Genomic DNA, 57671 nt, shown 5'->3' on the forward strand with positions numbered 1-57671 from the left:
TTGATAGGACTGGTGTTCACCTCTTCCCATCTCGAACAGAGAAGTTAAGCCCAGTTCCGTTGATGATACTGCAATCACATGCGGGAAAGTAAATAAACCCCAAAAATATTAATGAAAAACCCTTAATAATTAATTATTAAGGGTTTTTTGCTTTTATACTAAATCCTAAGTTAAGTATTGACTTTTTAAATGAGAGTACGTATATTTAAAGTAAAAAATCTCTACAATGAAAAGAAAACTACACTTTATTATGATATACTTCAGTTATATCATTTTTCCCCTTACAAGTTTTTCTCAAAGACAATTTAGCTATATTGATGGCTACTCTATCAATGCTTCTTTAGGAATGGCTACTACTACTGGAGAATTAGGACATTTAGGAACCTTCAATCCTGTCATATCTATTGCTGTTGAGAAAGGAATTTCTCAAAAAATCAATTTAACGCTTGAAAGTAACTTTGGAAAATTATCTGGTCATGAAAATGAGCCATATTTTTCACGATTTGAGAGTGAATTTTTTCAAGTAAACTTCTTAACCTCTCTTAATCTTAGCAGACTTTTTGAAGAAAGCAGAAGAAATTCGATTTTTAGACCTTACTTAGGTATGGGAATGATTTGGTTTCACACAGATGTTTTTGATTTAAAAACTGGAGCTTTCTTGCGAACCACAGCTGACGGAACAACGAGACACACATCTCTTTTTCAACAAGCTGGTATTGGAGTAGGTAATAAAGGAATTTATTATACCAGAGAATTAGTAGTTCCCTTTGGGTTTATGACTGAACTTTGGCTTAATAAACGACTTTCAACAATTTTTGACCTACGTTATTCTTGGGTTTATAATGATAAATTAGATGCTACAACGGCTTATAATCTGACAACTCCACATAAAATTGGAGGAGTAAATTCTTACAGTGATACAGCAAACGATGGTTGGATTAATCTTTCGGTAGGATTGAAATATAAGTTTGTTTCGCTCAGAATTATGAAACAGAGAGGTATTTGATAGAATACATTCCTAAGTTCCAGTAATGACTTAGGAATGTATTGATGAGTTTATGAGAATAAATCTATAATATCGTCTTGTGAGAGTTTCTTTAAGAAACCGTCTTCAGTACTGATTATATCTTTCGCAATGTCTCGTTTTTTATCTTGAAGCAATAAAATTTTCTCCTCAATCGTGTCTTTACAAATCATTCGATAAGCAAAAACACTCTTTTTCTGTCCAATTCTGTGCGTTCTGTCAATTGCTTGTTGTTCTACTGCTGGGTTCCACCAAGGATCAACTAGATAGACATAATCTGCTTCGGTGAGGTTAATACCAACTCCACCTGCTTTTAAACTCATCAAGAATACTCTACAAGTTTCATCATCTTGAAAATGATTTACTCTATCAGCTCTATCAGTTGTTTTACCGTCTAAGTATTCGTATTTGATATGGTGTTTTTCGAGATGCTGTTTGATTAAATCCAACATTTTTAAGAATTGACTGAAAATCAAAATTTTATGATTACCTGCATTTTCTTCAATTTCACGAATGATTTCTTCAAGTTTAGCAGAGTTTGTATCGTACTCTGTATCGTCGTTTAGGAGCGCTGGGCTATCACAAATCTGACGAAGTTTTAATAAACCTTCCAGAATCAAGAAAGCTGCTTTTTCTCTTCCATCTGTGGACATTTTATCAACCAATTTCTGGCGATAAATTTCACGGAAAGTATCATATACTTTTCGCTGCTTTTTGTCCATTTCACAGTAAATAATGCTTTCTGTTTTCTCTGGTAAATCTTTTGCTACTTCTTCTTTGGTTCTTTTTAGCATGAAAGGATATACAATTTTTCGTAATTGTGCAGCCTTTTCTTTGTCTTGATTTTTATCAATAGGGTTTGAAAACTCTGCTTTGAAAAATTCTCCGCTTCCTAATAAACCTGGATTGATAAATTCCATTTGAGAATATAAATCAAAAGTATTGTTTTCAACAGGTGTTCCAGTCATCACTAAACGATTGCGTGACTGAAGTAATTTAACGGCTTTAGAAATCAAAGAATCAGGGTTTTTGATAGCCTGAGATTCATCAAGAATAATATAATTGAAATTGAAGGCACGGAAAAGTTCTATGTCTGAACGAACCATTCCGTAAGTCGTTAAAATAATGTCGTACTCATGCCAATGTTCGTTGATTTTTTGGCGAGTACCGCCACGATGAACGAACAGTTTTAAATCTGGACAGAATTTTGATGCTTCAGCCTGCCAGTTGAAAATCAAAGTTGTAGGTAAAACAACGAGATTTACTCCATCTGGCTTACGATTTTGCTGTTCTTGTAGGAAAGTAAGCATTTGAAGCGTTTTCCCAAGCCCCATGTCATCCGCAAGAATTCCACCCCACGAAAATTCATCTAAGAAATTCAACCATTTAAAACCTTCCACTTGATAATCACGCAATTGTGCATTCATATTTTGTGGTAATGCAATTTCTGCCATTTCTTTGAAATTCAGCAGTTTTTGTTTTTTCTCGAAAAGCTCTTGCTCGAATTCAAAACTATCAATGTCTTTACTCAATTCGTCAATCAACGAAAAATGCATTTTTGAAAGCTGTAATTGGTCGCCTTTTACTTTTCCAAGTTTTAGTACATTTTCGTAGCGTTTTAGCCATTCCTCAGGTAACATTCCAAGCGAACCATCTTTTAACTCGACATAGTTTTGTTTTTTTAAAACGGCTTTTTGAATTTCTTTGATGCCAATAAATTGGTCGCCGAATTGTACTTCAATTTTCATATCAAACCAGTCGATTCCTGAACCGGCTTTGATATTAAATTCTGCTTTATGCGGATTATATCTGAATTTCTTTAAATCTTTAAAGCCCAAAATCGTAATATCATGGGCTTTCATGGCTTCAAAAAACTTGTAAAGCCAGCCGTCTTTCAATACATTATTGAACGACAAGTAAAAAAATGGATATTGACTTTGGTTTTCGAAAGAAGGATGTTGTTCTTTTATAGTTTGATAAAAGTTTTTCTCGGCTTCTGTATTACGATGTTGAATGGTAATTTTCTCATTTTCAAAATTGATTTTATTCGTTTTTTGATCGTGCGAAAATTCCATTTCGTTTTCATATTCATAGACAGGTACGAAAAGTAAATTTCCATCGTCTTCTTTTAAGTAAATTTTTATTTGCTGAAAGTTACTGTGCTGATGTTCAATTTCATGATTGATTTGTAAATCAACCGTAAATTTTTCGGCTAATGGTAAAACAAAATCTTGAAAGAAACCTGCAAAATTGCTTTTTCGTACTTTGATTACTCCATTTTTAGGAAGATAGCTTAATAAATTGGCTACTTCTGGATTGGCTAATTTGTATAAAACATTGCCGATACTTCTAACCCAATAACTGTTTGGATTAGCTAAAGAAGCCAGTTTTGTTTTTTTCTGATTGATGGTTGTGAAGCCTTCTAATACGATAAAATCGTCTTCTTCTGATAAAGTAAATGAAGGAAAAATTCTTTCCTTACCAATCGAAATTTCTTCAACATCAATTTGGCTACTCACAAACGAAGTCTTGCTTGTGTGTACTTGTTTGTCAGATAAGAGATTAAAAATTCTGTCTAATTTCTTATTGATGTACTCTTCTACAATGGGTAAATCGTTGGCAGAAACTTCGTCACGATTCAAATAATCATAAAAATATGGCAGACGTAATTCTTTTTTCTTGCCAAAAGCTTTTAAACCATCATCTTTAATGCTATTGATTAAACCAATTACTTGGCTGTCAGCATCGGTTAAAACAGGAAAACTATCGAAATCGCTATCTTTCAACGAACGGATGTAAGCCATTTTACCATTTGCTCCCGCTTTGTATGAATAAGTATCAATCGCTACGTCGTTTACAAATTCTGTTCCTTTGAAACGAAGTACGTAGAGAATTTGACGAAGTTCACGTTCTACATCATCGTTATTGATTAAAAATGAATTTTCGGGCGTTCTGAAAATTCTATTATTGATATTTCTCCAGTTTTGAAACTGACTTAATTTCTGGATACTTTGGTCGAGGCGGAGTAATTGAACCGAGCCATCCGACTTTAGTTTGAAATCAAATTTATCTTGTAAATCGTCCTCTAAAGAAAAACCATATTCTGCTAATAACTTATTTTTTTCAACAGTATAATCACGCATTCTATCGAATGGATTGTTGGGTCCATAAGTATCACGAATGGCAATTAATGCTCCGATTTTATGAATGCAAAGTTGATTCTCGATGTCCTGAGCGCAAGAACATGAAGTAGCTACTTCGCTATTGAAACGGAGTTTTTCGAATTTTAAATGGAAAGTCTCTTTTTTGTATTCTACATCCACAACGGCAGCTCCATCAATTGCAGAAATAATTTGTACGTTCTGAACACTTGCACGATTTTTCCAATCATCTAAACTTGAATGGCTTTTCAAAGACCAATCGTCGAAAGTACTTATTCTGATTATATGATATGAAGTTGGATATGTTTTCTTTAAAGGAAGTGATTGAATGACGCTTGGTTTGCGAGTAAGTAAATCTTGTTCTAAAAAGAGTAAAGCTGCAACACGATGTTTACAAATTCCACCCCAATCGTAGCTACATGAACAACTAGAACTTACAATGGCAGTATTCCAATTTTTAATAAGTACTGAATAAAATTTAGAACTAGAATCGCTTTTTACTTTAATAGTTGCTTCGCCTTTGTCGGTATAAGATATTTTTTCGAATGTAGTTCCACCTTTTTGGTAAATGATTTTTCCACGAGAAACGCTCTGTGGTAAAGCATTTGATTTGAGGTATTTTCTTAGTTTTTCTGCAAGGATTATTGACATTTTTCTGAATGCTTTGTTTGAAATCGGCTAATCCGCAAAGATACAGATAATTGAACTGGAAAACTTAATTAAAAGAGAAAAGCTCTATAATTATGTTTTCAAAAATATTTCTTAATTTAGAATTCTATACCTTAAATGGCTCAATATGAACTACTTCTCTCCGTTTCCATTTGTTCGTTTTACAATTGCTCTGATTTTGGGCATTGTGATTTACAATTTTTTTACTCCTTCCCATCTTCAAACGATTTTAGTTGTTTGGTTGCTAAGTATTGGCATTTATATCACTTTATATATTTTCAGGCAACGATTTAAAAACCATTTACTTATAGGTTTTACTGGTTTTACGGTTTTGTTACTAACGGGTTTACTAAGAACTTTTTTGGTAGCAGAAAGTAATTTTCCACAGCATTATACACAGTATGTTTCAAGGCTTAGTCACTTTGAAGTAATTGTGGATAACTTAGTCGAAGAGAAAGAAAATTCATGGAAATGTATCGCTGAGATTCGTTCGGTCATTGTCAATAATCAAATATTACCAAGTTCTGGGAAAATACTTCTCTATTTTAATAATCATACTGTGGAAAAACCAAATTATGGAGATGTCTATTTAATTAAAGGAAATCCACAAGCTATTTCATCTCCCAAAAATCCCGAAGAGTTTGATTATCGACAATACATGGCTTGGCAAAGTATCGGTTTTCAGCAGTTTTGTCCTGCTTCAAGAATTGAAAAAGTAGCAAATGAAAAATCAAATTTTATAAAGTCCGTAGCATTAAGAACAAATACTGTTGCAGATTCTATTTTCACGACTTTTGTAGAAGGCAAGCAAGAATATGGCGTAGCAAATGCCATGATTTTGGGTCAAAGAGATGACATTGATAGCGAATTGATGCAGGCGTATTCTGCTGCTGGTGCAATTCATGTATTGTCGGTTTCAGGCTTACATGTCGGAGTAATTTGTGCTGTATTGGTATTTTTACTTAGTTTTTTGAAAAAAAGGGGCAAATATGGAGTGTTTGTAATGTTACTCGTTATTTTAACTTCGCTTTGGTTTTATGCTTTTATCACAGGATTGTCTTCGCCAGTACTTCGTTCTACTTTTATGTTTTCGGTGATTTTGATTGCTAAAACTTTTCAACGAAAGGACAATTCTTATAATACTGTTGCTTTTTCTGCTTTTTGTTTATTGTTGATAAATCCTTACTTTTTATTCAATGTTGGTTTTCAATTATCTTATCTTGCTGTTTTTGGAATGATTTACTTTCAGCCAAAACTAAATCCGTTGGTCGTGATTGATAAAAGTAAAAGTTGGTTTCATTGGCTTGCCGACCGTACTTGGAAAGTAACCACAGTAGCGATTGCTGCACAAATTGCCACTTTCCCGATTACCATTTATTATTTTCATCAATTCCCTAATTACTTTTTATTCGCCAATCCGCTGGTAATTTTACTTTCTTCGGTTGTATTAATGTACGGTTTGGGTTTTGTGATAATGGCTAAAATATTGTTGTATTTTAAACTTGAGACAATTCTCTATTTGTTAGGTCAAGGTCTGAAGTTTTCTATTTTCGCACTCAATAAAACAGTACTTTGGTTTGAAGCTTTGCCTTTTGCTATTACTAAGTTTTTGTGGATTTCAAATGGAGAAATGTATTTACTGTATGCACTAATTTTTACTTTGATGGCACTCTGGAAAACCCAACAATATCATTGGGTGAAAACAAGTAGTGTAATGGTATGTATTTTGATTGTCTTGACGATTAACAAAAAAGTTAGGCAAATCAATCAAGATTTTTTACTGATTCATTCAATCCCAAAACATAGTGCATTTTCTGTAGTTAAAGGTAAACGAGCAGTGTTGTTGGCAAATGATTCTTTTTTGAAAAGCAGAAAAGATATTGGTTTTCGGATGAATAATTTTTGGGCGAAAGCTGGGGTAATGGATACTTTGAAAAGAGATTTGAATCAAAATCAAGTATTAAAACCATTCGGAGTAATTTCACAAAGTAAAGATTCAATCACTGTCCTTTCTTGGAAAAATAAGACTTTTCTTTGGCTTGGAAAAAATCTAAAAAGAAAAGATTTTGATGCTCAAAATCAGTTTTTTGATTATTTAATTTTAGGCAATAAATCTGTAAATGATTTAACACAAATTATAGGGAAAGTTCAATTCAAATATTTAATCATTGATGGTTCATATTCGGATTGGTATGCTGATAAACTGAGTAATCAGGCAGAAACTTTGGGCTTGAATTGTATTAATTTGCGTAAACAAGGAGCTTATCAAATCAACGATTTTGACTAATTAATGTTTTTAATAGGTAAAAGATTACCATTCATCAAAAACTTTTCTGGAATAAAGCTTAATAGCTTAACTTAGACCGTTTATTTTTTTAACAATTTTAAAATCATCATGCTAAAAACTCAGACTAAAATTGCTCTTTTGGCTCTGTCGTGTTTTACAGTTTCTGTAAATGCACAAGATAAAAAAGGAGATACAAAAGCACCCGCAGCGGCAACAACTGCACCAGCGCCTAAACCAGCCGAAGCTCCAAAGCCTGGACCAAAACCTTATAAAGAAGTAATTACCGATAAAGCAAAAACTTCAAAAGGTCTATTTACAGTACATAAAATTGACGAAAAATTTTTCTTTGAAATTCCTGATTCAATCATGGGCAAAGAAATCATGAGTATTACTCGTTTCGCAAAAGTAGCTACCATTCCGGGTACTTATGGTGGCGAAATGTTGAACCGTCAGGTAATTCGTTTTGAAAAAGCACCTGAAAATAAAGTATTCCTTCGTGCAGTACAGTATATCAATGTTTCACCTGATTCTGCTGCACCAATTTACAAAGCAGTTAAGAATTCAAATGTTGAGCCAATCGCTCAGGCTTTTGATTTAAAGGCTATCAAAAAAGATTCTATCAGTAAAACAAATTCATCAGTTATTGAAGTAACGGAATTTTTTAAAGGCGATAATCAGATTTTCTCATTGCCTCCTTATACAAAAACGACGTATAAACTTACTGCAATTGCTCCTGATCGTTCTTATATTCAGTCGATAAAATCGTATCCAATCAATACGGAAATCAGAACGGTTAAAACTTTCAATGCAATTCCGCCAATGCCAAGCTTTGGTGCGCCAAGCCCAATACCTTCGGTTAATATTCCTGGAGCAGCAGCAGCTGGTGCAGTGACGATTGAACTTAATACTTCAATGATTTTATTGCCAAGTACGCCGATGAAAAAACGTTATTTCGATAACAGAATCGGATACTTTGCAAGTGGTTATACAGTATTTGAAGAAGGTGGACAACGCACAGAAGACCAAACTTTTGCTGTTCGTTGGAGATTAGAACCTAAAAATGCAGAAGATGCTGCTAAGCAAAAAAGAGGAGAATTGATTGAACCGAAAAAACCAATTGTATATTATATCGACCCAGCTACTCCAGAAAAATGGCGTAAATATTTGAAATTAGGTGTTGATGATTGGCAAAAAGCTTTTGAAGCGGCTGGTTGGAAAAATGCTATTCGTGGAGAAATTTTAACAGAAAAAGATACAACTATCAGTTTAGAAGATGCTCGTTATTCTGCCATTCGTTATTTCGCTTCAGATATTGAAAATGCTTATGGGCCAAACGTAAATGACCCACGTTCTGGCGAAATCTTGGAAAGTCACATCGGTTGGTATCATAACGTAATGAAGCTATTGAAAAAATGGTACATGACGCAAGGTGCTGCAGTTGACCCTCGTGCTAGAAAAAATAAGTTTGATGATGAGTTAATGGGCGATTTGATTCGTTTTGTATCGTCTCACGAAGTTGGTCATACTATCGGTTTACGTCACAATTATGGTTCAAGTAGTACTGTTCCAGTAGAAAAACTTCGTGACCCGAAATGGATTGCTGAACATGGTCATACGCCTTCAATCATGGATTATGCTCGTTTCAATTATGTAGCTCAACCAGAAGATGGCGTGAAAGATTTGTATCCACGCATTGGTGAATATGATATTTGGGCAATTAAATGGGCGTACCAAACATTAGATGGTGCTACGCCAGAAGATGACCAAAAAACGTTGAGCAAACAGTATATTCAGGAATTTGCTAAAAACCCAAGAATTTGGTTCGGTACTGAAACAAATCCTTATGACCCACGAACACAAAGTGAATGTTTGGGTGACGACAATATGCTGGCAAGTGATTATGGTATCAAAAACTTGAAAAGAATTGTACCAAACTTAACGGAATGGACAAAAGAAGAAGCACAAGATTTTGATATGTTGACGGAGTCTTATAACGAAATTGTTACACAATATCGTCGTTATATTGGTCATGTTTCAAAAAATATTGGTGGTGTTTATGAAACACCAAAAACTGCTGACCAACAAGGTGCAGTTTATGAACCAACTCCTAAGAGTATTCAGAAAAGTGCTGTTTTATGGTTGAATCGTCAGGTTTTTGATACACCGTCTTGGTTATTAGATGAAAAAATTATCACTAAAATTCGTCCAGATTATGGTGTAGATGCAATCAGCCGTATTCAAGAAGCTACCTTGAATAATTTATTTACTTCAGACCGTTTACAACGTTTGGTTGAAATGAATGCTAAAAATCCAGCTTCATATAGTTTGGATGAATTATTTACAGATGTTCGTTCTTCAATTTGGTCGGAAGCTCGTACTCGTAAAGTAACAGATGCTACTCGTAGAAATTTACAGAAAGTATATGTAGAAAGAATGCTTGCTATTTTAAATGGCCCAGCTGTTGGTGGTCAAGGTGGATTTAGTTTCAGAGGAACAGTAGTTCCTGCTGCGGTTGACCCACGTAAAACAGATATTACTTCGGTAACTCGTGGACATTTATTGGCTTTGAAAAGTGAGCTTAAAGCTGCTTTACCTTTAACAACTGATAAAATGACTAAATATCATTTTGAAGATGTATTATTCAGAATCGAAAAAGGTCTTGATCCAAAGTAACATGAGTTTGGAATTGTGAATTTTGAGTGAGGAGTTTTGATTTTCCTTAACTTTTGAACTTTACAAAAACAAAAAATCCTGTCGGTAACGGCAGGATTTTTTTATTACCTTTAAAAGATTAAAATCAAGAAAAATGGATTTCGGAAAACTTCCTATAAATGAGTTAAGCAAAGTAAATTTTACTTTACAAGCTGATAATGTTTTTAACACGAAAGTATTATCGGGTATTCCTGTGAAAAAACCAAAAGTAAAAGTCGGCTGTCCAGAATGGGCAAATAAAGATTGGAATGGAAAAATTTATCCGCATAAAGTAAATAAAGGCGATTATTTAAGGTTGTATTCAAAGCAATTTGAAACGATAGAATTGAATATTACTCATTATAAAATTCCAAATCAAGATGAAGTGAAAGCGTGGAAAGAAGATTCGGCAGAAGGTTTTACTTTCAATCCAAAATTTCCACAAGTAATTACTCATGATAATTTATTGCAAAAATCTGATGCTGTCACCAAAGTATTTTGTGAAAGAATTTTTGAATTAGAAGAAAAATTGGGCGTTCCATTTTTACAATTAGCGCCATACTTTATGCCGAAGCATTTTCATATTTTGGAAAAGTACTTGAAAACGTTGCCTACAAATTTGAAAATTGCTATAGAATTTCGTCATGAAGATTGGTTTAAAAATGAAAAAATCTGGCAACAAGCATTATCACTTTTACAAAGTTACGGTCACGGAACGGTGATTACAGATGTTTCAGGTAGAAGAGATGTAGCACATCAAAGTTTGAGTAATAGCGTTGCCATGATTCGTTGGACTGGCAACGAACATCCGTCAGATTATCCAAGAATTGATGAATGGATTCAGAAGTTAAAAGACTGGTTTGAAAAAGGTGTAGAAGAAGTTTATGTTTTTGTGCATGTCAACGATAAAGATTGCGTGCCAGAATTGGCTTATTATTGGATTCAGCAGTTTAATTTACATTTTGACTTGAACCTAAAAGAACCCAAATTTTTACCAAAAGTAGAGCAAATGAGTTTGTTTTAGTGGAAAGCTGTCTGCTTTCGGACATCAGATTTCGGTTTTAAAAATGAATAGAAAATGATTTAAACATCATCTGAAAGCCGACATCCGACATCTGAAAGCTCATAGCCAGCGAAATAATTCTCGTTTTCTCACTAAATACCAAATCTTTAGAAAGTAAATTTCAAAATAATAACTATTTTTGCATCATGATTTTCAAAGGCACACATCATAACCATCATTTCGTTTCCTAAACAGGAAAGGCTGATGAGTATTGTGCCAATAGCAACGACACAAGTATTCGATATAAATAGAAGCCTGATTCCTGAAAAGAGTCAGGCTTTTTTAATGCTTAATCTGGGGTTTTAGCATTTTGATTATTGAATAATGTACAAAATGTAACAATTAACAGATAACCAATAACGGATAACCTGTACGAAAGTAATAATTCTAAAAAATGAAAACAGTAATAATCAAATACAACGCTGGAAATGTACAGTCGGTAATGTATGCTTTGGATAGAATTGGCGTAAACTACCTTTGGACAGACGATGAGGCTGAAATCCGTTCGGCTGATAAAGTGATTTTCCCGGGCGTTGGCGAGGCAAGTACTGCTATGGCATACTTGCGTGAAAAAGGTTTGGATAAAGTAATTCCTTCGTTGAAACAACCTGTTTTGGGTACTTGTGTTGGAATGCAACTGATGTGCAAGCATTCGGAAGAAAATGATACTACTTGCATGGGGATTTTTGATATTAACGTAAAACGTTTTGATTCAAGTAATTTCAAAGTGCCACATGTAGGTTGGAATAATATTTATCACCTAAAAAGTAAGTTGACGGAAGGTTTAAAAGAAAATGCCTTTATGTATTTTGTGCATAGTTATTATGCTGAAATCAGTGCATATACCGTTGCCGAATGTGATTATGTACAACCATTTTCAGCGATGCTTCACAAAGAAAATTTCTACGCCGCCCAATTCCACACCGAAATCAGTGGAAAAGAAGGACAGTTGATTATTGAGAATTTTTTGAGACTTTAGACGTAAGATACAAGAAGCAAGACGCAAGAGATAAGATGTAAGAATATACAGTTCTATGTATAAATAGATTGAAGAGTATAGATTTTATAACATTAAAACTTTTAAAGTATGCTTTTACACAACTTTAAAGAATTGAAAGTATGGAAGGTGTCTATTGATTTTGTAACTAAAATTTACGAAAAGTCTGCCAGCTTTCCTCAATATGAAATGTATGGTCTTACATCTCAGTTACGTAGAGCCGCTTTGTCTATTCCTTCAAATATGGCCGAAGGCTCTGGAAGAGGAGATAAAGAGTTTATTCGGTTTTTATCAATTAGTATTGCTTCAGCTTTTGAGGTAGAAACTCAGTTGATTGTAGCTAAAAACTTAAAATTTACTTCTGAGAGTGATTTAGAAATACTGTTAATACAAATACAAGAAATACAAAAAATGATACATGGTTTGAGTAGAAGTTTACAAGCAAAAATTAAAAAAGAAAAAAATGAAGAGTAAATCTCCTAATATTTTATCTAAAAATCTTGTCTCTTGCTTCTTTCATCTTGTATCTAATATTCAAAAACAATGATTCAAATTATTCCAGCCATAGACTTAATTGACGGAAAATGTGTTCGTCTTACGCAGGGCGATTATGCTCAGAAAAAAATCTACAACGAAAACCCTTTAGAAGTAGCCAAGTCTTTTGAAGATGCAGGTATTCAGCGTTTGCATTTGGTTGATTTAGACGGTGCAAAACAAAAGCGTATCGTCAATCACAAAGTATTAGAATTATTGGCGACAAAAACTAATCTTCATATTGATTTTGGAGGAGGAGTACAATCAGACGAAATGATTGAAATTGCCTTTAATTCAGGAGCAAAACAAGTAACTGGCGGAAGCGTAGCGGTAAAAAATCCTGATTTATTTGAAGGATGGCTACAAAACTATGGCGGAGAAAAAATTATTCTCGGAGCAGATGCACGTGATGAAAAAATTGCCATTTCGGGTTGGGAAGAAGCTACGACTACTTCGGTCTATGATTTTGTAGGAAATTATATCGAAAAGGGAGCGAAATATGCCATTTCAACAGACGTAGCTAAAGATGGATTATTAGAAGGCCCAAGTTTTCAATTATATAAAAATCTCCAAGACCAATTTCCAAATTTACAAATTATTGCCAGCGGAGGAGTATCGGTGATGGATGATATTTTGAAATTAGACGAAATGAATATCTTCGGGGTAATCGTCGGCAAAGCGATTTATGAAGGTAGGATTACTTTAAAACAGATTACAGATTTACATAAATAGATGTTGGGATTTCGGATGTTGGATTTCAAATGTCGGATTTTGATATTTTAAAAAATCTCCCAAAAGTCTTGTCTCTTGTGTCTTAAAGTCCTAAAGTCTCAAAATCCTAAAGTCAAAAAAGTCTTGATTCTTGCGTCTTTAATCTAAAAGTCATAGAGTCTTCAAGTCCTAAAGTCAAAAAAATATGCTTACAAAAAGAATAATTCCTTGTCTTGATATAAAAGACGGTCGCACAGTGAAAGGCACAAATTTCGTGAACCTTCGTGATGCTGGAGATCCAGTAGAATTAGGTGCAATTTACGCTGAACAAGGGGCAGACGAATTGGTGTTTTTGGATATTACTGCAACAGTTGATAATCGTAAAACATTAATTGATTTGGTCAGAAATGTTGCTAGAAATGTAAATATTCCTTTTACAGTAGGCGGAGGAATTTCTTCTATTGAAGATGTTTCAGCTTTGCTGAATGCAGGCGCTGACAAAGTATCTATCAATTCTTCGGCTGTAAGAAGACCAGAATTGATTAATGAATTAGCCTTGCAGTTTGGTTCGCAATGTATCATCGTAGCGATTGATACTCGCTTTATTGTTACTGAAAATGGAATTTCAGAACACATCGTCCACACACATGGAGGTAGAAAACCAACAGCTTTGCGTACATTGGCTTGGGCAAAAGAAGTAGAAGAGCGTGGAGCAGGAGAAATTTTGCTGACCTCAATGGATACCGACGGCACGAAAGCAGGCTTTGCGAATGAATTAACAGCGGCAATTTCGGGAAATTCTTCTATTCCAATCATTGCTTCGGGCGGAGCGGGAACGATGGAACATTTCAACGAAGTATTCACCGTAGGAAAAGCGGATGCAGGTTTAGCAGCAAGTATTTTCCATTTCAAGGAAATAGATATTATTGAATTAAAAGAGTATTTAAGAGAGAAGGGAATCTCTGTCAGACTATAATTTTTGCAAAAAATTAAAATCAAAAATATGCAAGTAGATTTTGAAAAACAGGGAGGATTAATCCCTGCTGTCATCCAAGATGCTAAGACAGATAAAGTATTAATGCTTGGTTATATGAACCATGAGGCTTTGGAAAAAACAGAGCGTGAAGGAGTCGTAACTTTTTTCAGCCGTTCTAAACAACGTCTCTGGACAAAAGGAGAAACGTCTGATAATTTCTTGCATGTTGTAGAAATTTTGAAAGATTGTGATGAAGATACTTTATTGATAAAAGTAAATCCGGCAGGACCAACTTGCCATACAGGTGCAGATACTTGTTGGGGTGAAAAAAATGAACCGGGACAAGCGGGATGGTTGAATCACCTTAAAGCAGTGATTCGTGATCGCAAAAATAATCCTTCAGAGAAGTCCTATACGGCTAGTTTATTTGAAAAAGGAACAAATAAAATTGCACAGAAAGTAGGAGAGGAAGCAGTAGAATTAGTGATTGAGGCGATGGATTCGAACGATGAGCTGTTTAAAGGTGAAGCAGCAGACTTATTATTTCATTATTTAGTCCTATTAGAACAAAGAGGACTTGATTTTGATGAAATTATTGATGTACTTCGCTCAAGACATTCACGCTAATAAAAATAATTTTAAATAGAACATTTGCGAAATGACAAACTTCATTATCAAATATTTAATCATCGCCATTGTGGTTATGTTTGGGTCAAAGTATATTAATGGTATTAGTATCGACGGCTTTCAAACGTCTATTTTGGTGGTATTAGCGATGGGTTTTGCCAATACATTTTTGAAACCTATATTAAAACTTGTTAGCTTCCCAATTACAGTGCTTTCTTTGGGTTTATTTCTTTTGGTTATCAATGTAATTGTAGTATATATAGTAGATTACTTTATTGATGGTTTTCATGTTAATGGCTTTGTTCCTCCATTAATTTTTAGTTTCGCATTATCAATTACTTCAACTATTTTGGGTTGGTTTTTTGATAAAGATTAAGCGTTTAATAAGTATTTTTCACTAGACTTTTCTGTTGGTAAGTACTTGTTTTTCAATTATGTATAAATTTTTAATAAAAATTCATACATAATTGAAAAACTAAAAAAAACGATTACATTTGTACTCATAATTTACCACAAGGTAATTTTTTTAAGTATGCTGTTTTGTAGATAAGTTCAAAATAGCACTCCATTTTGGTCGTTTGTTCATCGTTTCTCTAAGTAATTGATAGGTGTTACCCTGTTTTGAATTTATAAAGTCCTAAGTAATAAATAATGAAAAATTTTACACTATTTAGCGTCGTCCTTCTATTGGGGATGAGTGCTAAAGCACAAAAGAGTACCATTCCAACCAATTCCTTTTCTGAAAAAGATAAAAATCTCATTGCAAGTGTTTTGGAAATACAAAGTCCTGTCAGTAAAAAAGATAAGGAGAAAAATTACTGTTTCAAGGACATGACGATAGATTTGGATTCAACTTATTACGAAGTAGAATCGCCTGCCATGTTTTCGGAAGGGATGGATGGATTGAATAAGTTTGTCTTTCAAAACTTGGTTCGTCCTAACGAATCAAAAGGGGAAACTGTTTTGGTGAGATTCAAAGTAGAACGCTTTGGTGAAATCTCTAAAATACATGTAATAGATAATGGCGTTTCGCCCAAACTAAGTGCTGAGGCAATCAATCTTGTTAAGAAAATGAAAACTTGGATTCCTGCCAAGATACAAGGAATCCCTGTTGCTTCTTTTTATGTTTTACCGATAAAATTCTAATTTACTCTTCTGGCATTCCTCTTTGGAAGTTTACTTCAGTTGCCATTCCCATGGCACTGAATCTTATTGCCATCATTTGTGCGTTAGATTTCTTTTTAACGTCTTCACAATGATTTCCAGGCTCTAAAAAGTAAATATAATATTCTTGACTACGGTCGGCTAATTGCTGAATATCTGGCTTGCCTAAATAATCATCCAAATCGTTAGAACTTACTCCTTTGATTTCCTCTTTCAAAGATTTTAGTTTATCAACCATTTTCAATCTTTCACCTTTACAGCCACCGAAATCATTTTTAAATTTTTCTAAATCTAAACCATCTAATTTTGGTTGTTTTGTGCAAGAAGCACAAGTAATCAATAAGAGTAATATATAAATTGTATGTTTCATGTTTTTGGAATAAATCAAATTTTAATTAGTAAAGGGTTTGTCCATTAATCCAATATCCGGAATCAGACATCTGAAACCCTAAAGTTTGGATAGTCTTTCCCCAGCTTTTTCCAAGGTTTCATCATCTTTCGCAAAACAAAATCTTAGAATTTTAAAGTCATTTTTTTGATGATAAAATACCGAAACTGGAATACTTGCTACACCAATTTCTTTCGTTAATCGAATGGCTAAATCATAATCATTTTCGTCAGTAATTCTTTCATAATTTACACATTGAAAAAAACTTCCTTTTGCAGGTGTAAAGGTAAAGCGAGAATCTTGAATGCAAGTCAAGAATTTATCACGTTTCTCTTGATAGAACTGCGGAATTGAAAGATAGTTTTCAGGTTCTTGCAAGAAATCTGCTAAAGCATACTGAATCGGAGTGACCGTAGAGAACGTAAGCCATTGATGTACTTTTCTGAATTCTTCAGTTAGTTGTTTTGGAGCGAGACAATAACCAACTTTCCAACCCGTAACATGAAATGTTTTTCCGAAAGAACCACAAATAAAACTACGTTCTTTTAAAACAGGATTGCGAAGGAGCGACCAATGTGATAATCCATCAAAAATAATATGTTCATACACTTCATCACCAACCAGGAAAATATTGGTGTCTTTGACAATATCAGCCAAACAATTCAAATCTTCTTCCGAAAGTACCGTTCCTGTTGGGTTATGTGGCGTATTGAGTATAATCAGTTTGGTTTTGTCAGTAATTTTTGATTTTACAATTTCCCAATCAATTTTATACTCATTTGCTGGCGTTAAAGTTACGTAAACAGGAATTCCTCCATTTAAAGTAATTGCTGGCGTGTAAGAGTCATAACAAGGCTCTAACAGAATAACTTCATCGCCTTGGTGAACTATTGCCGTAATCGCTGCATAAAGTGCTTCCGTAGCGCCAGAAACAACGGTTACTTCGCTTTCTGGATGATAATTTACTTGATATAAATCACTTACTTTCTGAGCAATGATTTCTCGAAGTGACTGAATACCCGCCATTGGAGCATATTGATTCATCCCTTTCTTGAGGTAATGATTAACCAACTCAGTCAGTTTAGGAGAGCAATCAAAATTTGGAAAGCCTTGTGATAAATTCAGTGCTTCGTGTTCAGAAGCTAATTTTGACATTACCGTGAAAATAGTAGTTCCTGTATTGGGTTGTTTAGAAATCAAATTCATTTTTAAATGCTTTCGGTATTCGGCTTTCAGATGACAGATGTTGTTTTATTTCTTTTTTGATATGTTGGAGACAAATTCACTAAATCACACTCACAATTATTCCTAAAACCATTCCAAACAGCCATTTTCAATTAAACCTTTTATATTAAGAGAATCGTCGAAAATAAATAAATTTGCCTGATAATCTTTTTGAATTTTACCCAAAGAATGTTCCAGTCCAAGTACTTCGGCAGGATAAGTTGAAGCCATTCTTAACGCTTCAGGTAAAGGAATATCTACTTTTTCAACACAGTTTTTTACTGCTTGAAGCATCGTTAAAGCAGAACCAGAAAGCGTACCTTTTGTATCTGTATAATGCGTGCCAGCATGAATAAATTTATAATCTCCTGAAACATCGTTGGTTACAGCATCAGTAATGATAAAGAGCCTTTTACCCATGATTTTTTTAGAGATTTTTACACTGGTAAAATCCACATGAATACCATCAGGAATAATACTTGCCCAAGCTTCTGAATCATAAGTAGCACCAACTAAACCTGGTTCACGCCCTTGAAATGCCGACATTGCATTGAACAAATGCGTTACTCTTTTAATGCCTTTATCAAAAGCATATTTAGCTTGCTGATAAGTAGCAGAGCTGTGTCCAGCAGCAATTTTTATATCACTCTGTAAAAGTAAATCAAGTTGTTCGTCGGTAAATTCTTCTGGAGCGATGGTCATGTAGGTTGGTAAACCTTTACATGCTTCAATGATGGTTGTTAATTCTTCAATACTTGGTTTACGAATAAACTCGGCAACGTGTGCACCTCTTTTGGGAAAACTAAAGAAAGGACCTTCAATGTGCAATCCTGCCAAACCTTGTCCGCCGTTTTTAAGATAGCTTTTAGCTACTTCAATCGCCTCTAAAATTTTCTCTAAAGGCGTAGAAGAAAGCGTAATCTGAAAATGCGTTGTTCCTGCACGGCGAATTTCCAAATAAGTATTATAGATTGTTTCTTCTGTTGTTTTTGAATTGTACAAACTGCCACCACCGCCATAAATTTGAGCATCAATTAAAGATGGAGCAATGTTATAGCCTTCTAAATCGATGATTTGAATATCAGGAAAAAGATTATCTAAATCTTCAATCTCATCATCATTCAAAATTTTAGCAATTTTAGTGCCTTTAATGACTAAGATTTTATCCGTAAGAATCTCTTCTGAGGTAAATATTTGGCAGTTTTTTAAAGCGTACATGATGGATAAATTAGAATATGCTGAATTAAATACTAACGATTTCAAGGGTAATTTTCCAGACACCTTTTGCTTCTTGTCGCCACATTCTTAAATAATTGCCAGTTTTTCCATTGCCAGAGATTGTGCCATAAACACAAGCTAAATCTCCAGAAGAAGAAGCAATTACTTTTAAACCTGTGTAAATCAGTTTTTTATCATACGATTTTTTCAAAAACTGATTGGCTGCTTCTTTTCCAAGAATGGGCAATTGTCCATTTCTGAAAATTCTTACATTTTGTGATAAATGAGCTTCAAAAGGATTGGGAGAATTCTTCGCATTTTTCCAATAAAAATGGTCGTTCATAAAAACAAAACGTTCGGCGAAGGTAGCGTTATTTTTTAATTCAGTTGGCTTAAAAACTGGATAATTCTTGGTTACTGAGGCATTTTTGTTGGTATTTTCAGCATGATTCACGCCAATATCAACCGCCACTTTCCAATTGCCATCATCTTGTTTTTTCCAAAGCGAAACAAAACTACCAAATACCAAGGCTTTCGCTTGTGTTTTTGAATCGTAAACTTGCCAGTTGCCAGTGGTATAACCAAAATCGCCAGAACCTGCTATTTCTGCAAAATAAGGTTGCCAATTTAAACTTTGATTAAACGTTATTTTCTGCCAATGTTCAATACCATTTACAGGCATTCCTTTGTCAAAAACAACAGCATCTGTTCCTAAAAATGCCAAAAAAGCGTTTTTTGTGCCTTTGTCAATTGACATTTGAGCAAAGTTTTTTTCGCTTTCTACCATTTTTTGCAAAGCTTCTTCCTGCTTTACTTCTTGGGAAAAAGTAGCTAAGGGAAAACCCAAAGCTACCGATAATAGCAATTGTTTGAAGTACATATTTTATAATTTAGGATGCTTCAAATGGAAATCTGTGGCATCTTGATAAATTTTAGCTACTTGTAATAATTTGCCTTCGCCAAATAATTTTCCCATAAAAGTAATACTTGTTGGGCGACCTTCCGCACGAAATCCGTTTGGTAAAACTACGCAAGGATGTCCCGTTAAGTTGGTCATTGTTAAATTTCTGCTGGCAAAGGCAGGTGATAAGTAAACGTCGATTCCTTTCAGCCTATTGTTAAATTCCTGAATCAATAAAGTTCGGTGGCGATTCGCCTGTAAATACTCTACTGCTGGAATAAACCTTGCTGCTCTGAAAGCGTTTGGCCAAGCATTTTTTATTTGACGCACCATTAAATCATCTTTTCCTGAACGAGTCAATTCATCAAATGCTGCGGCAGCTTCTACACTGAGCAAAAAACTAATATCGTTTGAAGGTAAATTAGGCAATTCTAAAGGAATTAACTCAGCACCTAATTTTTTCATCGTAACTAAAGTGAGTGAATCTTGTGTTTTGTTAGGATATTTTCCTTCAAAATCTTTTTTCAAATATGCGATTTTGATGCCTTTTAAGTCTTTTTTGTTACCATCAAACTGAAAAGGAGCGTCAATCACACTTAGGTCTTGTCCGTCTTTTCCTAAAATAGCATTAAAAACAATAGCACAGTCTTCAACGATTCTACAAATCGGTCCTAATTTATCCATACTCCAACTCAAAGCCATCGCACCAGTTCTTGGAACTCTGCCAAAAGTAGGACGTAAACCTGTATCACCACATTCAGAAGAAGGCGAAACGATTGAACCCAATGTTTCGGAACCAATGGCAAAAGGTAATAATCCTGCCGCCACTGATGAAGCCGAACCTGCCGAAGAACCTGAAGAGCCACGTTTTAAATTCCAAGGATTTTTGGTTGTTCCGCCAAACCAAACATCTCCCCAAGCTAATTCTCCCAAAGTAAGTTTTGCACATAAAACAGCACCAGCTTTTTCTAAACGCTGAATTACGACGGCATCATAATCTAATACTTGGTCTTTGTATGGTACAGAACCCCAAGTGGTTTTGTAGCCTTTTTTTGCTAATAAATCTTTTGCTCCGTAAGGAATTCCATGTAATAGACCTTTGTATTTGCCAGCAGCTATTTCTGCATCTGCTTTTGTGGCTTGTTGTAAGGCTAAATCTTCCGTGAGTGTAACGACACAAGCCAATTGTGTATCGTACTTTTTTAGTCGTTCTAAAAAGAATTTTGTTAGCTCAAGTGAAGTAATTTTCTTGCTTTGGATGAGTGCCGCAAGTTGTCTAACAGAGTAAAAAGCTAAATCATTTTTATCTTTTGGAAGTGCAATCGTTGAAATACTTGAAGCTTTAAAAGAAGAAGTACCTTTTTCAAATTCGAAACCTGTAGGTAATGGATTGAACACTAAAGCTGGTGCAATTTCGTTTTTGAGTTCTACTTTTCTGATTTCTTCAAAGTTTTTACGAGTATCATTGAGTTCAATTAACATGGAATCGGCTTCTGGTTGAGTAAATTCTAAGCCAATAATTTTTTCCGCTTTTTTTACGATGTCAATCGTAATGCTTTCATTTTCTAGTCTTTTAGAGATAAATGCTCCGAAAGCCATACTTGCCAAACAGAGAGATGTGATGAGTAATTGTTTTTTCATGATTTTTTGTGGATGAAGTGATTTTTTTAGATATGAATTATGAGATTGTCATTTATAATTTATATCTCATACACCGTTTTGATGTTTTATAAAATTACTGCATAATGAAAACTTCGTTTCTTATGAATTAGGCATTACTATCTCATAATTCATATACATACACCGTTTTGATGTTCTTATAAAATTGCGACATAATGAATACTTAAGTTTATTATAGGCATTACAATCTCATAATTTATACATCATAATTCATATCTATACACCGTTTTGATGTTTTTATAAATTTACATGATAAACGAAACCTTTGTTTATTATCTTTGAGAAAAATTGACAAATCAAAACCCAAAATTTATGTACGAAATTTTTCAATTAATTCATAAGACACTTTTCTTTGTCGTGATGATTCTAGGGCTTATCGTGATTGTCCGTGCGGCAATGGGTTTAAGTTCAAAAAGTGATTTCACTGAAACTGACCGTAAGTTTGGTCTTTTCTTCCTAATCTCTAATCACACACAATTATTGATTGGCTTGGTTTTATACTTGTTCTTAAGTCCATTCGGAATGAAAGCTTTTACAGATTTCGGTTCTGAAGTAATGAAAATTGCCGAGTACCGTAAAATTGCAGTAGAACATATCCTAACAAACATTATTGCTATTGCTTTGATTACCGTAGGTTATTCAAAGAACAAACGTGCTACCGACGCAATTGTTCGTCATAAAAATGCTTTGATTTTCTTTGGTTTAGGTTTGGTTTTATTATTGAGCCGTATTCCTTGGGATAAATTGTAGTTTGGCGTTCTGCTGTCGGCTTTCGGTCTTCAGATTTCGGATTTATTTTTTGTTACAAAGCTATTTTTAGATTCAGATTTATTTTAATTAAAGTATGAATCCGATTGCTGACAGCCGAAGTCTGAAATCCAATATCTAAAATCCGATTTCCGAAATCTTATGACCGACAACCAAAATCCCAAATCTAAAGATTTTTAGCGAAAAACGCAGACTTGTCAGAAAGTCTGCGTTTTTTTGTGAAAAATCTGAATACTATTACCGTTAGATAAAAAAACAGAATAAATTGTACAAAAAAATAACAAAATAGTTATATTGTACTGTGATTTTAACTTTGAACCAAATTATTTTGTTTTTCAAAGTCGTTTTTATCTATTGACTAAATTTATAAGTGATGAAGAAATGTATTTTTTTAGACCGTGACGGCGTATTGAACATTGATAGAGTTGATTATGTGTACCGACTTGAGGATTTGATTATTCCAGAGGGAGCTATTGAGGCGTTGAAAAGATTTAAGGCTGCGGGATATTTACTAATTGTAATTACAAACCAGTCGGGAATTGCCAAAGGAATTTATACTCGTGAAGATGTTTGGAAATGCCATAACTATTTTCAAGAACAATGTGGAAATTTATTAGATGATATTTACTTTAGTCCGCACCACGAAAAATTTAATTCAGCATCATTGACTCGCAAACCAGATTCTTTGATGATTGAAAAGGCTATCGCCAAATATAAAATAGATCGTGATGCTTCGTGGATGATTGGCGATGCACACCGTGATATTAAAGCAGGAAAAAAAGCTGGAGTAAAAACCATTCATTTAACCGAAAAACCAGAAGAATCACTTTCAGAATTAACAACCAGTAATTTGCTAAAAGCAAGTGAACTGGTTTTACAATAAACAAAAAGAGATAGCAAATCGCTATCTCTTTTTGTTTTTATTTTCTCTTTTTTCGTTCTTTCGTTTCAAAACTTTTCGAGCGTCTATCGCCTCTTGGTGCTGATTTTGAGCTTTTAGATTTATGTCTTGAATCGCCACGGTGCGATGGTTTGGTTTTTCTTTTTCCATCGCCATCATTGCCAACTAAAGTCAAATCCATACTTCTGCGTCCTAAATTACATTCTTTCACTTTTACTTGTAATTTATCGCCAAAAGTAAATACTCGTCCATTTCTCTGTCCGACGATTCTGTAATTATCACGGTCATAATCGTAGAAATCATCTTTCAAATCATTCATTCTGATTAAACCTTCGGAAGCTGTTTCTGTAATTTCTACAAAAATTCCGAATTCTGTAACGCCAGAAATAATTCCTTCCCAAACTTTGCCTTCTTCCATCAAGCTCATAAATTCTACTTGCTTGTATTTGATAGAAGCACGTTCCGCTTCGGCAGCCATTTTCTCCATTTCTGAACTATGCTTGCAACGAGCTTCCCAAGGAGCACGCTCCAAAGGTTGTCCGCCATCTAAATAATGTTGAAGCATTCTGTGTGCCATCATATCTGGATAACGGCGAATCGGGCTGGTAAAATGCGAGTAAAACGGAAATGCCAAACCAAAGTGACCAACGGGGTCGGTGCTGTATTTAGCTTTAGACATTGTTCTTACTGCCAAATTTTCCAGAATGTTTTGCTCTGGTTTTCCTTCTACATCGTGCATTAAAGCATTAAAAGAAGTACTAATCTGCGAAACTTCCGTTTGTACATTATAACCAAAACGCTTAGCAAAAGTGGAGAAGTTTTTCAACTTTTCTGGGTCTGGGGCATCGTGAGTACGATACACCATCGTATTTCTTGGTTCGGTTTTACGTAAATTAAAGACATATTCTGCTACTTTTTTATTGGCAAGTAACATGAATTCTTCAATCAATTTATGCGAATCTTTTCTGATTTTCTGATAAATCCCAAGCGGTTTTCCGTTTTCGTCTAAATTGAATTTTACTTCGACGGTTTCAAAATTTACAGCACCTTTAGCAAAACGTTCGTCACGAAGTTTGTGAGCTAATTGATTCAGCGTTAAAAGTTCTTTCGAGAAATTCGGAAGTATTGCTACTTCATCCGTTTTCTTTTTACGTCCTTTTTTCTTGGGTTCTTCTGCTACAATTTCAGTTGGTTGAACTTCTTCAGATGTTACATTACTTACTTCGCCATCCAATACTTCTTGTGCTTCTTCATAAGTAAACCTTCTGTCTGAATGAATGACGGTTCTACCAAACCATTCGCCAACAACTTTGGCTTCTGGCGTAATTTCAAAAACGGCAGAAAAAGTTAATTTATCTTCATTCGGACGAAGTGAACATAAACCATTTGATAATTTTTCTGGTAACATCGGTACAACTCTGTCCACCAAATATACCGAAGTAGCTCTTTTAAAAGCTTCGGCTTCTAAATTACTTTCTGGTAAAACATAATGCGTAACGTCTGCAATGTGTACTCCGATTTCGTAATTGCCATTTTCTAAGAAAGTAAAACTTAGTGCATCATCAAAATCTTTGGCATCGGCAGGGTCAATCGTGAAAGTTGTTGTTTCTCTGAAATCACGACGCTTTTTGATTTCTGCGGCAGAAATTTTAACAGGAATTGCTTCGGCTTCATCTTCAATCGCTTTTGGAAAATTGATTGGCAAACCAAATTCTGCTAAAATAGCGTGCATTTCGGTATTGTTTTCACCAGCTTTTCCTAAAACTTCTATGACTTGCCCTTCCATTTTACGTTCTTTCTCTGGCCAACTCATAATCTTGATGATTACTTTGTCGCCATTTTGAGCATCAGCAATATCATATTTTGAAATGAATACATCTTGGAATATTTTCTTAGCATCAGGTGTGAAAAAAGCATAATTAGGTAAAATTTCAATCGTACCCACTAATTCTTTTCTGCCTCTTTCTATAATTTCTACAACCTCGCCTTCGGCTCTGGTTGTGCCTTTTTTACCTTTTGGAAAAACTAATACTTTTACGGTATCGCCGTCAACAGCACCGTTGAGTTCACGAGTATTTATCCAAATATCGTCTTCACGGTCTTCTACAACGACAAAGGCGAAACGAGCATTTACATGGTCAACTCGTCCAACAACAAATTGGGTTTCTGTATCAATAATATAACTTCCGTTTTGTTGACGGATGATTTTTTTATTTTTGTGGAGGTCTTCAAGAAGTTCTCCGTACAAGGTTTTTGTACTGCGGTCACGAACGGCAAATGCTTTATGTACTTGGTTGAGCGACCAAGCTGTATCTTCATTTAAGCGAAAGAATTCAAGTATTTCACCTTTAATTCTATCACGAAAAGTTTGTTCTTTGATTTGTTTTGGGTTAATCATTTAGGAATTAATATGTTATTTCTCAAATATAGGCAAAAAGCACCTGATTTCTTAGCTATTTAGTGAATGAGTGATTTAGAAATGAGTGAGTAATTAACAATTTAATACCAATAGTCATTGTTGTTAAAGCAATGGAATTACATCTACCGAAACCGATAAAGTATGTTTTCCTGAACTAAAAATGATTCCTTTTAGTGGAGGAACATCGCTATAATCTCGACCATAAGCTGTAATGATATGCCTTTCTTGAGGAACCAAGTCATTGGTTGGGTCAAATTCGCACCAACCAATATTGGGAATAAACACTGAAATCCAAGCATGAGAAGCATCTGAACCTTGTAATTTTTTTTTGCCAGGAGGAGGAAGTGTTTCTAAATAACCACTGACATAACGAGCCGCAAAACCTAAACTTCGCAAGCAAGCGATAGCTAAATGTGAAAAATCCTGACAAACTCCTTTACGTTCTTTCAATACTGTTTTGATGGGCGTATTGATATTGGTAAAGTTAGAAACAAACGAAAATTCAGTGAAAATTTTATGACAAAGTGCTTTTACGCTTTCATATAAAGAGCGTTCGTCTGGAAAACAATCTTGGGCAAAAACCTGAATTTCTTCATCCCAATAAATGAATGGACTAGGCAGTAAATATTGTAAAAGTTCTATTTTTAGACTACTTATATTTTTTACTTTTTCTCTGGCTTCTTTACAAGAAACAGAAGCTTGGGTATTAATTATTTTTGTAAAAGTTTCTACTTTACTTTCCGTTTTTACAATCAATTTTTGATGAGCAGATTGTATTGAAAAGTAATGAATACTATTTCCAAAAAAATCACTCCTTTCTACTATTTCAGAAGGTTTTGGACTAATTTGTATTGAAAAACTATGACATATCTGTGAAGGTATCGTCTTTGGTTTCAGGCATACCAAACTGTGATAGCTGTTCACAGGATCAAAATATTTATATGTTGTTTGGTGTGTGAGGTTATATTTCATTGGTATCACTATTTTCTGGATTTTCCATTAATGAGTGCTGAATGACGGTATGCGTAAAGTACAAATCTGTTAAACTGACTGTAACCGATGAAATTAAATCAAAAATATTGGCTAATAAGCTATCTAGATTTTCTCGGTATAAAGTTTCAGCGTCATACGTACTCAGGGTTGAAATGTCCGTTAATTTGATTTTGGTTGATGCCTCTAAAACTGCTTTCTCGGCTTTGGTTAATCTTTCAGACTGCGATGTTTTGGGTAATTTAGAAAGGCATTCAGCCAAAGCATCTAATTGATAACTTAAAGAATAAGGTAAATTTTCTTCAAGCAATACCATATCTAACATCGCCTCTAAACTTAAGTGCGATTTATATAATAAACGATAATGAACCAATAAATGATGATTAATTAATACTGCTTCAACCAAATCATTTTCAACATTCAGGTCATTTTTAAAACTAAAGGTAGAGCGAATAATGCTAATTCTTGATAAAATTCTTTCAATCCATTTACCAGCTTCAAATAAATAAAAGCCTTTGTCTCTCGGCATTGATTCCGAAATAATGCCATAGAAAGTAAATAAACGAGTGTGTAGTTTATCTAATACTTTCTGGATGACGTTTGGGTTATTTACTTCTGGGTCAGAGCTTTTTATTTTCTTTAAACTATTCTCTATCAGGTTGATAATACGCCAAGTGTCATGGCTCCATTTATCGCTTACTGTAATTACACCTCTTAAAAAAGATTCTACACTGCACGCAACTGTACCACCTCTTTTAGAATTAAAGACCAAATCATGAATTTCCTGATAAGGTTTCTTCAGAAGTGCTGGATTTTCTTCATCAATAAAGCCAGGATAAGTAAGCGTAAGATGCGTAAGAGATTTTAATAAAACAGGGATGTGTTCAGACTTTACCGAACCGCCAAAGTTTACGTTTTCTTGTAAAGCATTAATTGTAATTTTTAAGAACTTGGTTGTTGCCATGGTTCTTTCGCAATAACGCCCTACCCAAAAAAGGTTCTCAGCACTTCTACTTGGCAGTGAAGTATGATGAATTACAGAAGAAGCCGTTTGCTGAACGACGATTTTCTGTGGAATATCCACTACTTTATCTGAAACAATCCAAGTGTCTTTTGAAAAACCTCCATATTGATGCGAAATCTCAAAGCGGTCTCTCACGGCAGAACTTCGGGTAAGTCCACCTTCCATTACTTGATAATTCTTTCCGTCAGAAACCAAGTAGGCACGTAAAGCAGCAAAGCGAGGTTCTATTTTACCATTCACCAAAGCGGGCGTGGTAGAAAGACTTACTTCTTCTTGAGCAACAAATTCAGATGGGTTTCTGAGAATATCTTTTCGAAGCTCATCTAATTCTTGATTCGATAAGCTTTTACCATAAACAGACCTTAATTTCTGTTTACGATTGGTGCTTTTGATAATCAGTTTTGGAAGATTCGCCAAAACATGATTCATCTCTTTGACTTGTCCACACCACCAAGTAGCTACTGATGGCATAATCAGGGTTTCACCTAAAAAGAAACGACAAGCTGCATTCATAAATGGCAGTAAACCATTGCTTTCAAGTACGCTTGAACCAGGAGGATTTATCACCGAAACATTTCCTAAACGAATGGCGTGCAATAAACCTGGAATTCCTAAACGAGAATCCTGACGAAGTTCTAGTGGGTCGCACCAGTCATCATCAATTCTTCTGACGATAACATCTACTTTCTCTAAACCGTCAATAGATTTTAACCAAACGAATCCATCACGCACCAGTAAATCATCACCTTGTACCAAAGTGTAACCCAAATAAGTGGCTAAATAGGCGTGTTCAAAATAGGTTTCATTATTTGAACCGGGCGTTAAATAAACAATATTAGGATGGTCTTTCGCTTTGGTTGCCAGCGAAGAAACCGTTTGTTGAAAATTATGAAAGAAAGGAGAAAGCCTGCTAACAAACATACCATTCGTCAGTTCGGGCAAGATTTTACTCATCACACTTCTGTTTTCGAGGGCATAGCCCATTCCAGAAGGTGCTTGTGTTCTGTTATCAAGTACCCACATTCTGCCGTCAGGACCACGAGCAATGTCAGCAGCATAGAGTGTTAATTGATTTTCCGAAGGAAGTTTTACATCATTACAAACCCTGAAAAAGCCTGTATTACCATAAACTAATTCGGGAGGAAGGATATTTTCTTTGATTAAACGCTGAGGACCATAAATATCTCTGAGCATTAAATCTAATACTAAAGCCCTTTGTTTAAGTCCTTTAGCGATATTGTTCCATTCTTGCTGTTCAATCAGAAATGGAATAGGGTCTAATTGCCAAGGGCGATTTAAACTTCCTGAATTTTCATAAACATTATAAGTAACCCCATTTTCACGAAGCTTATTGATGATTTCAACATTGCGAGAATGAAATTCCTTCATGCCAATTTTTTCTAAAGTAGCAAAAAGGGCTTTCCAATGAGGCTTTACTTGACCGTTTGCTCCCAAGATTTCATCATAAGAATTAATTTCCTTTTGATAGGACTGAAGTAAATTAGGAGATATATCTGTAATCATTGCTCATTGGTTGTAAATGAAGTATTTTAAAATTTATTAAAATTAAGGTTTTTGTAGCTAAACATTATACTGTTGGCTATAAATTTCGATTTGTAGGAGTCAATAAGCTTTCAGATTAATTATGAATCACTTCTTTCGGTTTTAGTAAATCATATCCTTCTAAAAGAGAAGTTTTAGATACTTAGCGTAATCAATCCTTTCAAAAAGTCGCAAAATCCCGCAAAAAAGATAGATTTACGAATCTCAGAGATAGTTTATACAAACAAAAAATCCCTTCCAGCGGTTGAAAGGGATTTTGGATAAATGATTTTTAAAAAACAACTCTTAGCAATCGCAAGATTTTACTTTTGCTTTCCAGTTGATATAATATGCTGAAGCAATTAATAAAGCTCCTATGCTACCTGTGATAAATTCAAAACTTTCTCCTAACCAAAGTACTTCGGTTAACTTAATAAGTAAACTCCCATTCAAGAGTAAAAGAGGAATAGTATTTAAGTGTTTTCTATAGTCTATCCACAAGATAATTCCTGCTAACAAAATACTTCCACCAATAAACCATAATTCCCAAGAATGGTCAGCGATTAAGCTTCCACCCAAAAATGGAATGAGCGTAATAAGTACTGGAGTAGCTATGCAATGTATCGCACAAAGAATAGAAAGGTAAAAACCAACCTTTTCTATTTTTAAAGTATGACGATGTGTATGTTCCATTGTTGTAATCATGTTGCAAAAATAATACAATGCAACGTCATTGCAAATAAAATGAACGTTTTTATTCTTAATAAAGAAAATTTCATAAATGAGAATTTAAAATTTCTGTATCATCGACCAATGAAATTATTTTATTGACTTCTCAGAAAGCTTAATACGACTTTATAAGAGTATAACTTTTTATTAATCAGTTGTTTATCCTTTATTTTTTGCCTCTGTAAAATTCTTTTTAAAGAACAAAATTTTGATTCAAAATAGTAACTTAATTTTTAGTTTTCATTTTGAATCTACAAATTTAAAAACTAATTTTATAGTTATATAGCTAAGCATTTAAAAGACAAATAATGACTAGACTTTACTACTCACTATTATTGACATTCATCTGCATGAGTTTTGGGAAAGCTCAGTCGGATATTGAATCTCAAAATTTGATTCGTCAATATCAATATGAAAAAGCAATTGGTATTTTGAAAGATTGTCCAACGATTCCTTGTCGCCTAGATTTAGCTTTTTGTTTGGTGAAAGTGGGAAGAATAAAAGAGGCAATTGAAAACTATCAATCTGCCTTAGAGAAAGAACCAGCCAATACTTTGGCGATGATGAGTTTGGCTAGCCTTTATGAAAAAAGTAATAAATTATTTTTGGCCAAGAAAATATATCAAACTTTATTGAAAATTGATTCTACAAATGCTTTCGTTTATAAAAGCTACGCAACAATTTGTTTAAAGTTCTCAGAAGATTCTCTGGCGAAGATTTATTTCAAAAAATCAATTTCAATCAGTCCAACAGATATAGAAAGTATTGTAGAATTAGGACGACTATTGGTGAAATCAGACAGTATTCCAGAAGCTCATAAATTGATAAATCAAGGAATGCTTTTAGATACAACTTATATCGCACTTTGGCATTTAAAAGCCAGAGCAAATTATCGAGAAAGTAATTTTAAACCAGTGGTTACATCTATCAAAAAAGCAATGGCTTTGGGCGATACTACGATTAGTTATCAGCAATTGTTGGGTTACTCTTACTTTTATTTAGATAGTATTCCGCAGTCAATTGCTTGTTTTGAAAAAGTTTTATCAGTAGAAATTGAATCAGAACCAGCCTTTTTTTACCTTGGTTTATGCTATACAAAACTTAAAAAAGAAGATAAAGCACTGGACTACTTTCAACAAGCTATTAATGCTGGATTATCGGATGATTTACCTAAATATTATGAAAGAATAGGTTTTATCGACGAAAAGAATGCCCGATATAATACCGCAATTGATGCTTATCAAAAAGCATGGGAGTATTCTGCAAAAGACGATTACTTATATTTGATTGCTAGAGTAAATGATTGGAAATCAATAAATAAAACAAAAGTTTTGAAGTTATATAAACAGTATCTTTCATCAAAAAATAAAAAAAATACAGAATACATTACTTTGGCAACAGGAAGAATTAAAGAATTGGAGGCTGCTAAAGATGCAAAAGTAAAACCTTAGAGAATTTACATTTTATAAACACAAAGCGGTAACTCTTTCGGGTTACCACTTTTTTGCTTTTCCTGTACGACTTGGAAAGTCGTAGTACAATTTTATTCTGCTATCAATCTATCATAAACATCTTTTGATACTTCAAATACAGTTCCATGACGAAGTCCTTTTGGAAAAACGGCTTTATCAGAAATATCCTCCCAAGTTTTATAATCTTTAGAACGGATAGCACCATATTTATGCTCAGTGTATTTATCAAAATAAACATAAGTATATTCACCAATTTTCACACTTGTTGGTCCTTCTGCCCAGTATTTTCCAGTGATTGGTGCGGATACTTCAGTTGGATATGGGCCTTCTGCTTTTTTAGAACGAGTAATTCTAATATTCTTTTCTGCTGGTTTTGGATTTTCGTTTTTCACAAACATATAAAACCATTTTCCATCTTTTAAAATCGTAGCATCAATTGCACTGAAAGTAGGATTGAAAAACATTTTAGTTTCAGTGAAAGTCTTGAAATCACGAGTTTTTACATAATAAATTCGGTGATTCAAACCTTTTTCACGCTCAGTTTCTCCAATTTCTGAATGTCTTCCTGGAATGGTTGTTGCCCAAAAAATCAAATAATTTTTTGTCTTTTTATCATAGAATACTTCTGGAGCCCAAGCATTTTTAGCAGTTGGTTCATGTTCCATTACAGGAATTGCCTGTTGTTCCGACCAGTTGATTAAGTCTTTAGAAGAAGCATAACCAATAATTCTATCATTCCAGCCACTTGTCCAAACCATTTTAAATTCGCCATCAGCTCCTTGAATAATGCAAGGGTCACGCATTAATTTATCTTTACCAACAGCAGGTTTCAAGAAAGATTTTCCATTTTTTACAACATTCCAAGTTAAACCATCTGTACTTGAAGCGAAATGTAATCCATCTTGTCCGTTATCAACGAAGTAAGAAAACAATAATACTTTGTCTTGAGCCTGTGTTTTTGAATAAACAATTGTAAAGAAGAGTACTAAATAAAAGATACTTTTTTTCATGTTGTGTAATAATGCTAAAGGTTAAAAAAGGCTTTTTATGTATTCAACCGTGAGGTTTTGATAATCGTTTAGAAACAATTTGATATTTGAAAATGCTTCAAATTCAGTTTTATCGTGCGTAGTTGTTAAGATAATTGTTTGACAACCCGCATTTATAGAAGTTTTAGCACCAGTTGGAGAATCTTCAAAAACTAGGCTTCTATCCAATGAAACGCCTAACTCTTTTGCTACTTTTTCAAATACTTCTGGATCGGGCTTGCCTTTATTGACTAAACCAGAATGTACAACAGAAGTAAAATAATGGCGAATTCCTAAATTATCCAATACGAAATCTACATTTTCGGCAGGTGCTGCGCTACCAATTCCTAAGGGAATATTAGCCGCTTTAGCTTCGTCTAAAAATGCTTGGAGTCCATCAATTAAACGAAGTTCATCTTTAAATACTGCTCGATATTGCTCTTCTTTTTCAAAAGAAACTTGGTAGCGTTCTTCTGGAGTAAAACGATTTGGAAATAATCTTTCAATGATTTCCTCATTTTTCCCATGACAACGTTCTTTTACTTCTTCAAGACTTAAATCAAGTCCTAATTCTTTTAATTTTAATTGCCAGGCACGGTGATGAACCATCATATTGTCCACCATTGTGCCATCCATATCGAAAATAAATGCTTGCATGATTGTCTTTTTACTGTAAATGATTAATATTTTTTGAGGAAAATCTAATGAAAATATAAATCGTGTAAACTTAACACGATTTATTGAGTTGAACAAAATCTTGTATGTTTTTCAGAAAATGAAAAAGCAACAACTAAGGAGAATTTCCTCTGTTGTTGCTTTTTTCAATGTGTTAGCGGAAAGTATTAATTTCTACCTTTATAGGTTGGCTTGTCAATACTTGTGCTTCCGTAAGCTGGGCAATTATTTTTTCTTGCACAAGATGCTAAAGACAAAACTGCCAAAAAACCAATGATGATGCTAGCTTTTTTCATGATTAAAATTTGTATGTAAGTAGTAGTAAAGCGTTACTCTTACGTTAAATTACGAAATAAATAAATATTGTTTCGCAATTAATTAATTTCCAAAGATTTACGAGCTATAAACTCATTACTCAGAAAATCATTGTTCTACCATCGAAAGGTTTTCTGCCAATGTCAATTCATCTTGACTTAGGATAAATACTTTTTCTTCTTTGTCCTCTTTTTCTCCGTAGCCCAAAATCGTCATCATGCCTTCTTTACCTTGTTCGTCGGCAAAAAGGCGAGTTGTAATCGTTCCATTTTCTAATCTGTCCACAATTACGTGTTTTGGAGCAGGTATCAAACAGTGCTGAATACCACCATAACCGCCCAAGGATTCTTGATAAGCACCAGTATGGAAGAAACCTACAAACTGACGTTCTTGTCCTTCTTCAAAAATTGGTAAATACAAATCTGAACTGTGGGCTTCAGTATTATAGAAATCCATCGAGTCGCAAGTAAGTCCGCCTAAATTTACTTTTTGGTAAGGACTTCCCCAGTTATTCACTGGCAACATGATGTATTTTTGGTTCATTCCCCACGAATCTGGCAATTGAGTAATGAAAGATCCATTAATCATGTACCACAATTCTTTATCATTTTGTAACTTCTGGTCGATGATTTCGTATAAAACTGCACCACTTTCGCCAACCGTATAAGAACCAAATTCCGTAAACAAATTCGGAACAGGCACGTTACTTTTATTACAAATCCATGAAATTGATTCAACGATTTCGTCAATCATTGCTTGATAATCATAATTGAATTGCAAAGAAGTTTGGATTGGTAAACCGCCGCCTAAGTCGATAGAATCTAATTCAGGACAAACTTTCTTCAGTTCGCAATACTTATAAATAAAACGGCTCAATTCAGACCAATAATAGGCACTATCTTTAATACCTGTATTGATGAAAAAGTGTAACATTTTTAGTTTATAACGTTCGCTGTTTTGGATTTTGTTTTTGTACAATTCCATCACATCTGAGTAACGCAAGCCCAAACGAGAAGTATAAAAAGCAAAGTCAGGTTCTTCATCTGTAGCGATTCTGATACCCAAATTTACGGTTTCTGTCGTTACAAATTTATCATAAAAGTCAATCTCTTTAAGGTTATCCAAAATTGGGATACAATTAAAGCCTTCATTGATTAACTCGCTGATATACTGTGTGTAAAGGGGTAATTTATAGCCGTTGCAAAGGATATAATTCGACTTAGAAATCTTATTTTCTCTGTACAAATCACGAATAAGTGAAATGTCGAAAGCAGAAGATGTTTCGAGGTGAACATTGTGACTAAGAACCTCCTCAACAATAAACTTAAAATGGGAAGATTTTGTACAATAACAATAAGTATAATTTCCCTTATAGTTGTACTTTTTGATGGCGTTCTTAAACATCCTTTTGGCATTCTCGATATGCTCGCCAACTTTTGGTAAGTACGTAATTTTCAAGGGTGTACCATATTGCTGGATAATGTCCATAAGTGGAACATTATTGAACAAAAGTTCATTGTCTTGGTCAATGTTGAATTCCAAGGTTGGAAACTCAATGGTTTGGTCAATTAGGTCAATGTAATTTTTCATCCTACTGCGAAAAGCATAAATGCGGGGTTTTGATTAAAAATACTTATATCTTCGTGAAACTTAATCTCAGAAGTTTTATTTAGTAAAGATAAGTTTTCGTTGTTTGGTATTAACGAAAAGCTACAATAAAAAAGCGTGCAAAAGTGCAATAAAAGTATGACCTTTGCAAGCATAAAAATTGGATTTATTCTATATTTAACGTTCCGTTTTTAGAATTAGTTTCTACGGGGATTACTTTCCGTAAACAGGTTTCATGAAAAAAATACATTTTATTGCTATTGGAGGTGCTGCCATGCACAATTTAGCCATCGATTTACATAATAAAGGCTATCAAATAACAGGTTCGGATGATGAAATCTATGAGCCTTCAAGAACTTTGTTAGGCGAAAAAGGTTTACTTCCTGCCGAAATCGGTTGGTTTCCATCGAAAATTACTAGCGATTTAGATTGTGTAATTCTAGGGATGCACGCTCGTGTGGATAATCCTGAATTAGCCCAAGCCCAAGCTTTAGGCGTAAAAATCTATTCATATCCTGAATTTATTTACAGCCAAAGCTTGCACAAGCAGAGAGTTGTCATTGCGGGAAGTCATGGAAAAACGACCATTACTTCAATGATTTTGCACGTGTTGAAGTACCACAAACGCAAATTTGATTATATGGTTGGGGCAAGAATCGAAGGATTTGACACGATGGCAAGTTTGTCAGATGCTCCTGTCATTGTGATTGAAGGTGACGAATACTTATCCTCGCCAATCGACCGTCAACCTAAGTTTTTACATTATCATCCACACGTGATGTTGATGTCTGGTATTGCTTGGGATCATATCAACGTTTATCCAGATTTCAACGACTACGTACATCAATTTGAATTATTAGCTGACACTTTGCCCAAGGCAGGTAGCTTTATTTATGATGAAACAGATAAATTAGTCAATAAAATAGGGGAGAAGAACTTCGAGAGCGTTCGTAAATTTCCATACAAAGCTCATCAGCATAAAGTAAAAAATGGTAAAACATTCTTGATTTTACCTGATAAAAAAGAATTGGAAATTGAAGTATTCGGAGAACATAATCTAAAAAATTTGAATGGTGCAAAACTGGTACTTTCTCAAATCGGTATCGAAGAAGAGGAGTTTTACCAAGCAATTCCGTCTTTCAAAGGTGCAGCAAAACGTTTGGAATTAGTAGCCCAAAACGATGAAACAATCATTTATAAAGATTTTGCTCATGCTCCTTCAAAGGTAGAAGCAACCACCAAAGCCGTAAAAGCACAATTTCCGAATCGTAAATTAGTGGCTTGTTTGGAACTCCATACTTTCAGTAGCTTGAATAAAAACTTTTTGGGAGAGTACGTAAATAAACTGAATGCTGCCGATGTCGCCATCGTTTATTTCAGTCCGAAAACATTGGCACATAAAAAATTGCCAGCCATTACGCCCGAAGACATTAAGAGCCATTTCAATAATCCGAATTTATTAGTTTTTACCGAGCGTGATGCGCTGAAAGCCTTTTTATTAGGCGAGCGATGGCGTGGCTGTAATTTATTAATGATGTCGTCAGGTACTTTTGATGGACTTGACTTTAAAGAATTATCTCAAGGAATTTTACAATAAAATAACCTCACCCCCCAGCCCCCTCTCCTGTTGAGAGGGGGAGCTTAAACTTGGGAGTTTTCATTTTCTGCCAGATAGTCAATATTGTTGATAGCTGAAAATCTACTATTTAGTCAATGTGATTTAATGAAGGAAATTCTAACTCTAAAGTACCTCCCCCTCTCAGCAGGAGAGGGGGGCGGGGGGTGAGGTCTTTCGTTATATGAACCGTATTACAGCACTTTTTTCAGAAAAAAAGACTCATAATCTTAATGTTTATTTTACTGCTGGTTTCCCAAAAATCAATGATACAAAATTGATTTTGAAGTCTTTACAAGAAGGCGGAGCAGATTTAGTCGAAATCGGAATGCCTTATTCAGACCCTGTGGCGGATGGCGAAACGATTCAACAAGCTAACCAAGTGGCTTTGGATAATGGCATGACGGTAAAGCTTTTGTTTGAACAATTGGCGGGTATTCGTGAAGAAGGAATTACAGTACCTATTTTATTGATGGGTTATGTAAATCCAGTTTTACAATTTGGCGTAGAAGCTTTTTGTCAGAAATGTCAAGAAGTAGGCATTGATGGTTTGATTTTACCAGATATGCCAGCAAGCGTATATGAAGAAGAATATAAAGCCATTTTTGATAAGTATGGTATTCTGAATATTTTCTTGATTACGCCTCAAACCAGCGAAAGCCGAATCAGACATATCGACGAAATATCACATGGATTTATTTACATGGTTTCGTCGGCAAGTACTACTGGGGCAAAATCTGGTATTTCAGATGCACAAGAAGAGTATTTTGAAAGAGTAAATGCTATGAATTTGAAAAACCCAAGACTCATCGGTTTTGGTATTTCAGATAATGAAACCTTCAAAAAAGCATCATCCCATTCGGCAGGAGCAATTATTGGTAGTGCCTTTATCAAAATGCTAAGTACTTCCACAGATTTAGACGGCGATACAAAAGCCTTCGTAAAAATGGTAAAAGGACAGTAATTCGGTTTCCGAATCTGGTAATAAAAAAGCGTTGAAAACTTCCAATGGTTTTCAACGCTTTTTGTTTTAAGTGCCATTGCTCGTGTCTCCACGAGCATTTCACCAGTTTAATTGGCAAATCAACGAAATATTGCCCGTGATGACACGGGCAACGGCGTAGTTAATTAAATGCACAAAGCTTGAATTTAGCACTTCACTGTCATAGAAGCACGAAACCCCCGCTTTTGCGAAACGGCTGTTAGTGACTGCCTTTCTTGTCATACTATGAGTTTTCCTTTTAATAACGCTTCAGCAAATTCTTCTTTGTCAAGTTGATTTTTAAGAGTCAAAACATATGAGTATGGACTATTTCTCTTTGTTTTTTGATATTCAATTCCTTTAAGTGTCAATTTACCTGCTGCAACTGCTACAAGCCCAACTCCTGCAACAACCCAACCAAGTCCAGAGGCAAATGATGGAACGGAAAGAGCCATTAACGTTAGTCCAGTGTCAATTTTTAATGATTTATAAATTCCTTCAATATCTTTTGTCGCTCGTTCAATTGCGTCTTTTCTGAAATGAAGTGCATCTTTAAGAGACTGTTCATCCTGTATTTGATATAAATCTTTTACAAGTTCATTAATGTTCAAATAAAATTGTTGACGTTCGTCCTTAAAGTTTTTTCTAAATTCAATAATTTGTTTTGATGTTATGGCTTCAATATTCTTTGGAATTACTGATTGAATTACCATTGATGCCAATGTCTCGCTTATGTCATTGGTTACTCTTTCTTTTTGGGCTTCTCTTACTATTGATTGAAAATTTGGGTCGTCTGAAACAATTGGCATTGATTTATTTGTGGCAATACAATTTGCAAGTCTCGACATATATAATGCTCCTGTAATTGAGTCAAACTCTATCCAGTCTTCAAACTCAAGAGAGAATTTTTTTACTGGTAAATTCAATCTTGGAAGTTCTTCTAAAAGTTCTCTACCCATCTTCATCACGTGAATAAAATATGTGTCTGTCGGTTTTACAAATTGGGAAACTCTCTGAAATATTTGCTTTCGTTTGTTTTCGTCTGATAGTTCTGTTCTTGCATACTCTATAAATTCGTAAGCAATTCGGTCAGCATAATATCCAGGTCTTACACTTCTAACGAACAAATTTTCCTCACTTGTTGCGGTGTCATTAATTCTCTCTATTAAATCTACCTCTTCTAATAAGTCATCACTTGGAACAATTCTGTCTATTCCGTCATAATACAATGCGGCAAATTTCAACCAATTATGGTCGTGGAAATTAATGTGAGGATAGTATAAGGCTCGTCCAAATGGTATTGTCATTGTTGTCGTTATTTAAGGTTGCCACTAACGAATATATAACCGCCATAAACTATAAAAACATAGCCTTATGTCAGTTATATTACATATATCTGAACTCGTTAGTAAGTCCACACTCTACTAAAACTAAGTATTTATTTCTAAATATCCAATCTGTTTTTATTTGGTTAAAACGTCACAAAATTTTGTGCCATTGCTCGTGTCTTCAAGAGCATACAAATCAACAAAATATTGCCCATGATGACACGGGCAACGGCGTAGTGAATAGCCATCATCATTTAGATACATGTCCATTTCATTTAGTGAATAGCCATTTTCATTTATATATATGTCAATTACATTTAGTGAATAGCTATCATCATTTAGATATAAGCTTATTTCATTTAGTGAATAGCCATTTTCATTTAGATATATGTCTATTTCATTTAGTGAATAGCCATTTTCATTTAGATATATGTCAATTACATTTAGTGAATAGCCATTTTCATTTAGATATATGTCAATTACATTTAGTGAATAGCCATTTTCATTTAGATATATGTCCATTTCATTTAGATATATGTCCATTTCATTTAGTGAATAGCCATCATCATTTAGATATATGTCCATTTCATTTAATGAATAGCATTATCACTTAGATATATATTGCCCATGATGGCAAGGGTAGGGGCGTAAGTTATGCCATGAGTTGTCTATCTAAAAACAAAAAAGCGTTGAAAACTTCAAATGGCTTTCAACGCTTTTTTTGTTTTACCAAGCTATCGTAACAGCTCCTTGCTTTTTGAGTTTTCCTCTTTCTGGGAAATATTCTGCTGTATAAGTAATTTCCCAAACGAATGAATCTGGTTTTTGTAATACACCTTTGTACTTACCATCCCAACGGTCTTCAGGAAGTTTTGAAGTAAATAATAATTCTCCCCAACGGTTATAAATCTTCAAGTCAAAATCTTTAATATGTGCAGTGAAAACCTGAAATGAATCATTTTGGAAGTCGCCATTTGGGGTAAAAATATCAGGCACTAAAATACTTGGCTCACATCTATCCACGACGTTCGTACTCGCACGACTCGTACAGCCTAGCGTATTAGTTACTTCTACCGTATAAATTCCAATATTTGATACTGAAATCATTTGACTTGTTTGTCCACCCGGAAGCCAACGATAGGTTTGTCCAGCACCAGAACCAGCATCAAGATTAATTGGCAACGCATCTGGCACGCACAATGGTATTTCAGATTTTAATGGAATAAATGGTGAAGGCAATAAACGAATTACAATATCATCCGTCGTTCTACAATTACCTAAATTGGCATTTAATGTAAAACGTCCTTGTTGAGTAGGATAAATAATATTAGTTGTTTGTCCAGTATTCCAACGATAAGTAACACCTGTTTCAAGATTTGTACCGATGAAATCTATGCCATTTCTACAAACATCTCTGTCGGCACCTAAATCAACTTTGGGCGATTGTGAAATTGTAATCGTTCTAGCAACTTTGCCAACACAACCATTTGCACCTGTTAGTTCATAACGAACATCATCATTTTGTGCCAATGACGGAGGAGTATAAAGTCCATTAGAACTAATATTTGAACCAAACCAAGTACCAGTTGCTGGACTAGCAGTAAATTGAACAGGACGAGTTCCAGTACAAATTTCGTTTGGAACATTTACATTAATCACAGGAAGGGGCTTGAACGAAACTAACGAATTAGCTTTACTGATACATTTACCTGTGAAATCAATAACAGTAACTGAATAAATACCTGCCTGCGTTACATTAATGCTAGGCGTTGTTGCACCAGTATTCCACAAAATTGAACCAGCAGTATTAACGGCTTGGAGTACAATTGTTTGTCCCAGACATTCAATTGGTGGTCTTGAAATCGTTGTTACTGTTCTTGGTCGTACCGCAATTATCAGCGGACTTTCGATATGCTTACAACCTGAAGCATCTTCTAATTCCAAAGTATATGTTCCAGCCCCCAATCCATTTATTAAGTAATTTCTTGATGAAACTAATATTGAACCAACTGAGCCACTTTTAATCGTTACATCAGGATTACCGTTAATCTTCAAATCAAAAGTAATTGGCTGAATTCCACTATTTGCATTCACCGTAAAAGCTATTGAGCCATCGTTCAATACATCACAATAAGTATCTGTTGGTCTAACTACAATGTTTGGTTTGGTATTGCCCAATGCCAATAAAGGAATATTAAACGTTGTATCACAGGCAATTCTACTTTGAATGGTCACTCGATAATTGCCAGCATCCAAACCTCTGATTGAGTTTCTACTTTGTCCAGCGATAAGTACACCATCTTTGTACCAAACAAAAGTATAAGTATCAGTTGGCGATAAGCTTTGAATGGCAATTTGCCCATCTCTGATATTACAATTACTTGGCAATGTTTTATTAACTACAAAAGTTGGTTTGGGCAATGCACTAACCACAACTTGGTCTCTTACTTCACAATTGGTTGTACTTTCTTTAACGATTACAGAATATGTTCCCGGACGAACCACTACGATACTTGGTGTTGTTTGTCCAGTATTCCATAAATAAGTACTTGTAGGGCTACTACCTGCATTACTTGCTGATAAAGTAAAAGAAGAATTTTGGCAGATAGTTGTATCTGCTGGAAGATTAAAAGGTTTTGCCGAAAAGAGATTTACCTTCACAGAATCTTCTGCAATACAACCATTTTTCTCTACAAACACAGTGTACTTCCCAGACCTTGTTGCTGTTAAAGTACTCAGCGTATCTCTTGGTAAATAACTACCGTCAATCAACCAAAAGTAGCGACTATCAGGAAGCGTATTTCCTGCATTTAACGTAGTTGTATTCTGGCAAAGATTAATATCATTGCCTAAATCTGCATTGGGAATGGCAAATATTTCAAACTCTTGCGGGGGAAGTAAAGTATCGCTCAAACATTTATTTCCCATACTTACAAAAACATAGTATTTCCCAGGAGTATCGAACGTATAAGTTACTTGTAAGCCTGTATCGCCCGCCCCGCCTGATTTTTGATAGACTGCTCCAGCAGGTAAGGTATATTTCCCTGTCCGAGAGTCGGGCTGTGGAGGAGTACCTCTATAAAAGTACCAATCCGTTTTAGTATTTTTAAAAGTCTCTCCTTCGCAAAGATGATTCGTCTGGAAAGTAGAAGGTGAACCAAAGCAAGTATCCGAAGCCATAATACCTACTCCAGAGTTTCTAGTAATCACAACTGTTGCAGTAGTTGGCAAACCCAATTGACTGGTTTTTCCATTTAAACTAAAGGCATCTCTTTGATAATAAGCTGTATCTATTTTTACTTTACTGGCATTGGTATAAGAAACCGTATCGTTCGGTAATTTTATCACACCCAAAGTATCACTTCCTTGTACGGCTAAGTAAATTCTTCCGTCTGGGCCTAATTGAACAGAGCCGTAATACTCTTTTTTAGAGGAATCTAATGTGACTTTAGATTTTGCTAAAGACACAGAATCTCCTTGCGTTAAGTCATAACGTAATAAAGATGAGTATGTACCCGGTTTTTTAATGGTATCAGCTTTCATCGTCACAAATAGCGTTCTGCTATCTGGTGAAAACTCAACACCATAAACGGTTGGTGGGGCTGGACCTAAGTCAATTGTTTTTTTATTGGTAATTGCACCAGTGGAATCTGCAAAATCATATAATTCTACAAGGTTTCTTGTTCCTCCAGGAATGGCAATGGCTAATTTGGTCGCATCTTGTGAGACTTTTAAATACCCTTGTGCTTTTTCTGGAGAATCTATCGTTGAACCAATATCAATGGTTTTTGAAATAGAAATTCCATTTTTAGTAACACGATACATTCTGTATGTATTGTTACTATAATCATGAGAAATTACCCAATAAGTAGAGTCTTTTTTAACAAAAGTCGAGATAAGGTTTTCGGTAGATGAAACATCATCTAAAGGCAAGTTTTTAGCAATTACTTTTCCTTTGCCTTCATTCAATCGAATATCAACAATCGAATAAGTTAGTTTCTTCTCGCCATTGATTTCGGTTGTCGTAAAAATATAATAATAAGACTGACAGCCCTGACAACTAGGCTGAGGCACAATTACGGCAGATTGTGTTGAAAATGAACTTCCCTTCAAGGTGTCAGTCGGAAAAACTGCTTGCATTTCCGTCCCATCTTTATCATATACTTTTCGTCCGTCAGTATAAAACAGTAAATTGCCATTTTGGTCAGCGATAGATGAAACTCCTTCTACCGTATTTAATTTACCTTCAGTATCAGCCGTAGCTGAACCGTTTGAAAATTTAATACCAGCATTATTACCAAAGTACCAAGAGGTTTCGGCAGGTTTTGGCGGTGGCGGAATACAAAGCTGAACATTGATTTTATTTTGAGCAGAACAACCCGTAATAGGGTCAGTTACTTGTACCGAATAACAACTGGTAGTATCTGCTACAAGTGTTTGAGTAGTTTGACCTTTAGGAAACCAAATGTATTCATATTGTGGTTGGGCTCCTCCATTAGGGTAAGGGTTCAATGTAAGAACATCTCCATTACAAATAGTAGTATCTTGCTGTGAAGGAGTTTGTCCCAAAAAGAAAGCTTGCGGTGGTGCAAAAATTTCAAAGGTTTTGGTATAAGTAACTGGTACACCATTTTCAGTACGAACAAGTGTCACGGTTTTTGTACCTGGAGTAGTGTATAAGTGTGCTGGATTCCTCAGTGTGGAAGTATTTTTTAGAGTACTGGCTGGGTCACCGAAATCCCAACGCCAAGCTGAAGCTGGAGTGGCAACCAAATCTTTAAAAATAGTTGCCGCTGTAGTATCTGAACATTCTGATAAACAAGTTTTTGCTACACTGAATTGAGCATGAGCCGTATTTGACCATGCCCATGTTAAAAAAACAAAGGTGATGAGCAAAAAAAATCGTTGTATGCTACTAATTCTAAACATTCTTTCGTTATAAAAAATGAAAATACTCTTTGCTTCCGATATAGACAGCTATTACACCTAAAAGGTTGGATGTTAAAATACTTATTAAAAATATTGATTTTAATGAAAAAATCTTCTTTAAATTTAGGCTCTTCTACATTAGACTTTATCACGGTTTAAGTTGTAGTATTATTCTTTGTAAGAAATCAGCGATATTTAATAAGCATTTTCTACTATAAATACAGTTTCTCCATTGATTTTACAGAGATAAATAAATTTCCACTGTACTGTTTTGTCATTAACAAATAAACCGTGATAAGGTCTATTAACATAAACAAAACCATTTGCTCCGTCTATGAGTTTTAAAAAATGATTTTACGATAGAGGTATTGATTATATCAACGTAATTTAGAGGAGTATAGCACTTTTTTTAACGAAATTTACTGTTTAAAATTATAGGAAACATTAAATAGTACAGGTTCGTGTTGGTAAAGTACATTTTGGGGCTAATTGTTTTTTGGATAAAAATATCTTACTAATATTTAACAGTATGATTAATCGTTGATGAAGATACTCATAACCATTCCTAATTCCATGTTAAAAAGAAGTTTTCTGTTCATATTGGGTATTTTATCTTGGTCTTTTTTTGCAGAAGCTCAAGATCCACAATATTCACAGTTTTATGCAGCGCCCATGTTTTTAAATCCTGCTTTTGCGGGTTCTGCCAAAGCTCCAAGAGTAAGTTTAAATCATCGAAATCAATGGCCTTCATTAAGTGCTAATTTTGTTACTTCATCGCTTTCTGCTGATTTGTATTTGGAAAAACTGAATAGTGGCGTTGGCTTATTACTTACTTCCGACCGTCAGTTTACCAATTTAACTACGACAGATATTGGTGCTATTTACTCTTATCACCTCAAACTAAGTGATGGTTTAAGAGCCAACTTGGGTGTTCAAGGTTCGTATGTAACCCGTGGCGTAAATTTTGCAGATTATACTTTTGGCGACCAAATTAACACTTATTTAACCACTGGAGCATATCCACGTTACTCTTCTGATCAAATTTTGCAAGGAGGAAATAATCTTACCCCACAATTAAAATACTGGGATTTTTCATCGGGTGCAATTGTTTATGGAGAACAATTTTGGGTTGGAGCATCGGTTCATCATATCAATCAGCCGAATCAATCTTTTTCAAATCAAAATGCTGTTTTACCTGTTAGAATTGGTATTCAAGCAGGTTTTAATATTCCTTTGGATGATTATATGTTAGGAAATAATTTGGGAGATGCCGTTGATAGAGAGAAAAGTATTACGCCTGTGGTTCATTATCGACGTCAGGGACAATCAGACCAATTAGATGTTGGTGCGTATTTAACTTATTCGCCGATTGTGATTGGAGCTTGGTATAGAGGTATTCCGATAAAAACCTATAAAAAAGATAACACAAGTATCATTAGTCACGATGCTTTGGTGTTTTTGGTCGGTTATCGACAAGATAATTTTTCGATAGGTTATAGCTACGATGCCACGATTTCAAGACTAAGTTCGACTGGCGGAGCACATGAATTATCCCTTTCATATACTTTCAGCGATTTAATTCAACCTAAGCGGAATGTCCGCCCAAGAAAAGGCGAATTAAAGTGTCCGAAGTTTTAACAAAAAAGCCATCAAAATTGATTTTACTCAACTTTTGATGGCTTTTTTATTAGAATTTAGTTGATTGATTACTCACCCAACTTCTTATAACGAATACGTTTTGGTGTAGCATCGTTACCTAAACGTTTTTTACGGTTTTCTTCATAATCAGAGAAGTTACCTTCAAACCAATATACTTGCGAATTTCCTTCAAAAGCTAAAATGTGCGTTGCAATTCTATCTAAGAACCAACGGTCGTGGGAGATGACTACCGCACAACCACCAAAGTTTTCAAGGGCTTCTTCTAAGGCACGTAAAGTGTTAACGTCCAAATCGTTGGTAGGCTCATCTAACAAAAGTAGGTTTGCACCTTCTTTCAGCATCATCGCCAAGTGTACACGGTTACGCTCACCACCTGAAAGGTTACCAATTTTCTTTTCTTGGTCAGCTCCGTTAAAATTGAACTTACTTACATAAGCACGAGCATTTACTTGTTTCCCGCCTAGCATTGTATGTTCTGTGCCACCAGAAATAGTTTCAAAAACTGATTTCTCGCCTTTTAATTGGTTATGTTCTTGATCTACATAAGCCATTTGTACGGTTTCACCTACTTCAAATGTTCCAGCATCTGGCTGTGCTTGTCCAGTAATCAATTTAAATAAGGTTGTTTTACCAGCACCATTTGGTCCGATTACTCCAACAATACCCGCTGGCGGTAAAGAAAAAGTAAGATTATCAAACAATAACTTATCGCCATAAGCTTTCGTTACATTGTTTACTTCAATTACTTTATTACCTAATCGTGGACCCGCTGGAATGAATAATTCTAATTTATCTTCTTTCTGACGGTTTTCTTCCGACATCAATTTATCGTAAGCTTCTAAACGTGCTTTAGATTTTGCCTGACGTGCTTTTGGTGCCATGCGTACCCATTCTAATTCACGTTGTAAAGTTTTCTGACGACGAGATTCTGTCTTTTCTTCTTGTGCTAAACGATTTTGTTTTTGCTCTAACCAAGAAGAGTAATTTCCTTTCCACGGAATACCTTCGCCACGGTCTAATTCTAAAATCCAACCCGCTACGTTATCTAAGAAGTAACGGTCGTGCGTAACGGCAATTACCGTTCCTTTGTACTGACGAAGGTGTTCTTCTAACCACAAAACCGATTCAGCATCCAAGTGGTTGGTAGGTTCATCTAATAAAAGTACGTCTGGTTCTTGTAATAATAAACGACACAAAGCCACACGACGTTTTTCACCCCCTGAAAGATTAGCCACGTTGGCATCAGAAGGCGGACAACGTAAAGCGTCCATTGCTCTTTCTAAACGAGTATCCAATTCCCAAGCATTGAAGTGGTCAAGTTTTTCTTGTACTTCGCCTTGGCGTTCTAATAATTTATCAAAATCAGCATCTGGGTCGCCAAAAGCTTCGTTGATTTCATCGAATTCTTTCAATAAAGCTACAATTTCTGCAACGCCTTCTTCTACTACTTCTTTTACCGTTTTTGTTGGGTCGAGTTCAGGTTCTTGTTCCAACATTCCTACAGAATAACCAGCCGAGAATACAATGTCGCCAGTGTAGCTTTTGTCTTTACCAGCAATGATTCTTAAAAGAGAAGATTTCCCTGAACCGTTAAGACCTAATACGCCGATTTTAGCTCCGTAGAAAAATGATAAGTAAATATTTTTGAGAATTTGTTTTTGGGGTGGAACGGTTTTAGAAACACGCTCCATAGAAAAAATAATTGTTTCCTGACTCATTGGGTTAATTTATCGTTTAATGTAATTAGTTGTCGTTTTTATAAAAATTAATAGAATGATTTTGTTCTGAAAATAAAACCTTAATCATTCATTCAAAGATAGTATTTTTAATTAAAGCCTCCTTACCTTTCTTGTGCGGTAGCTTAATTATGAGGCTAAAATTCATGAATTTAGGGCTGTAATGTGCTTAAAGATTTTTTTAATAAATAATTTAATGGTTTTGAGTGCAATTAATATTCAATTATCGTTTATTTTGGGCTTGATTTATGCACTAAAATAAAAATTTACAGAATACATGGATTATGTGGATAAATCATTAGATTTTTTGCTGAAAATCAGTAAATTGCGGAAAATTTAGGTGTTAGAGGAGTTTTCATTTTCAAAATTTGTTAATTTTAGAATTTTGAAATTATTTTCAATCAGAATCGTTTCATAACAAATAAGTAAAATAGAATTTTAAACAATCACAAAACTACTAAAATAAATTCAACCTAAACCATGAATCTCTTAGAGTTATGAGCCTTGCCAGACACTCTAATCATGTAATGTAAACCAATGGAAAATACAATTAAGAACTCCGCCGACTATGGCTATTGTAAAGATGGTAAGGTCTATTTAAAAGGATATTCAGAATATCCAGAACGTCAGATTGGTGTTGTTAGAAACACAGAAGAGGAGGCCCTACAATATTTTGTGAATCGTTTTACGATTGCTGAAAATAAAGTATCCTTACTTTTTGAGCAAGTAGAAGAAGCTCAGAACAAAGGCTCTTATCTTACCAAACTACTTCAACTTCGCAAAAATCTCGTAGAATTTGATGGCTTAGGAAATTTTATGCCCTTGCTTGAACGCTTGGATGGCTTAGAATTAGAACTAAGAGAGCTTATTTTGCACAACCAAATCAAAAATCTTGAAATTAAAAGAGCTTTGATTGAAGAGTTGAGAGAAGCAAGCAAGAATGAAGATTGGGCAGTAACTACGGAAACCATCATGGAAATTAAAACCAAATGGTTGAAGACAGGTCCTGTTGATAAATCTTTACAAGATGGCGTTGAAGAAGAATTCAATGGCATTGTAGATGATTTCTTCGTAAGACGTCGTGAATATTATGCTGAGAAAAACCGCATCATCGACGAAAAACTAGCTACACTTCAACGCATTGTTGATGAAGCTCGTAATTTACGTTACGAAAAAGACGTAGATGCTGGTTTCCTTAAAATCAAGGATTTGCAACGTGAATGGAAAACCATTAGTCAGGTGCCGCCTAAAAAGCAAAGCCAACTTTGGAAGCAATTCAAACGTTCAAGCGATTTCTTCTTTGAGCGCTACAACCGTGAAAAAGGAATTGTATCAACACCAAGAGTTGATCCTAGAGTACAGCAAATGAAGGATATGACTACTGAATTAGAAGGTTTGTTCAAACAACAAGATTTGATTCCACAAACTTCTGAAAAGGCAAAAGGATATTTAGTAAAATGGAAAGAGTTATCTGCTCTTGCTAAAAATGTTGATAGAAGTATTGCTGAACGTTTCAGAAATATCTGCGATAAGATTTTCGAAATGAATTACTTGTTGAGAGTAATTAGCTATCGTCATCCAGCTTTACATGAAAAACCAAGAATTGAGCAATTGAAAATCATGATTAATCAAATGGATTACATGACTAAAAAAGAGAAAAATGAATTGGATTCATTCATCTCTGATGCCAATTACAATGGTCAAATGGGAGATAAATTGGTGATGAATAAAATCAATACTCAAAAACGTAAAATCTCGATGAAAGAAACATTATTAATTGAATTCAAGAAAGAACTTGAAATTTTGTTAGATCAATAGCTTTCTGTGAGATTTTAAGATAGAAGATTCAAGACAAAAGATTTGTTTATGAATCATATCAAATGAAAAAAGCCTTCTGATGGAAATCGGAAGGCTTTTTTCGTAGCACGAGTTTTCAACTCGTGAGCTATTATTATATTTTACGAGTTGGAAAACGTACTACTGTTGTTTTTCAATTGATTTATAAACAACATCCATTACTTTTCGTCTGATTTTCAGTGCATTAATTTTATTGTTACTTGCCGAAGGATGTACTCTGTTTGAAAGGAAAATGAAAACCAATTCCTTTTCTGGATCTACCCAAACTAAAGTGCCCGTATAACCTGAATGTCCATAAGAACTTGGCGAAACGGAAGCCGAAATATAATTACTTTCGCCATCTGCGGGAAGTTTATCCCAACCCAAAGCCCTTTCACTTTTTGAAGAAATACTTGTTGTAAATACTTGGATAGTTTCTTCGCTAAAGAATTTCAGCTGATGAATACTTCCTTTTTCAAGATTCATCTCAAATAATTTCACTAAGTCTGAGGCTGAACTAAACAACCCTGCATGACCCGAAACGCCACCTAACATGGCTGCGGTTTGGTCTTGAACAGTTCCTTGTAATTCTTTTCCTCGAAAAAGTCTATCATTTTCAGTAGGTGCAATTTTGGCTTTTTCTATTTTTTTCAAAGGGTTAAACCCTGTTGTTTTCATGCCTAAAGGTTCATACAAATATGAATTTGTAAAAACATCCAAACTTTGCCCAAGTATTCTTTCCACAAGATGTTGCATAATCATCAAACCCAAGTCGCTATAAACATAGCTAAAACTTCCGTCTTTATCTCGTTTATTGATTAATGGAGATTTGATAACCCATTTCCAAACAGAATCTCGGATGGCATTTTTGGCAAACATGCCTTCGGCTACTTCTAATGGATATTCTAGGGATTGCGTATCGTTATAATATTCTTTTTTCCAGCCTAAAGGAATACGTGTTTTTTCCCAAAAAGGAATGTAAGCAACCAATCCTGCTTGATGCCAAAGAACATCACGAATTGTCATGTTTTCCTTGTTTGTTCCTCTGAGTTCTGGAAGATAAGTAACGATTTTTTCGTCTAAGGCAATCTTCTTTTGGTCGTAAAGGTACATTACAGCTTGAAGTGTCGCCGATACTTTTGTGACTGAAGCTAAATCATAAACTGTTTGATTCGACACTGGCGGACTTGTTAATTCATAAGCAAGCTGCCCATAGTTTTTATTCAGAATGATTTTTCCTTTTCTGGCAACTAATACTTGGCAACCCGGAAATACTTTCTGACTGATGGATGAAGCAATAATTGGGTCGATGCCTTTGAGTACTTCTGGATTCATTCCAACGCTTTCTGGCGAGGCTTTTTCTAATTGTCCTTGTCTTTTAAGCGTAATTCCATCGCCAGCTTTGTACAAGTTTTCTACAGAAACAGGTAATTTACCAACCGCTGGAATTTGTCCAAAAAGTACTTTTGCCATTGCCGAATAAGCGGCATCGTCGTCTTCATAACCACAAACTACATTAGATACTTCTGGAAAATATTTTAAACTATAAGGATTCCCGAATACGCAGACTACTACATTGGCAGTTTTCTTCTCAAGTCGTTTGATAAAATCTTGTACACCAAAACTCAAATCTAATCTGCTCGCAGACTTTTTATTGATATTATGAACACTTAGAATAACGGTTTGGGTTGAATCTACATTTTTTAATACTTCGTTAAAAAAGCTTTCATCGTTTTTATTTACACTTGAATACTGTGGCATCGAAGTAAATGAAGTCAATGTTTGTTGAAAGCGATTGTTCGAAGCAATGTCTAAACTAACCGAAACCAATTTGTTATTTTCAGTTGAAAGCGGTAAAAGCTTTCTTGTATCTTTTACGATGGTAATCGCATTCTCGAATAATTCTTGCTTGATTTGCTGTGCTTCTGGCGTATGTAATTCTTGATATAAATTATTAGTTTCTATGTATTTGAATTGATTCAAACCGACCCAATATTTAGCATGAAGTATTTTTTTAACACGGTTATCTATTTCAGATTGTAGAATTACGCCTGATTGAATGGCATCTTTAATTTTATTAATGCCTTCTGGAATATTTTCGGAGTACAACAAAATGTCATTTCCTGCAATAAATGCCTGTAAATCAATTTCTCCAGAAGATACCCCTTTGCCACTACGAACACCTTTCATATTCAAGGCATCAGTAATTACCAAGCCTTTGAAACCCATTTCTTTTTTTAATAAATTGGTAATGATACTTTGTGACAGCGTAGCTGGACGCCAATCATAAAAAGGAATTTGTAGGTGACCAACGATAACACTTTTGATAGAATCTTCGATAAGTTGTTTGAAAGGAACTAACTCAATATCGTGCATACGTTCGAAACCATACGATACTTGTGGTAAAGTAAAATGCGAATCGCTATGGGTGTCGCCATGACCTGGAAAATGTTTGGCACAAGCTAGAAGTTGATTGTTCTGCATGCCTTTCATGTAAGCACTACTTTTAGCGGCAACATTTTCGGGAATTTCGCCAAAAGAGCGAAAGCCAATCACAGGGTTTTGTGGATTAGAATTAATATCAACAACAGGAGCAAAGTTTAGATGAATTCCCAAACGTTTGCATTGACGGGCAATTTCTGTACCCATGTCATAAATCAATGAATTATCCTGAATCGCCCCCAAAGTAATTTGTTTAGGGAAAGCCATTGTGGCGTTTACACGCATTGCTAAACCCCATTCTCCATCAATTCCAACTAATAAAGGGATTTTTGTTGTTGATTGAAAACGATTATTGAGGTTGGCATAAGAAGTAGGCTCGCCTTGAAAAAATATCAAGCCGCCGATATAATTATGCTGAATTAGATTTTCGAGTTTTTTAAAATGTGCTTCTCCATGCGTTGGATTTACCGCTACCATGAAAAATTGACCGATTTTTTGGTCATTATCCATTGATGCAAAAATACTATCAACCCATTGAGCTTCTAATAATTGGCTGTTATTGACGAATTTAGGTGTTTGAAGTACACGAGTTTTTTTGACAATTTTCTTGTCATTCAACACCTTCTTTTCCGTTTTTGAAAAAGGCAAAAACGTGCTGTTTAATGCTCCTGTGAGAGGGCTTTTGAAAGCAAACCAAAGGAGTATAAGTGTGAATATAGACAATGAAAATTGCTTATACATTTGATGAATTAATGGTTGATGTACAGATAAAAGGATACAAACTTACAATAAATTTAACGCTTATTAAACAGGAAGAGGAAATTTGAATTAGATAAAAATCGCTTGTATAAATAGTAAAAGGAGTTTGAGGAAGACAGAGAGATTATCAATTGGAAATGGTTTGTAATCAAAATAATAACGAAAAAGCCGTTTACTTTATTCGGAAAGATTAACTATTTAAGTTTGAGTGATGAGAAAGAAGCTAAACCTTAATTATTTCATAAAAGGAATCAATAGGTATTTTAAGGAGAATTGCAAAAATTGTGTGGTCAAAAAATTATCTCATTAAGCCTTAAAGGATAATTATTATCAACCCGAAAAACAAACAAAATGTCAATTTTTACTTGTCTTGTTCTGAGTCTCTCAATCACTACGGATTCAACGATAAAAAAACAAAACTTCTTATTGGATGAAGTAACCATAATTGCTCAAAGAAATGAGCAAAAGGTATTTAATACGATGGGTTCTGTAGCAGTACTAAATGCTAAAAACCTTAAGAATTATCAATACAGAAGTACTCCAGAAACTTTATTTGGTGCCAATGGCGTGTTTGTACAAAAAACAAATCATGGTGGAGGTTCCCCCTTTTTAAGAGGATTAACAGGAAACCAAACTTTGATTTTGATTGACGGAATCCGTTTAAATAACAGTACTTTTCGTTATGGCCCAAACCAATATTTGAATACAATTGACCCATTTTTGATTCAAAACATCGAAATATACAAGGGCGGAGGTTCTGTACAATACGGTTCTGATGCCATGGGCGGAACTTTGCAAATCAATACTGCAAGTCCTGAATTTTCAACTGATAAACCAAAAGTAAATGGGAATGCTATCGTTAGATATGGAACTTCATCCCTTGAAAAAACAGCTAGAACAGAACTTTCTTTCGCTTCGCAGAAAATGGCTATCAAAGCAGGTTTGAGCCTGAGAAAATTCGGAGATTTAATTGGTGGCGATACTACTGGAGTACAAACGCCATCGGGTTATGATGAGTTAGCGTTTGATATAAAAGCTAAATTCCAGCTTTCAAAAAATGTGTTTTTAACAGCCGCTCATCAAAACTTAAATCAAAGTCATGTACCTGTTTATCATAAAGTAAAGCTTGAAAACTTTAAGATTAATGAAATGTCGCCACAGAAAAGAGCACTTTCATATCTACAATTTGATATTAAAAGCGAACACCGATTACTGAAAAATTTGACTTTCAATGTTTCTTATCAAGGTACTGAGGAAGGGCGAAATTCTCAGAAAAATGCTTCGAATGTGTATCGTGTAGAAAATGATCAAGTAAAAACATTTGGTTCTTTTATCAATGTACGTTCTGAAATTTTACCTAATTGGGATGCCAGTTCTGGAATTGAGTTTTATGCAGATAAAGTAAACAGCACGAAACAAGATACAGATTTTCAAAGCAATAAAATTACTTATAGCAGAGGGTTATATCCTGATGCTTCAACTTTTAATAGTTATGCGGCTTATTCTTTACACCATATTAATTTGAATAAATGGGATGTAAATTTTGGGACTCGCTTCAATGCCTATGCTATCCATGTAAATGACCAAACCTTAGGGAAAGTAAAGGTTTCGCCACAGGCTTTGGTCGGAAATTTGGCTTTGGGTTATCATCTGGAAAATCATTCTATGACTTACTTATCGTTTAATACAGGTTTCAGAGCGCCCAATATTGATGATATGGGTACTTTGGGCATTGTTGATTTTCGTTATGAATTACCAACTGCCAACTTAAAACCTGAAAATTCTTATAATTTTGAATGGGGCTATAAATTCAGAACATCTACTTTTTCTTCAAGTGTTGCCTTGTCTCATAATCAGTTAAGAAATTTGATAGCCAGAGTAAAAGTAGAAGGACAAAAGATTAATGATTATCAGGTTTACCGAAAAGAGAATGTTGAAAAAGCCTACATTCAAGGTTTTGAATGGGCAACGGAGTGGATGGTTTTACCTGAAATTAAAATCTATACAGATTTGGCTTATACTTATGGGCAAAACGAAACCAAGAACGAACCTGTAAGAAGAATTCCTCCACTGTCGGGTAGAGTAGGAGTACATTATCAAATGAATGATGCTTTTTTTATAAAAGTAGAAGACATCTTCGCAGGAAAGCAAGACCGCTTGGCACAAGGTGATAAAGATGACAACAGAATTCCAAAAGGCGGAACAAATGGCTGGAATGTATTAAATATTTATACGGGTTATGAATACAAAAATGTTACTTTGATAGGCTCGTTCCAAAATATTTTTAATGTAGATTACCGTACACATGGTTCAGGGATTAATGGTGTTGGTAGAAGTTTGATAGCTACTTTAATGTATCGTTTTTAAGAAGAGTTAAAAGAGATTATCTACTGATATTTTGTTCCTAGCAGAACTATAATCAAACAAAAAAGCGGTCAAAATTAGTTTTTTGACCGCTTTTTTATGATTTTTAAAGCCGTGATGATTCATGTTTAACAAAGTCAATTAATCATCATCTTCTTCGTCTTCCTTTTCTGCTTTTGCAGGGATTTTCACAAAAGCACTTCTTTTTGGAGGAGGCATTTTACTGTTTTCTCCTCTCATTACTTTCCAAATGTCTTCGTTAAATGCTAAATCTGGAGCAGCATCTTCGTGACTGAAATCAAAGTTGGTTTTGCGTTTTCCTGTGTTGATAGCAAGATTTCTTTGGTTAATATCAACATTGGCTGGTAAAGCTTTGAAAGGCGTTAAATCAATATTTTTGGTAAAACATCTAAACAATGGCGTTGCGGCAGCATCATACTGGCTCATGGGTGGCAAACCTAAAATCAATTCCATCGTTCTCAACATCCCCGAAGTAGAGTACATGGTATGATCTACAAATTTTCTTTTGGTATAAGGACTTACCACATAAGCCGTAGAACGGTGAGCATCAACGTGGTCTGAACCATTTTGTGCATCATCTTCCAAAATAAACACGACAGATTCTTTCCAGATTTTAGATTTTGAAAGATGTTCAATAAAGTTTCCTACTGCCAAATCGTTATCGGCAATGGCTGCTTCAACACTAAATGCTCCTTTTCTTGAACCAGAAGTATGGTCATTCCCCATTCTTAAACTACTGAAACGTGGAACGGCATTGATGGCTAACAAAGAATCGAAATCTGCTTCCCATTGTTTTTCACGGTCAGAATCTTTGAAGTTCATGTCCCAACCTTTATAATTTCTACAAACATTTCCTTTTACGCCTGCATAATTTCCTTCTGGGCCATCGGCAAATTCCCCATAAGTTCTGAAAGGAATATTGGCTCTTTTGCAGAAATCCCAAATAAAACCATTTTTAGGATAAGCAATTTCTCGCTGACCTTCAAAATCATAAGAACCGCCTCTTCCTCCATAACTTGTTACCCAGTTTTTCTCCACATAATCGTTGGCATAGGCTGCGGTTGACCAGTTATGTCCGTCGGCAGAAACTTCTGCATCTACATAAAAATTATCTAACAAAACATAATCTCTTACAATTTTATGTTGGTTAGGCGTTAATTTTTCAGGAAAAATACAAAGCGATGGGTCGCCATTTCCTTCTTTTACATCACCCAAAACTTGGTCATAAGTACGGTTTTCTTTGATGATATAGAATACATATTTGATAGGCGATTTTCCACCAACTTTCATCGGAATCGGGTTATCGCTTTCGCCCATTGCTAATTTTTCTACTGCTTTGCTGTAAGGAGTATTTTGAAAAACTACTTGCGAATAACTCGCCAAAGTTTGCTCATTAGGCACATCAATGATTGACATCGTCCCTTTCAATAAACCTGCAATATATTCTACTACTTCTTTGTTAGCTTCTGGGTTTGCACCTACTTCTTGCGGTTTCTTTTTGGCTAATGGATTGGGTCCTTTTGGGTTTGGTTTTGAACTAAATCCTTTTCCATTGGTTACATAAATCTTATCTCCAATGGTTTTTACGGCGGTTGGATACCAGCCTGTTGGAATAAAACCTTTCGACAAACTTTTACCTTTCTGACTAATATCAAACACAGCTAAACAGTTATTATCAGCATTGGCGATATACAAAGTACTTTCGTCAGGCGAAAGTGCCACAGCATTTGGTGTTGAGCCAATCGGTGCGTTGGGATATAAAGAAGCAGAAATGTGTTCAATCAATCTTTTGGTAGAAGTTTCAATCACCGAAACAGTATTATCATTTCCATTGGGTACGAATAAATACTTTCCATCTTTTGTAAAAACCATATCGTTTGGATGACTATTCGTAGCAATTTCAGCCGTGATTTTCGCCTGAGCTGGATTATAAACCACTACTTTTGCCCCTCCCCAAAGTGTAATGTACAATTCATTGCTGTTGGGTGCTAACATACAAGTATAAGGTTCGGCACTGAGTTTTTCTTCTTTGATGACTTTTCTGGTCGCCAAATCACAGATAAATAATGACTTTGAATCTTTGGCGACTATATACAAAAGATTGGCTTTCACACAAATGCCAGCAGGTGAAATTTTAGCTTTTGGAAAAGCTTCTCCTAATTTAATTTCTCCGTCTTGAACTAGCTTTTGGTTTTCTATTTTATAAATCACCACTACATTATCATTGCCACCAGAAGCATACAAGTATTTTTCATCCTGACTAAACGCTAAACCTACCCAAGATTTTTTGATGATGACATCATCCAAGACTTTTTCGGTAGCGGCATCAATCAAAGTAATGCTCTGAGTACTCTGCCCGTTATTGGTAACTGCCAAAAGTTTTTGTGAAGGCGAAACCACTAAATTCAAGGGTAAATCATTTAATTGAATACTGCTGCCTACGGGCGTTAATGACCAACCATTCGGAAGGGTTACTCTTTTTGCGACCAGACTTTCAAGTATTGGGTCTTTGCGATTTTGATTAGAGCTTTGTTTTGGACTACAAGCCAAACAGCATAAAATTATACCGATGAAAACGCTTACATGTTTCATTTGTTGAAATGGTTTGTTCAGAATTTATGTGGAATAAAGACGTTAATACAATGTAATTTTTAGGAAATAAAATCACTTTAGTAATTTATCTACTGTCATTAAATGCCAAAAAACGGCTACCGAAGTAACCGTTTTTGATAAGAAAGTGTAAAGAGAATTTCTTAGAATGAATATCTTAACCCCAATTGGATTCTCCAAGGAGTACCACCAGCGGTTGATAGTTTTCTTCCTGCTCCTGTTTCTACGTTATAAGTATAGTTTTTAGTAGTTTGGTCGAAGCCCGTCATCGAGACTAAGTTAACATTTCCGTGGTTATAACTTACGCCTAAATCTTTATTTAATAAATTCATAAAGTTGAAGCAGTCAGCAGAAAGTGAAATGTTGTGTTTGTTAAAGAATCTAACATCTTTTGTCAAACGTAAATCGACAGTATAATAAAATGGATTTACACCGCCATTTCTTTCAGCTACTTTACCGATATTTTCACGAATATAAGTTTTTACACTTGGAGTAACGTCTGGGTTATCTAACAAACCTTGAATACCTTTTCTGATGGCTTCTGGAACATTAGCACCATTTGGGTCAAAAACATAAGCCAAGTCGTTTGTTAATACAAAGTCGC

The 57671-nt window shown here is 34.8% G+C and carries 40 protein-coding genes, 1 rRNA gene and 1 pseudogene (1 of these 42 running past the window's edge); 20 read left to right on the plus strand and 22 right to left on the minus strand.

Annotation, left to right across the window (positions count from 1 at the left end):
• Both rrf and VB776_RS18670 read left to right on the plus strand, forming a co-directional pair.
• Positions 1-105: ribosomal RNA gene (gene rrf / locus VB776_RS18665) — 5S ribosomal RNA — on the plus strand; the annotation flags it as partial.
• Between the two features lie 121 nt (positions 106-226).
• Positions 227-1006, plus strand: coding sequence for a hypothetical protein (locus VB776_RS18670; protein WP_323698390.1), 780 nt, complete (start codon positions 227-229; stop codon positions 1004-1006).
• A gap of 50 nt (positions 1007-1056) precedes the next feature.
• On the opposite strand, the gene VB776_RS18675 is transcribed toward VB776_RS18670, so the two are convergent.
• The gene (locus VB776_RS18675; protein ID WP_323698391.1) at positions 1057-4836 is read right to left on the minus strand and encodes a DEAD/DEAH box helicase; all 3780 of its coding nucleotides are present in this window, start codon (positions 4834-4836) and stop codon (positions 1057-1059) included.
• Positions 4837-4981: 145 nt separating this feature from the next.
• On the opposite strand from VB776_RS18675, the gene VB776_RS18680 reads away from it, so the two are divergent.
• The 10 genes from VB776_RS18680 (at position 4982) to VB776_RS18725 (ending at position 15886) form a co-directional block, all read left to right on the plus strand.
• Positions 4982-7141, plus strand: a complete 2160-nt coding sequence (locus tag VB776_RS18680; protein WP_323698392.1) for a ComEC/Rec2 family competence protein — start codon at positions 4982-4984, stop codon at positions 7139-7141.
• 108 nt (positions 7142-7249) lie between these two features.
• Positions 7250-9814, plus strand: a complete 2565-nt coding sequence (locus VB776_RS18685; protein ID WP_323698393.1) for a zinc-dependent metalloprotease — start codon at positions 7250-7252, stop codon at positions 9812-9814.
• A gap of 133 nt (positions 9815-9947) precedes the next feature.
• Positions 9948-10856 carry a DUF72 domain-containing protein gene (locus VB776_RS18690; RefSeq protein ID WP_323698394.1) on the plus strand — a complete coding sequence of 303 codons (909 nt, stop codon included), beginning with the start codon at positions 9948-9950 and terminating at the stop codon, positions 10854-10856.
• A 433-nt stretch (positions 10857-11289) separates the two neighbouring features.
• Positions 11290-11874: an imidazole glycerol phosphate synthase subunit HisH gene (gene hisH / locus VB776_RS18695; RefSeq protein ID WP_323698395.1), complete on the plus strand. Its 585-nt coding sequence runs from the start codon at positions 11290-11292 to the stop codon at positions 11872-11874.
• Positions 11875-11982: 108 nt separating this feature from the next.
• Complete coding sequence (locus tag VB776_RS18700) at positions 11983-12366, plus strand: four helix bundle protein (protein ID WP_323698396.1); 384 nt, start codon at positions 11983-11985, stop codon at positions 12364-12366.
• 69 nt (positions 12367-12435) lie between these two features.
• The gene (gene hisA, locus VB776_RS18705) at positions 12436-13158 is read left to right on the plus strand and encodes a 1-(5-phosphoribosyl)-5-[(5-phosphoribosylamino)methylideneamino]imidazole-4-carboxamide isomerase (RefSeq protein WP_323698397.1); all 723 of its coding nucleotides are present in this window, start codon (positions 12436-12438) and stop codon (positions 13156-13158) included.
• 184 nt (positions 13159-13342) lie between these two features.
• The gene (gene hisF, locus VB776_RS18710) at positions 13343-14113 is read left to right on the plus strand and encodes an imidazole glycerol phosphate synthase subunit HisF (RefSeq protein ID WP_323698398.1); all 771 of its coding nucleotides are present in this window, start codon (positions 13343-13345) and stop codon (positions 14111-14113) included.
• A gap of 27 nt (positions 14114-14140) precedes the next feature.
• A complete protein-coding gene (gene hisIE / locus VB776_RS18715; protein ID WP_323698399.1) occupies positions 14141-14740 on the plus strand; it encodes a bifunctional phosphoribosyl-AMP cyclohydrolase/phosphoribosyl-ATP diphosphatase HisIE in 600 nt (199 codons plus the stop codon).
• Between the two features lie 31 nt (positions 14741-14771).
• Positions 14772-15116, plus strand: a complete 345-nt coding sequence (locus VB776_RS18720) for a phage holin family protein (RefSeq protein WP_323698400.1) — start codon at positions 14772-14774, stop codon at positions 15114-15116.
• 275 nt (positions 15117-15391) lie between these two features.
• The gene (locus tag VB776_RS18725; RefSeq protein ID WP_323698401.1) at positions 15392-15886 is read left to right on the plus strand and encodes an energy transducer TonB; all 495 of its coding nucleotides are present in this window, start codon (positions 15392-15394) and stop codon (positions 15884-15886) included.
• A gap of 1 nt (position 15887) precedes the next feature.
• On the opposite strand, the gene VB776_RS18730 is transcribed toward VB776_RS18725, so the two are convergent.
• From VB776_RS18730 to VB776_RS18750, 5 genes are all read right to left on the minus strand, one after another.
• Positions 15888-16274: a hypothetical protein gene (locus VB776_RS18730; RefSeq protein WP_323698402.1), complete on the minus strand. Its 387-nt coding sequence runs from the start codon at positions 16272-16274 to the stop codon at positions 15888-15890.
• A gap of 78 nt (positions 16275-16352) precedes the next feature.
• Positions 16353-17498 (minus strand): methionine aminotransferase, encoded by a 1146-nt coding sequence (locus VB776_RS18735; protein WP_323698403.1) that lies wholly within the window; start codon positions 17496-17498, stop codon positions 16353-16355.
• Between the two features lie 102 nt (positions 17499-17600).
• Positions 17601-18734: an N-acetylglucosamine-6-phosphate deacetylase gene (gene nagA / locus VB776_RS18740; RefSeq protein ID WP_323698404.1), complete on the minus strand. Its 1134-nt coding sequence runs from the start codon at positions 18732-18734 to the stop codon at positions 17601-17603.
• Positions 18735-18759: 25 nt separating this feature from the next.
• Positions 18760-19614, minus strand: coding sequence for a DUF4440 domain-containing protein (locus VB776_RS18745; RefSeq protein ID WP_323698405.1), 855 nt, complete (start codon positions 19612-19614; stop codon positions 18760-18762).
• A 3-nt stretch (positions 19615-19617) separates the two neighbouring features.
• Entirely contained in the window at positions 19618-21276 is a 1659-nt protein-coding gene (locus VB776_RS18750) for an amidase (RefSeq protein WP_323698406.1), read from the minus strand.
• A gap of 351 nt (positions 21277-21627) precedes the next feature.
• Here VB776_RS18750 and VB776_RS18755 point away from each other — a divergent pair, with 351 nt between their 5' ends.
• Positions 21628-22065, plus strand: a complete 438-nt coding sequence (locus VB776_RS18755) for a hypothetical protein (RefSeq protein ID WP_323260667.1) — start codon at positions 21628-21630, stop codon at positions 22063-22065.
• 391 nt (positions 22066-22456) lie between these two features.
• Positions 22457-22966 carry a D-glycero-alpha-D-manno-heptose-1,7-bisphosphate 7-phosphatase gene (locus tag VB776_RS18760; RefSeq protein WP_323260665.1) on the plus strand — a complete coding sequence of 170 codons (510 nt, stop codon included), beginning with the start codon at positions 22457-22459 and terminating at the stop codon, positions 22964-22966.
• A gap of 37 nt (positions 22967-23003) precedes the next feature.
• On the opposite strand, the gene VB776_RS18765 is transcribed toward VB776_RS18760, so the two are convergent.
• The 5 genes and pseudogenes from VB776_RS18765 to VB776_RS18785 form a co-directional block, all read right to left on the minus strand.
• Entirely contained in the window at positions 23004-25382 is a 2379-nt protein-coding gene (locus VB776_RS18765) for a ribonuclease R family protein (RefSeq protein ID WP_323698407.1), read from the minus strand.
• Between the two features lie 123 nt (positions 25383-25505).
• Entirely contained in the window at positions 25506-26159 is a 654-nt protein-coding gene (locus VB776_RS18770) for a transglutaminase-like domain-containing protein (protein ID WP_323698445.1), read from the minus strand.
• Positions 26160-26189: 30 nt separating this feature from the next.
• Positions 26190-26375: pseudogene (locus tag VB776_RS18775) on the minus strand (transglutaminase N-terminal domain-containing protein); the annotation flags it as partial.
• Positions 26365-28941: a circularly permuted type 2 ATP-grasp protein gene (locus VB776_RS18780; RefSeq protein WP_323698408.1), complete on the minus strand. Its 2577-nt coding sequence runs from the start codon at positions 28939-28941 to the stop codon at positions 26365-26367. The gene VB776_RS18780 and the pseudogene VB776_RS18775, both read right to left, overlap by 11 nt.
• A 324-nt stretch (positions 28942-29265) precedes the next feature.
• Positions 29266-29652, minus strand: a complete 387-nt coding sequence (locus tag VB776_RS18785) for a MerC domain-containing protein (protein ID WP_323698409.1) — start codon at positions 29650-29652, stop codon at positions 29266-29268.
• A 344-nt stretch (positions 29653-29996) separates the two neighbouring features.
• On the opposite strand from VB776_RS18785, the gene VB776_RS18790 reads away from it, so the two are divergent.
• Complete coding sequence (locus VB776_RS18790; RefSeq protein ID WP_323698410.1) at positions 29997-31139, plus strand: tetratricopeptide repeat protein; 1143 nt, start codon at positions 29997-29999, stop codon at positions 31137-31139.
• Positions 31140-31231: 92 nt separating this feature from the next.
• Here the strand turns inward: VB776_RS18790 and VB776_RS18795 are convergent, their stop codons facing one another.
• The 4 genes from VB776_RS18795 to VB776_RS18810 form a co-directional block, all read right to left on the minus strand.
• Positions 31232-32170: a glycoside hydrolase family 43 protein gene (locus VB776_RS18795; protein ID WP_323698411.1), complete on the minus strand. Its 939-nt coding sequence runs from the start codon at positions 32168-32170 to the stop codon at positions 31232-31234.
• A gap of 21 nt (positions 32171-32191) precedes the next feature.
• Positions 32192-32845 carry an HAD family hydrolase gene (locus tag VB776_RS18800; RefSeq protein WP_323698412.1) on the minus strand — a complete coding sequence of 218 codons (654 nt, stop codon included), beginning with the start codon at positions 32843-32845 and terminating at the stop codon, positions 32192-32194.
• 185 nt (positions 32846-33030) lie between these two features.
• Positions 33031-33159, minus strand: a complete 129-nt coding sequence (locus VB776_RS18805) for a hypothetical protein (protein ID WP_323260648.1) — start codon at positions 33157-33159, stop codon at positions 33031-33033.
• Between the two features lie 127 nt (positions 33160-33286).
• Entirely contained in the window at positions 33287-34768 is a 1482-nt protein-coding gene (locus tag VB776_RS18810; protein WP_184136233.1) for a type III PLP-dependent enzyme domain-containing protein, read from the minus strand.
• 253 nt (positions 34769-35021) lie between these two features.
• Here VB776_RS18810 and VB776_RS18815 point away from each other — a divergent pair, with 253 nt between their 5' ends.
• Both VB776_RS18815 and trpA read left to right on the plus strand, forming a co-directional pair.
• On the plus strand, positions 35022-36383 hold the full coding sequence (locus tag VB776_RS18815; protein ID WP_323698413.1) for a UDP-N-acetylmuramate--L-alanine ligase: 1362 nt from the start codon (positions 35022-35024) through the stop codon (positions 36381-36383).
• A gap of 202 nt (positions 36384-36585) precedes the next feature.
• A complete protein-coding gene (trpA, locus tag VB776_RS18820; protein WP_323698414.1) occupies positions 36586-37365 on the plus strand; it encodes a tryptophan synthase subunit alpha in 780 nt (259 codons plus the stop codon).
• 257 nt (positions 37366-37622) lie between these two features.
• Here the strand turns inward: trpA and VB776_RS18825 are convergent, their stop codons facing one another.
• The 3 genes from VB776_RS18825 to VB776_RS18835 all read right to left on the minus strand — a co-directional run bounded on the left by VB776_RS18825 (position 37623) and on the right by VB776_RS18835 (position 43607).
• Positions 37623-38690, minus strand: coding sequence for a DUF6236 family protein (locus VB776_RS18825; RefSeq protein WP_323698415.1), 1068 nt, complete (start codon positions 38688-38690; stop codon positions 37623-37625).
• Between the two features lie 156 nt (positions 38691-38846).
• The gene (locus VB776_RS18830) at positions 38847-39296 is read right to left on the minus strand and encodes a hypothetical protein (RefSeq protein ID WP_323698416.1); all 450 of its coding nucleotides are present in this window, start codon (positions 39294-39296) and stop codon (positions 38847-38849) included.
• A 141-nt stretch (positions 39297-39437) separates the two neighbouring features.
• Positions 39438-43607, minus strand: a complete 4170-nt coding sequence (locus tag VB776_RS18835; RefSeq protein ID WP_323698417.1) for a T9SS type B sorting domain-containing protein — start codon at positions 43605-43607, stop codon at positions 39438-39440.
• A 606-nt stretch (positions 43608-44213) separates the two neighbouring features.
• Between VB776_RS18835 and VB776_RS18840 the strand changes: the two genes are divergently transcribed.
• Complete coding sequence (locus tag VB776_RS18840) at positions 44214-45278, plus strand: PorP/SprF family type IX secretion system membrane protein (RefSeq protein ID WP_323698418.1); 1065 nt, start codon at positions 44214-44216, stop codon at positions 45276-45278.
• Positions 45279-45346: 68 nt separating this feature from the next.
• Here the strand turns inward: VB776_RS18840 and ettA are convergent, their stop codons facing one another.
• On the minus strand, positions 45347-47017 hold the full coding sequence (gene ettA / locus VB776_RS18845; RefSeq protein ID WP_323698419.1) for an energy-dependent translational throttle protein EttA: 1671 nt from the start codon (positions 47015-47017) through the stop codon (positions 45347-45349).
• Positions 47018-47572: 555 nt separating this feature from the next.
• Here ettA and VB776_RS18850 point away from each other — a divergent pair.
• On the plus strand, positions 47573-48853 hold the full coding sequence (locus tag VB776_RS18850; protein WP_323698420.1) for a DUF349 domain-containing protein: 1281 nt from the start codon (positions 47573-47575) through the stop codon (positions 48851-48853).
• Positions 48854-49012: 159 nt separating this feature from the next.
• Here the strand turns inward: VB776_RS18850 and VB776_RS18855 are convergent, their stop codons facing one another.
• On the minus strand, positions 49013-52054 hold the full coding sequence (locus VB776_RS18855; protein WP_323698421.1) for a glycoside hydrolase family 3 N-terminal domain-containing protein: 3042 nt from the start codon (positions 52052-52054) through the stop codon (positions 49013-49015).
• A gap of 369 nt (positions 52055-52423) precedes the next feature.
• On the opposite strand from VB776_RS18855, the gene VB776_RS18860 reads away from it, so the two are divergent.
• Complete coding sequence (locus VB776_RS18860) at positions 52424-54439, plus strand: TonB-dependent receptor plug domain-containing protein (protein WP_323698422.1); 2016 nt, start codon at positions 52424-52426, stop codon at positions 54437-54439.
• A gap of 138 nt (positions 54440-54577) precedes the next feature.
• On the opposite strand, the gene VB776_RS18865 is transcribed toward VB776_RS18860, so the two are convergent.
• Positions 54578-57049, minus strand: coding sequence for a bifunctional YncE family protein/alkaline phosphatase family protein (locus VB776_RS18865; protein ID WP_323698423.1), 2472 nt, complete (start codon positions 57047-57049; stop codon positions 54578-54580).
• Between the two features lie 161 nt (positions 57050-57210).
• Positions 57211-57671, minus strand: partial view of a TonB-dependent receptor gene (locus VB776_RS18870; RefSeq protein WP_323698424.1) — the final stretch only. It continues 2764 nt past the right edge of the window; 461 of the gene's 3225 nt are visible here — the last part of the coding sequence; its start codon lies off the right edge, out of view — the gene reads right to left on this strand; its stop codon occupies positions 57211-57213.

It is taken from the genome of Arcicella gelida (assembly GCF_034931025.1).
Classification (GTDB): Bacteria; Bacteroidota; Bacteroidia; order Cytophagales; family Spirosomataceae; genus Arcicella; species Arcicella gelida.

What these genes read in the sequence shown, in the direction of transcription:
- VB776_RS18670 (WP_323698390.1), top strand. Translation starts at nt 227, where the DNA reads ATGAAAAGAAAACTACACTTTATTATGATATACTTCAGTTATATCATT.
- VB776_RS18675 (WP_323698391.1), bottom strand. Translation starts at nt 4,836, where the DNA reads ATGTCAATAATCCTTGCAGAAAAACTAAGAAAATACCTCAAATCAAAT.
- VB776_RS18680 (WP_323698392.1), top strand. Translation starts at nt 4,982, where the DNA reads ATGAACTACTTCTCTCCGTTTCCATTTGTTCGTTTTACAATTGCTCTG.
- VB776_RS18685 (WP_323698393.1), top strand. Translation starts at nt 7,250, where the DNA reads ATGCTAAAAACTCAGACTAAAATTGCTCTTTTGGCTCTGTCGTGTTTT.
- VB776_RS18690 (WP_323698394.1), top strand. Translation starts at nt 9,948, where the DNA reads ATGGATTTCGGAAAACTTCCTATAAATGAGTTAAGCAAAGTAAATTTT.
- hisH (WP_323698395.1), top strand. Translation starts at nt 11,290, where the DNA reads ATGAAAACAGTAATAATCAAATACAACGCTGGAAATGTACAGTCGGTA.
- VB776_RS18700 (WP_323698396.1), top strand. Translation starts at nt 11,983, where the DNA reads ATGCTTTTACACAACTTTAAAGAATTGAAAGTATGGAAGGTGTCTATT.
- hisA (WP_323698397.1), top strand. Translation starts at nt 12,436, where the DNA reads ATGATTCAAATTATTCCAGCCATAGACTTAATTGACGGAAAATGTGTT.
- hisF (WP_323698398.1), top strand. Translation starts at nt 13,343, where the DNA reads ATGCTTACAAAAAGAATAATTCCTTGTCTTGATATAAAAGACGGTCGC.
- hisIE (WP_323698399.1), top strand. Translation starts at nt 14,141, where the DNA reads ATGCAAGTAGATTTTGAAAAACAGGGAGGATTAATCCCTGCTGTCATC.
- VB776_RS18720 (WP_323698400.1), top strand. Translation starts at nt 14,772, where the DNA reads ATGACAAACTTCATTATCAAATATTTAATCATCGCCATTGTGGTTATG.
- VB776_RS18725 (WP_323698401.1), top strand. Translation starts at nt 15,392, where the DNA reads ATGAAAAATTTTACACTATTTAGCGTCGTCCTTCTATTGGGGATGAGT.
- VB776_RS18730 (WP_323698402.1), bottom strand. Translation starts at nt 16,274, where the DNA reads ATGAAACATACAATTTATATATTACTCTTATTGATTACTTGTGCTTCT.
- VB776_RS18735 (WP_323698403.1), bottom strand. Translation starts at nt 17,498, where the DNA reads ATGAATTTGATTTCTAAACAACCCAATACAGGAACTACTATTTTCACG.
- nagA (WP_323698404.1), bottom strand. Translation starts at nt 18,734, where the DNA reads ATGTACGCTTTAAAAAACTGCCAAATATTTACCTCAGAAGAGATTCTT.
- VB776_RS18745 (WP_323698405.1), bottom strand. Translation starts at nt 19,614, where the DNA reads ATGTACTTCAAACAATTGCTATTATCGGTAGCTTTGGGTTTTCCCTTA.
- VB776_RS18750 (WP_323698406.1), bottom strand. Translation starts at nt 21,276, where the DNA reads ATGAAAAAACAATTACTCATCACATCTCTCTGTTTGGCAAGTATGGCT.
- VB776_RS18755 (WP_323260667.1), top strand. Translation starts at nt 21,628, where the DNA reads ATGTACGAAATTTTTCAATTAATTCATAAGACACTTTTCTTTGTCGTG.
- VB776_RS18760 (WP_323260665.1), top strand. Translation starts at nt 22,457, where the DNA reads ATGAAGAAATGTATTTTTTTAGACCGTGACGGCGTATTGAACATTGAT.
- VB776_RS18765 (WP_323698407.1), bottom strand. Translation starts at nt 25,382, where the DNA reads ATGATTAACCCAAAACAAATCAAAGAACAAACTTTTCGTGATAGAATT.
- VB776_RS18780 (WP_323698408.1), bottom strand. Translation starts at nt 28,941, where the DNA reads ATGATTACAGATATATCTCCTAATTTACTTCAGTCCTATCAAAAGGAA.
- VB776_RS18785 (WP_323698409.1), bottom strand. Translation starts at nt 29,652, where the DNA reads ATGGAACATACACATCGTCATACTTTAAAAATAGAAAAGGTTGGTTTT.
- VB776_RS18790 (WP_323698410.1), top strand. Translation starts at nt 29,997, where the DNA reads ATGACTAGACTTTACTACTCACTATTATTGACATTCATCTGCATGAGT.
- VB776_RS18795 (WP_323698411.1), bottom strand. Translation starts at nt 32,170, where the DNA reads ATGAAAAAAAGTATCTTTTATTTAGTACTCTTCTTTACAATTGTTTAT.
- VB776_RS18800 (WP_323698412.1), bottom strand. Translation starts at nt 32,845, where the DNA reads ATGCAAGCATTTATTTTCGATATGGATGGCACAATGGTGGACAATATG.
- VB776_RS18805 (WP_323260648.1), bottom strand. Translation starts at nt 33,159, where the DNA reads ATGAAAAAAGCTAGCATCATCATTGGTTTTTTGGCAGTTTTGTCTTTA.
- VB776_RS18810 (WP_184136233.1), bottom strand. Translation starts at nt 34,768, where the DNA reads ATGAAAAATTACATTGACCTAATTGACCAAACCATTGAGTTTCCAACC.
- VB776_RS18815 (WP_323698413.1), top strand. Translation starts at nt 35,022, where the DNA reads ATGAAAAAAATACATTTTATTGCTATTGGAGGTGCTGCCATGCACAAT.
- trpA (WP_323698414.1), top strand. Translation starts at nt 36,586, where the DNA reads ATGAACCGTATTACAGCACTTTTTTCAGAAAAAAAGACTCATAATCTT.
- VB776_RS18825 (WP_323698415.1), bottom strand. Translation starts at nt 38,690, where the DNA reads ATGACAATACCATTTGGACGAGCCTTATACTATCCTCACATTAATTTC.
- VB776_RS18830 (WP_323698416.1), bottom strand. Translation starts at nt 39,296, where the DNA reads ATGGACATATATCTAAATGATGATGGCTATTCACTAAATGAAATGGAC.
- VB776_RS18840 (WP_323698418.1), top strand. Translation starts at nt 44,214, where the DNA reads ATGTTAAAAAGAAGTTTTCTGTTCATATTGGGTATTTTATCTTGGTCT.
- ettA (WP_323698419.1), bottom strand. Translation starts at nt 47,017, where the DNA reads ATGAGTCAGGAAACAATTATTTTTTCTATGGAGCGTGTTTCTAAAACC.
- VB776_RS18850 (WP_323698420.1), top strand. Translation starts at nt 47,573, where the DNA reads ATGGAAAATACAATTAAGAACTCCGCCGACTATGGCTATTGTAAAGAT.
- VB776_RS18855 (WP_323698421.1), bottom strand. Translation starts at nt 52,054, where the DNA reads ATGTATAAGCAATTTTCATTGTCTATATTCACACTTATACTCCTTTGG.
- VB776_RS18860 (WP_323698422.1), top strand. Translation starts at nt 52,424, where the DNA reads ATGTCAATTTTTACTTGTCTTGTTCTGAGTCTCTCAATCACTACGGAT.
- VB776_RS18865 (WP_323698423.1), bottom strand. Translation starts at nt 57,049, where the DNA reads ATGAAACATGTAAGCGTTTTCATCGGTATAATTTTATGCTGTTTGGCT.